This is a genomic window from Streptococcus fryi (assembly GCF_053206505.1).
Genome location: NZ_JBRUGW010000016.1, coordinates 1 through 43,353, shown reverse-complemented (window position 1 = coordinate 43,353; position 43,353 = coordinate 1). Strand labels below are relative to the sequence as shown.

Genomic DNA, 43,353 nt, shown 5'->3' with positions numbered 1-43,353 from the left:
GGATTCCGAAACTTTGACAACTTTAAAAGAAGGATTTTGATTGCCTTGAACATCAAAAAGGAGAGAACCAATCTGATTCTCTCCAGATGTTAGCTTTTCATCTACCCACTACAGTTGACAAAGAGCCCTATTTTTCTGCTGTCACGAACATATATTGCCAGCAAAAACAATAACTACACTCAGCATTTGTAAACGGAATATCTAAAATACTCTGGGCTTTTTTCTTTAATCAAGTTTCTCTCTTTAGGATTTTATCAATTCGTTTGCTTCTTTTAATTTTACAGAAACAACTTTGGAGATGCCAGACTCCTGCATGGTGACGCCGTAAATACTATCTGCTGCAGACATGGTGCCTTTACGATGCGTCACGACGATAAACTGGCTTGATTTGTCAAAACGGTTCAGATAATCACCAAACCTTTTGACATTGGCTTCATCTAGTGCTGCTTCTACTTCGTCTAAAATCACAAATGGAATGGTCTTCACCCGTATGATTGCAAATAAAAGTGCTAGAGCAGACAAGGCTTTTTCACCACCGCTCATTAGGTTTAGAGATTGAATTTTTTTACCTGGGGGTTGAACAGAAATCTCAACACCTGCTGTCAGCAAGTCTCCTTCCGTCAGTATCAAATCACTTGAGCCACCACCAAACATTTGCGTAAAGGTCTGCTTAAAGCTCTCGCGAATACTTTCAAATGTTGTCTTAAATCTTGCCTTAACCTCATCGTCCATTTCTCTAATGGTTGATAATAATAGGTCTTTTGCCTGATCCAAATCGGTTTTCTGACCACTAAGGAAAGTCAGTCGCTCAGTGACCTCATCATACTGTGTAATAGCTTCTAAATTCACAGGGCCCAATGCTTTAATCTGACGTTTTAAATCTATTAATTGCGTTCTAGCATAGTCAATATTATCTAGTGACTCAACCTTTTCTTGAGCTTCAGAAAAATGTAACTGATACTCTTCCGATAAGCTTTTTGCAAAAGAGCTAAGTTTTTCCGATACCTGCTCCATATCTGCTTCCAAATGAGCTTGTTGGCGAATAAGCCCCTCGTTAGACTTATTGATTTCGGTTAATTCCTTTGAAACAAGTTCCAAGTCTTGATCACATTGTAATAGCTGGTCTTTGAGTTCAGAGAGATAAGCTGTATCATCATTCAAGCGTGCTTTAGCCTTTTCTAAATCTGATGATAATTGCGGAAGTTGTTCCTTATCCAACAAATCACCCTTATCTAGTAAAATCTCCTGTGTACGTGATATGACAAGCTGATTTTTCTCAAGGTCTTCTTGAAGACGGTTTAAATCTGCTTGAATGAAACGTTGCTCGCTCCATATCTCACGTTCCATTAAACGTTTTTCAGATAATTGCTCTTGTAAGCTAGAGGATTTAGCTGAGATCGCTTCCTTGTTATCACGAAGCTCCAACATCTCTTGATTTAAACGTTCTTTATCCTGAGCAATAAAAGTCAACTGTTCAGACAGATTTTGCTTATTCTCAAGCAATGTTGCGATGTGCGTAGAAGCTTGGTTAGCCATCAATTTTTGATAGTTTTCTTCAACTTCTGATAAGCGTTGAGATAACTGCTGACTCTCCATTTCAGACTTTTGCTCAGCAAAACGGGTACGATCACCTTCTTCTTTAAGTTGTTCCAACTCATCCTCTGATGCCATGAGTTGCACTTTTAATTGGCTAATCACCTGTTCTTGCTCTTTCATATTAGCCTTCAAAACAGTTAATTCAGCGGTCAGAGCATCTAGTTCAGGTTTGACAAACACCGTGCTATTTTGCTTATTAGCACCACCCGCAAAAGACCCACCTGGACGTAATTCTGTACCATCCAAGGTGACTATGCGTACTTGATAATTCAAGACTTTAGCAGCCTTATTAGCATTGTCAATCGTATCAAAAATAGCTGTTACCCCAAGTAAATTTTCAAAAATATGTCTTAACTCTGGTGCAAAAGTCACCAAGTCACTAGCCATACCAAGAAAACCTTGACTATCTGAAAGACGAGTCGACTGAACAGGTGATAAGAATCGTGCTTTAATTGTTGTTAAAGGCAAAAAAGTCGCGCGCCCCTGTCTATTTTGTTTTAGGAAAGCAATCGCAGCCTTGGCAGCTTTTTCATCAGCTACAATAATATGTTGGCTACTACCTCCAAGAGCAATTTCCAAAGCTGTTTGATAACGGCGCTCAAAGCTTAAATGTTCACTAACTGCCCCTAAAATACCCGATAACTCTTTTTGATGTTGTAAAACTGCCTTAACACCTGCAAAAAATTGGCTATGATTTCTTTGAATAGATTCTAAACTCTGTTTTTTAGCCTCTTTTGATTTTATCTCATCTAATTGCTTAAACAGGAGTTCCTGCTCCTTTTGATACGTCTGCTTCAAGCTATCATAATGCTTAGATTGGATTTGGTATTGCTTTCTTAATTCTGCAAGCTGTTTTTGATAGCTATTATGTTTCTCTTTAGCTACCAAATCTTCCTTAGCCAAAACATCTAACTCTGACTTGATTTGTCCTAACTCATCTTCTCGATTAGCTAAACGCTCTTCCTCTTTGCTTAAATCACTCTCAATTAAGGTTAATCGGTTAGAAATATCCGATTCTTTTTGCATCAAAGCTAAGAAATCATCCCTAATCTTATCCATCAATTGTTCAGGACTTGTCGCAAAACGTTTCAATTCTTCTTCAAGCTTTGCTATTTCCTGTTCCAAAGATGACTTCGTTGATAAAAGGTCATTTAGCTTAGTTTCTTTAGCTGTCACATCAGCCTGTAGCTGTGATTTTATGACTTCTAACTCTGCTAACTGCTCTTTAGCAGAAGCTTGCTTTTCAGCTTTTTGACTGGACTCCAATTGAATAATCTCAATGCGGCGTTCATAGTCAGCAATTAAATTGGTTAATTGTAACAACTGAGACTGTTGTTGGTCAATATTGTTAGATAATTGATGACGTCTTTCTTTTAGCTGTTGGTTAGAAACCTCAAGGCTTCCTCTCTTAACCTCATAGTCTTGCAAAGCCTGCTTAAGTTCTTGATGAGAGACCTCATAGGTAGCTAAGGTTGTCTTATAATGCCTGATATCTTCAACTAAAATTGCCAAATGTAAATCTTGCCTATCCTTATCCAGTGACAAGAATTGACGAGCAATCTCTGCTTGTTTTTTAAGTGGTTTCAACTGATTATCTAACTCGTAGATAATGTCTTCCAGACGATCGAGATTATCCTGTGTTTGCTTAAGCTTGCCTTCTGTTTCTTTTTTTCTGGTTTTATACTTTAAAACCCCAGCAGCCTCCTCAAAAATAGAACGTCGTTCCTCTGGTTTACTATTAAAAATAGCTTCGACACGCCCCTGAGAAATGATAGAAAAGGAATCACGACCCAAGCCAGTATCCATGAACAAATCATGAATATCACGCAAGCGGACTTTTTTACCATTAATCAAATAATCACTATCACCATTACGGTAAATATGGCGTTCTACACGGATATCATCGCCTGCATTTGGAATAAATCCATCCTTATTATCTAAAGTGACAGCTACTTGAGCATAATTAAGAGGTTTACGTGTCTCCGTCCCTGCAAAAATAACATCAGGCATTTTGCCACCACGTAAACTTTTAGCACTCGATTCTCCCAAAGCCCAACGAAGACTCTCTGTAATATTACTCTTACCTGAACCATTAGGGCCGACAACTGCCGTTACGCCTTGGTCAAAAACAACTTTTGTCTTATCTGCAAAAGACTTGAAGCCCTGCATTTCAATTTCTTTTAAATACATTAATGACCTCGCTTGTAATAATCGAGCGCTTGCTTAGCGGCATCTTGTTCAGCGAGTTTTTTAGATTTTCCAAGACCTTTACTGATAGGTTTTTGATTAACACTAACCAAGACTTCAAAGGTTTTATCGTGTGGTGGTCCTGATTCCTCGATGATGTCATAATCAATTTGAATATTGCCTTCTACCTGCAGCAACTCTTGTAAAGTCGTCTTGTAATCCTTCACCTTAGTAAAATTGCCTTCTTCTACCTTAGGAATCATCACTTGATTTAAAAATGCTTCGACTTTTTCAATACCAGAGTCCATTAGGAGAGCCCCTAAAAACGCTTCAAATAAATCGCCTAAAATCGTTGCACGTTCTCTACCACCTGACTTTTCCTCGCCCTTTCCAAGTTTGATGTGCTTATCAAAGCCTAATATTTTCGAAAAATCTGCTAAGCTCTCTTCGCGGACAATCATAGCACGTCTTTTAGAGAGTTCCCCTTCAGCTTTATTGGGAAATTTTTGAAAAAGATAGCGTGAAATAATCAATTGCAGAACGGCGTCTCCTAAAAATTCCAAACGCTCATTATGTGAAATTTTTAGGAGGCGATGTTCATTGGCATAACTGGTGTGGGTAAAAGCTGTTTCAAGGAGTCGTCTATCTTTAAAGACAATTCCAAAATCAGTCGCTAATTGCTGTTCTAATGCTTTCATAAGAATCCTTTCTATGTCATAACCTAGCATATAGCTTTTTATGCTCAAATAGCACTATCTCAAAAGACATCATTTAAGCCATTCTTCTAACATAATATTTCTAAAAGAAATGACCTTTTATCCTTCGTACAAATGAAGGTCGTGTTATGAGGTGCCACGACAAAATAGTCCCTCAACCCTTTTTGTGCACAACTCTTATTTGGACAAGGAAATGTCTATCAAACTTAGACTTTTTCATAACAGTCCTAAAGGCAAAGGTTATCGACCTATTTATTATATCAAAAAAAGGCTCGAAAGCCTATTCTTTAACCATTTTTGGAAAATTTATAGCAAATTATCAACTTCATTAGCTTTCAGTCCATTGCTGATAAGATAGCAAAGGTCATAACAAAAAAGCAACAGCAGAGATTAGGCTATTAAGCGCAATATGACAAACTATCGGGATAAGCATATTGTTCCGTTGACGATAAGCATAACCAACAGCGAATCCCATCATGAAATAATAACCGAAGGTCCATATATTATATGGAAAATGGAGTAACGAAAAAAGGGATGATACCATCACAACTCCTAGTAAGCTATTATGAAAGACACCTTTTTGTAAGAATACTCTAGTGACTAACTCTTCCAAAATTGGCGAAAAGAGACAACTGTTGACAATTAAGGAAACCGTATAACCATTTTTTAAACTGTCACTAATGCCTTCACTTGCACCAGAACGAAATGGAATGATAGAAGAATAGATTTTACCCCCTACAAATACAAACACAACAACTCCAATAATCACCAGCCAATCATGACGAGTAAGAGGACGATAGTCTTCTAAGCCTAATCTCAAAGCAAACATGAGCAAAATAGCAAGAACAAGAATACTAACAGTGAGAAATGCCAACTGGTTTTGGTGAAAATCACCACCATTTATAGCAAATAATAGTCCTGTTGACAATAACCCTAAAAAGACAAGTGCTAAATAAACGACTCTCATCACCATAACTTCGTTCTCCTTTGGTGCTAAAATGTAGTTAGCATCTTTACATATTTGGTCCATTACACATAATGATATGTTATTTTTAAATCTTATTATAACAAACAACTAATCATCAGACAAGATACTAACTAAAAAAGTTCGTATTGCCTTCCCTCACAGTTGAGATGGCGATACGAACTCCGATTAGTTGTGCTAGGCTTTTTGCCTAGTCACTCGATAAACAGCTTATCTCACTTCAGCGCCGACTTCAGCAACCAAGCTAGCAGTGATTTTGTCCATATACTTGCTGACTTCGTCATCTGTTAAGCTATCTGAAGGATTTTGGAAGGTCAAGCTATAAGCCATTGATTTTTTACCTTCGCCTAGATTTGCTCCTACGTAAATATCAAAAAGTTTGATAGAAGTTAAACGTTTATTGCCAACCTTAGCAATAGCATCAAGAATGTCTTGATGAGTAACGTCTTGATTAACCAAGAGGGCGATGTCACGTGTCATACTTGGGAACTTGCTAATCTCTTCAAAGACATAACCTGTTGATAGACTTGCTTCCAGAGCTGTCAGATTGATTTCTGCCACATAGGTCTCTGGCAAATCTTGTTCCTTAGCTAACTGAGGATGAACTTGTCCAAGGAAACCAAGTAAGGTCTCACCAACATAGATGAGAGCTGTACGCCCAGGGTGCATACCGTTCAACTCTTTTGTCGGTACATAAGTCGCTTCAACACTTAATTTAGCAAAGAGAGTTTCTAAGATCCCTTTGGCATGGTAAAAATCAACCGGCGTCGCTGGCGTTTGGAAATCTTTTTCAGCAACAAAACCTGTCATGGCAAAAGCAAAGGTATTTAACTCGTTTGGCAAATCACTCTTACTATCGCCAGTCTGTTCAAAGACTTTACCAACTTCATAGATGGCAAGATTTTTCATTTGGCGAGCGACATTATATGCCACAGTATCTAGCAATCCTGATACCATGCTTTGACGCAAGACAGAACGTTCTGTCGTCATTGGCCACATCAATTCTGTCAGATGGCTTGGCTTAGGGGTGAAGGCAAGGGCTTTTTCCGGAGTTGTCAGAGCATAGGTGATGACCTCTGTCAATCCTGCACCTTCAGCCAAGGTTCTCACCTTACGACGTAATTTTTGAGTAGGAGTTAGCTCACCAGCCGTTCCACCCGCTTCTGGCAAGGTTGTTGGTAACAGGTCATAGCCGTAGATGCGTGCAATTTCCTCAACCAAATCGGCTTGGATACTGATATCCCAACGACGACGAGGGACAGATACTGTAAATGCTTCAGCCGAACCAGCTAAACCAAAACCAAGTTGCGCAAAAATACGCTCAATCTCAGCATAATCTAATTGTGTTCCTAGACGACGATTGACATAATCAAGGCTAGTCGAAACCTGTACTGGCTCTCTATCTAAACTACCAGCTGTCACTTGTCCTTCAAGCACCTCACCATTTGCCAAGTCAGCTAACATTGCAGCAGCAAAATCCAATGCTTCTAAAACAGTATCATAGTTAATGCCTTTTTCAAAACGGGCAGATGATTCTGAACGAAGATTAAGACGTGATGATGTTTTACGAATCGACTTACCATTGAACACAGCGGCTTCAAGCACAACATTTTTCGAATGATTATCAATCTCTGTTGACTGACCACCCATCACACCACCAAGTGCGACTGGTTTATCATTGACAGTGATCACAATATCGTCTGTCGTCAACTCACGGTCAAAACCATCAAGAGTGGTGAGGCGCTCACCTTCTTTAGCTAATCGTGCAACAATCTTATCGCTCTCAAACTTATCCAAATCAAAGGCATGCATTGGTTGACCAAAGTAGAGAAGAACATAGTTTGTCACATCCACCACGTTGTTTATTGGACGAATCCCTTGATTCATCAATAGGTTTTGAAGCCATTGTGGACTTGGCTTGATGGTCACATTTTCAACAACACGGGCTGCATAGGTCAAAACCTTATCTGAAGCAATCTCAACTGAAATACGTTCAGAAGCTAGCTTGTTGGTTTCTGTTAAGACTTTTTCTGGGAATTGAACTGATTTGCCATAAATAGAAGCAACTTCATGGGCAACACCACGCATGGAAAGAGCATCTGCACGGTTTGGTGTAATAGAGAGTTCGATAATCTCATCATCTAAATCAAGGTATTTAAACACGTCATCCCCAGGGACAGCATCTTCTGGGAGGATTTGAATACCGTCTGAAAATTCTTTAGGCACAACTGAGTCTGAAATCCCAAGCTCACCCAACGAACAAATCATACCTAGAGATTCTAAGCCTCTGATTTTTCCTTTTTTAATCTTATAATTATCTGCGATACGAGCACCTGGCAGGGCAACCATTACCTTGATACCCGCTGTGACATTTGGAGCACCACAGACGATTTGACGTAGTTCTTCCTCACCTGTATTCACTTGACAAAGGTGTAAGTGTGTTTCAGGGACATCTTCACATGACACGACTTCGCCGACCACAATTTTAGACAAACCAGCACCTGGTGATGTCACGCCTTCAACTTCAATACCCGTTGTTGACATTTTTTCTGCCAATTCAGCAACTGGCACATCAATAGCAACCAGTTCTTTTAACCATTTATAACTTACTAACATACATTTTCTCCACTTTTCTATGATTTTTGAGGCTTATTTGAATTGCTCTGTAAAACGGCTATCACCAAGATAGAATCCACGGATATCATTGATTCCATAGCGAAGCATGGCAATACGCTCTTGACCAAGACCAAAGGCAAAACCAGAGTATTTCTCAGCATCAACACCACTCATTTCAAGCACTCGTGGGTGTACCATACCAGCGCCGAGAATTTCAATCCAACCTGTCTTTTTACATACATTACAGCCATCACCACCACACTTAAAGCATGACACATCAACCTCAACTGATGGTTCAGTAAATGGGAAGTATGATGGACGGAGACGAATCTTACGCTCCTCACCGAACATCTTCTTAATAATCATTTCAAGTGTTCCTTTCAAATCACCCATTGAAATGTTTTCACCAACAACTAGGCCTTCGATTTGGTGGAACTGATGTGAATGCGTTGCATCATCGGTATCACGACGGAAAACACGACCTGGAGAGATCATCTTCAAAGGTCCTTTGGCAAAATCGTGTTCGTCTAAGGTTCTCGCTTGCACAGGACTGGTATGCGTGCGTAATAGAATCTCTTCCGTAATGTAGAAGGTGTCTTGCATATCACGGGCAGGGTGGTCTTTTGGCAAGTTCATGCGTTCAAAGTTATAATAATCTTTTTCCACTTCAAAACCGTCAACAACTTGGAAGCCCATCCCTAAGAAAATATCTTCAATCTCTTCACTAATCTGTGTTAAGACATGACGATTGCCCTGTTGCATTGGACGACCTGGTAAGGTCACATCAAGACTTTCTTTCTCCAACTGTGCTTCAATCAGCGCTGCTTCTAACAAAGTCGCATGCTCATCAAAAGCTTTTGTCAATACATCTCGTACTTCATTGACCTGCTTACCAACCAGCGGGCGAAGCTCATTAGATAAATCTTTTAAGCCCTTGAGTAATTCTGTCAATGAGCCTTTTTTACCTAAAACTTTGACACGAAGGTCTTGTAGCTCCTTAGCATTCTCAACCTTAATCGCTTTGAGTTGTTCCTGAGTTGATGTTTGCAACTCTTTTAATTGTGCTTGTAAATCCATATGATATCCTTTCTAAAACTGACAATAAAAAGCATGCCAATGCTCCAATTAACTATCGGAGCGTTGACACGCGGTACCATCCGTTTTCATCCGCCATCAGCAGACCTTAATTCTTTGTCTATGTATTGAGTGAATTCGCCAAACTTTCATCTAGTGGGTTTCCAGTCACGCCCCACACTCCCTGTTAGATTGCCATAAGGTTACTAGTCTCTAAGACACTATTCAATTACTACTATCATACCACGCTTAGCCCTTTGTGGCAAGGGGGAGATGCGATAGGTTCATAATAATATTTCACTATACTATATCTACACACCAGCATATAAATATTTGATTTTTTAGTCAGAAAGGTATATCATGACATTGCAAAAGAGAGTAGCTAGAAAGGAGGAACTTATAACTCTCAAAATACAGGAGGATTTAGTATGAAAAAACGTTTTTTAATAATCATTGGTCTCATGATAGCCGTTTGTTCAACGTTTATTCTTGTCTATTCAAATCGTAATGTAGTAGCAGACGACACACAAGAAAACTATACTATTTCAAATATGATCAAGCAATTTGAAAAAATCGAAGCAAATGGCACCGAAGTCACTGAAGAGTATATTGATAGTTATTTTAGCCATGCTGAAGATAAAATTTTTTCTACAGGGGCTGGTTATTGGACAAGTAAAAATCCCGACTCGGATTTCTCTGATGTCCCCCAAGCCATAAAAGATGGGGTTGATGGTTCTCTTAATGGGCCTAATAGCGCAAATGTCAAAGACGTCAAAAAAGCGCTCAAAAATCATTTTTTGGAACAATAATGTTTTTTTGCCCACAATCAAAAACTTTTGTACATAGTAAAAGCGTCCTTGTTCATTTAAGGGCGCTTTTAAAATCAACTAAATCATTATGTCGTAAAACCCACTCAAACAATTCTCATCATTTCTTCAACCTCACCCTTGCCTATGTTATCTCCCGCCTTGTCAAATAAGGTTAGGGCTTTTACAAAATGCTGTTTTGAGACTTCTTTGTCATCCAACGACGCATAAATCTCTCCTAATCCTCTATGAGCACAAGCTTGGGCTATCTCATCATCGGTCTCCAGGGCATAAGCCAGTGACGCTTCCATCTCAGACAAACCTTTTTCAGTTAAGCCTAATTTCCATTTGAGATAGCCACGTTCATAAGCATTGACAGATTGCTTGAGGGCATCATCTGAGAATGTTTCCAAAATAATCTGTCTTTCCTCCTCAATAAGCTCAAGCGCTTGTTGCCAATGCCCTTGTTCTCTGTAAATCATGGCTAACTGATGTAAGCCGATATGCTCATTCTCCTTATCTGACGCTTGACGTGCCAAATTGATATAGGTCATCATAACAGCTCTTGCTTGTTCGGTTTCCTCATCAGCGAGGTAGAGATAGGCCATCAAATTCAGATAGCTAAAGTCTTGACACGCTTCAAGATGAAAATCGTCTTCAACTAACTGCCTAGCTTCTCGATTGTGACCATCAATAAATAAGTTCCAAGCTTTTTCAAGATTCTCTGTCATATTCATTCACCTTTCCAATAGCATCCGATTTGCTAGCATAGGGATACCAAAGTCTACTATCTTGGTCTCACCTTGAAAAACGAAACCACATCTCTCATAAAAAGAGATATCAGGCTTATTGTCAGCCAATACCCAAAGACTAACGGTCTTTGCTGGTCTTAATTTTTCTAAAGTCGCCTGTAACAGTTGGTAGCCCAAACCATGTCCATGATAGTCCTTCAAGAGATAGATGGCAAATACTTCCCCTTGGTCATTATCTGTCAAGCCAAAACTAGCAAATCCAATCACTTTACCATCTATTGTAGCAATCAAGGTATTGTCAGGGTACCTAAAGGTTAAATCACGACATCTATCAAGCGTATATGTCTCCATAACATCACTCGGCAGCAACTTCTCATAGGTCTCTTGCCAAGTTTGCCAATGGACATAGGCCTTTTGCTCTTTATCATCGTCTGTCTCTAACAATTTGATCTGTATCATATCAGTACCTCCAATTAAGAATGGCAGCCTTCACTCTTACCCCATCGCTTTCAACTCAAGCACCATGTCTCGAAGTTGTGCAGCCAACTCAAAATCAAGCACTTCTGCTGCCGCCTGCATTTCTTTTTGCAATTTTTGAATGGTGGCTTGGCGTTCTTTCTTGGTCATCGTGCTATAATCAACAGCTGCCTCAGCAACTTCAGTACTCTTACTTGATTTAGTAATGGCAATCAAATCACGGATTTCTTTCTTAATGGTCTGTGGAATGATACCATGTTCATCATTATAAGCCATCTGAATTTGGCGACGGCGAGCTGTTTCGTCAATGGCTTTTCGCATGGACTCGGTCATCTTATCCGCATACATAATCACATGGCCTTGGCTATTACGGGCAGCACGACCAATGGTCTGAATCAATCCACGTTCATTACGCAAGAATCCTTCTTTATCAGCATCTAAAATGGCAACCAAACTCACTTCAGGAACGTCAATCCCCTCACGAAGCAGGTTAATCCCTATTAACACATCAAAAACTCCTAGACGCAAATCACGAATAATCTCCGTACGCTCCAAGGTCTTAATATCAGAGTGCATGTATTTGACCTTAACACCCATTTCTTTGAGATAATCTGTCAAGTCTTCTGCCATTTTCTTGGTCAAGGTCGTGATAAAGGTACGCTCACCTTTCTCAACACGCGCATTGATCTCACCAAGCAAGTCATCCATTTGCCCCATAGTTGGTCTAACCTCGACTTCTGGATCTAACAATCCTGTTGGACGGATAATCTGCTCAACAATGGTGTCGGTCTGCTCCATCTCATAGTCGCCTGGCGTAGCAGACACATAGACAATTTGATGGACATGACTTTCAAACTCTTCACGGCGTAAGGGACGATTATCCAGAGCCGATGGCAAACGAAAACCATAGTCAACCAACATCTGCTTACGCGAACGGTCACCATTAAACATCCCCTTAATCTGCCCCATGGTCATGTGACTTTCGTCAATCATAATCAAGAAGTCCTCTGGGAAGAAATCCAACAAGGTAAAAGGTGGCTCACCTTCACTACGACCATCCATATGACGTGAATAATTTTCAACACCGTTCGTGTAGCCCATCTCACGTAACATCTCAATATCGTACTCCGTCCGTTGTTTCAAACGTTGCGCTTCCAATAATTTCCCTTCTGCCTCAAAGACAGCCAACTGCTCCTCCAATTCAGCTTGGATTTTGGCAATAGATGCTTCCATACTCTCTTCATTGGTCACAAAGTGCGTTGCCGGGAAAATCGCCAAATGGTCAACCTCACCTAGCACACGACCAGTCAGACTTTCAATCTCACGAATACGGTCAATTTCGTCACCAAAAAATTCGACACGAAAAGCATGTTCGTCACGAGAAGCCGGAAAAATCTCAACAACATCACCACGTACACGGAAACGTCCCCGTTGAAAATCAATGTCATTGCGTTCAAACTGAATATCGACTAAATCATTCAAGAGTTTGTCGCGTGAGATTTCCTGACCTGGACGCAAACTCACCACACTATCTGAATACTCTTTAGGCGACCCCAAACCATAAATACATGACACTGAAGCAACGACAATCACATCATTACGTTCAAGTAAAGCTGAGGTCGCCGAGTGGCGCAACTTGTCAATCTCATCATTGACCGAACTGTCTTTTTCAATATAGGTATCACTAGACGGCACATAGGCCTCTGGTTGATAATAATCATAGTACGACACAAAATACTCAACAGCATTATCAGGAAAAAACTCCTTAAATTCACCATAAAGCTGACCTGCCAAGGTCTTATTATGGGCAATCACAAGAGTCGGCTTATTAACCTTTTGAATCACCTGACTCATGGTATAAGTCTTTCCTGTTCCTGTCGCCCCTAACAAAATCTGTGCCTTCTCACCACCCTCAATGTTATCAACCAAGGTGTCAATAGCCTGTGGCTGATCTCCTGATGGACTATATTTGGATACTAACTTAAACTGATTTGTTGTTACACGTTCAATCATATCATACCTCTCTTATCTCTCTTCATTATTTTAACATAGAACAACACTTCCATAAAAATAATAAGCTGGAGTCAAACTCCAAGCTTAAGCAGTTTCAATATCATCTTCTTTTAAAGATAATTCAATTGCCTTTAAATCAATACGACGATAGAGGTAAAAACATCCTAAAAGTAATACCAAACTAGTCAAAATGCTTCCTTCAGTACCAAATAATCCCCCTGTCAACCATGCCGGCTTATCTGTAGTAGCAAATGACAGAATAGAATAAGGTGTTTTAGTCCCCGATACTTCAACACCAAAGAGATTGCCCTGAGCAAAATTCCAAATAGCGTGTTCACCAACCAAAACCCAAATATTACGACGTTCTATCATTAAAAGAGCTGAAAAAATCCCAAACAAAATCAAATTGATAAACGATAAAAAGGTCAAGCCTGGATTTGCCACATGAAGAAACGCAAAGAATAAACTAGAGACCACTAATCCTACTTTTAAATTTGACTGATTAGTCATCACAGGAAATAACCAGCCTCTTGTTAAAATTTCCTCTGTTCCACCTTGGATATACCAAAATGGAATAATCATAAGAACACTCATCATAGTCTTCCAAGAGAAATCAAAACCTGTCAAAGTGACACCGCCAGATATAAAAATCAAGAACAAGGCAAAGACATACATTCCTAAACCAATCAAGGACCCATATAATAGCTCTTTTAGAGCATTTTGGCGGAAGAACCCTAAATCCCTAATCGAACGTTTCTCGACAAATCTTACCCATAAAAAGATGATAAGACTGATAAAAGCAAAATTAAAGAGAGATAGTCTTAAATCAGATGGCTCCGTTAACAGACCTAAATCAAGCGAAAACAATACAATAACTAAATAATTAATCAGAATAGCGAGAATCTCTCCAACGAGTAGAAATAGGAAGGCTAAAAGCGGTGCGAAAACAACTGGTGGAATGACTTTAGCATTTTTAACCAATTTAAAAATAGTTGTTTCTTCCATAGATATCATCTCCTTTTTAAATATTTTATGAGAACTTTTTAATTTATTCTAACATATTAACTAAATATTTCAATAGATGCATTTATTTTTATGTATATGTCATATTTTATAACATCAAACTTGTTATCAAATAGTCTTTCTGATATAATGAAGGCTACATTTTAGAAGGGAGGCTAATATGAAAACGTATTTTAAAACTTTTATGTTAGCAGTTATCTCGGTGTTAAGTGTATTGACATCTACAGTATCAGCTGAGGATATCATTGATATTGTTTCAGATTCGACTTATGCACCATTTGAATTTAAAGACACAGATCAAATTTATAAAGGTATTGACGTTGATATCATTACCGAAGTTGCTAAAATCAAAAAATGGGATTATAACATGGCTTTCCCTGGTTTTGATGCAGCTGTTAATGCTGTTCAATCTGGACAAGCTGATGCATTAATGGCAGGTACGACTGTCACAGAAGCTCGTAAAAAAGTATTTACATTTTCCGATACTTATTACGATACTAAAATAGTGATCATTACTACAAAAAAGCAAAAAATAACAGATTACAAACAACTCAAAAATAAGGTTGTTGGCGTTAAAAACGGTTCAGTTGCACAATCTTTCCTAGAAGAAAATCAAGAAAAATATGGCTTCAGCATCAAAGTCTATGATACTGGCGATTTAATGTACAACTCACTTGCTACTGGCTCTGTCGATGCCGTAATGGATGACTACGCTGTCGCTCAGTATGCTATCAAACAAGGACAAGACCTTAAGATTTCTATGGATGGTGAAGCCATCGGTAGTTTTGCCTTTGCCGTTAAAAAAGGAAGCCAATATGAATACCTTGTCAATGACTTTAATGAAGCATTAGCAATCATGAAAGCAGATGGACGACTTGAGGCGATTCTTAAAAAATGGTTATCTGATGAAACATCTGCTGCGCCTTCACAGGCATTACTATTAACAGGGGACGCATCTGCAAAAGCAACACCAATAAAAGCTCACTACACCATTGTCTCAGACTCATCATTTGCTCCATTTGAATTCCAGAACGACCAAGGTGAATACACTGGTATTGATATGGAGATGATCAAGGCTATCGCAGCACAACAAGTTTTCACCATCACTATTTCAAATCCAGGTTTCGATGCTGCCCTAAATACCGTTCAGTCTGGACAAGCTGATGGGGTTATTGCAGGGATGACTATTACAGATGCTCGTAAGGAAATCTTTGATTTCTCAGACCCTTATTACACATCAAATATTATTCTTGCTGTTAAAAAAGGAAGTCAAGTTAAATCTTATGAGGATTTGGCTGGGAAACTGGTTGGTGCTAAAAATGGAACGTCATCATATAGCTTCCTTGAAGAGAATGCTGATAAATACGGCTTTAAAGTAAAAGCCTTTGACGAAGCATCTTCGATGTATGACAGTTTAAATTCAGGGTCAATCGCTGCAATGATGGATGATGAATCTGTTCTCCTCTATGCTATCAAACAAGGTCGTAACTTTGAAACTCCGATTCCTGGTATTGCAACAGGTTCACTTGGATTCGCTGTTAAAAAAGGGACTAACCCAGAACTGATTGAAATGTTCAACAATGGTCTTGCAAACTTGGTTAAATCTGGTAAGTATGATAAAATCATGAATCGCTACTTCTCAGAAGACGAAACAGCTACTGATAAAACCGTTGACGAAACAACAATTGCAGGTTTGATTTCCAATAACTACAAACAATTACTCAGTGGACTTGGTACAACATTGGCACTTGCCTTAGTATCATTCTCACTTGCTCTTATCATCGGTGTTATTTTTGGTATGATGAGTGTTTCACCAGCCAAAGCACCTCGTGTGATCGCTTCTATCTTTGTTGATGTGATTCGTGGTATTCCATTGATGATCGTTGCTGCCTTTATCTTCTGGGGCATCCCAAACCTTATTGAATCACTAACAGGCCAACAGAGTCCAATCAATGACTTTGTCGCTGGTACGATTGCTCTATCACTCAACGGTGGTGCCTATATCGCTGAAATTGTTCGTGGTGGTATCGAGGCTGTTCCTTCTGGACAAATGGAAGCTTCTCGAAGTCTTGGTATTTCCTACCCAACAACAATGAGAAAGGTTATCCTACCACAAGCCTTTAAACTCATGTTACCAAACTTTATCAACCAATTTGTTATCTCATTAAAAGATACAACAATTATTTCAGCAATTGGTTTAGTTGAACTCTTCCAAACTGGTAAAATTATCATTGCACGAAACTACCAAAGTTTCCGCATGTATGCTATACTAGCAGTGTTGTACTTGGTGATTATCACCTTCTTAACACGCTTAGCAAAACGTTTAGAAAAGAGGGCTAAATAATGGCTGAATTAAAAATTGATGTACAAGATTTACACAAGTATTATGGGGAAAACGAAGTCTTAAAAGGTATCACTGCGCAATTCTATGAAGGTGATGTTGTTTGTATCATCGGTCCTTCAGGCTCAGGTAAATCAACTTTCTTACGAACGCTTAACTTGCTTGAAACCATTACAAGCGGTAAGGTAATCGTTGATGGCTTTGATTTGTCTGATAAAAATACTAATGTTGACAAGGCGCGTGAAAATATCGGCATGGTGTTCCAACACTTCAATCTTTTCCCGCATATGACTGTCCTTGATAATATTACCTTTGCACCAGTAGAACTGGGTAAACTCACTAAGGCTGAAGCAGAGAAGAATGGGATGGAACTCCTTGAGAAAGTTGGTCTAGCTGATAAACGTGATGCCTACCCAGATAGCCTATCTGGTGGTCAAAAACAACGCGTAGCAATTGCTCGTAGTTTAGCAATGAATCCAGATATCATGCTCTTTGATGAACCCACTTCTGCTCTTGATCCGGAAATGGTTGGAGATGTTCTTGAAGTTATGAAAGACTTAGCAGAGCAAGGAATGACCATGCTGATTGTGACACATGAAATGGGATTTGCTAGACGAGTTGCAAACCGCGTTATCTTTACAGACGGTGGTGAGTTCTTAGAAGATGGAACTCCTGAAGAAATCTTTGATAACCCACAACACCCTCGTCTTCAAGATTTCTTAAACAAAGTTTTAAATGTCTAAATAGTAAATAGAGCTAGGCAAAAGCCCAGCTCTATTTGTCATTAATCCTATAAAATCTTTTTAGGATAGTTCATTTTATGCTTTGAATGCATCTAAAATAAGGGTAATGCCTTGATAAAGGAATGACAAGGCAATAAGATAGGCAACGTACAAACTACCAAATATAGGATTGTTCACCAAAAGGATACCCAACAATAGACCAAGAATACCTGTCACAAGTAGGTAATTGCTCAAACGTAGTAAAATCCGACGAATTTGAAAAGCACGTACCAATCGTGTGACATTAAACATAAGCAACCAGATTCCAATCAGCGTTGGTAGGACCACTGGCAAGGCTACAAAGCCTCCTGATAACAAGAATACCCCAAAAACAAGAGTCATCACACCAGATAACAATTTCCAGCCATCACGAATGAACTTAGGGAGTTTAAAATAAAAGACAATCTCTGATACCCCACCAAGTAAGACGCTAAAGGCTAACAACCAACTCATACCAAGAAGGTTGGCAGCTGGATTAACCATCAAATAAATAGCTGATATACTATATAATAAACCTGATAAAAGTGCTAAAAGCTTTTCTGAACGCATCATAACATCTCCTTTAACTTAATATTCATCCATTTTAGCTGACTATTAACTAAAAGACAATGAAATTGCCCATTAAAGCAGGGTATTTATACAGTTATGTACAGAATGTCTAATAAGAACTATCTATGGCGTGAGTGATGACGTTTTTCTCTACTGATTGTCAATTCTTCCATATAACCTGCTGTTAAGATACCTGCTGGTAAAGCAACGATACCAACCCCTACAAAAGCAGATAACATGGTAACCACCTTACCGATAACACTTGTAGCATAAATATCACCATATCCCACAGTTGTCAAAGAAACAGTCCCCCAATAAATCGCATCAAAGAAAGTATCAAAGGTATCTGGCTCAACGTTAAAAATCAAAATCGATGTGACTAAGATATAACCAATCGCCAAAAGAATAACCGCCAACAAGGCATCTCTTTGCTTTTTAAACACCTTTAGCATGAGCTGCATATTTGTAGAATACTTAATGATTTTGAGTAAGAGTAAAAACCTAAATAGGCGGAGTAATTTTAACAAGACAAAGCCACCACTCATCAAGCTGATATAGGGCAAAATACAAAGCAAATCAAGTATCGCCCACCTAGTAAAAGGGTAGTAATAATAGGATGCTATGCCTTTTTTGAGATATAAATCAGCCGTATACCAACGAATAAGATAATCCATCACAAATATAGCAAAGGGGACCCATTCAAAAAGTGACCATGCCCCACTCATTCTTCCCTTGACCATTAAAGGAAAGAAACTCACTACGATAACCAAGACCATAACAATATCGTAAGCACGGGCTAATGTCGTATCTTTTTTTCCGACTTCAATTATGTCAAATAAATGTTCTTTTCTTGTCATATTAACTCCTATTATCGATTCAAATAGGTGAAGCTCACACAATCAATCTCTGAAACCTCTCTAAAACCGATCGACTGATAAAATTGCCTTGTCTTAGGACTATTATCCGTCAACAGATGAATTTGATAGCAGTCTGAAAAACGCTCCAAAGATTTCTCTAACAAAGCCTTGCCAATCCCTTGACGTTGGTAAGATGGCAACACAAGTATATCTTGGACAAACATAATAGTGACACCATCGCCAACCAAACGGCATAAACCAACAAGCTTATGCTCATCAAATGCCGCTATACAATATAGACTATTCGCAATACCTTCAACTAAGCGTTCAGGTTGTTGGGTATAATTGGTCCATCCCACTTGACCATACAACTTAATCAATTGATCATCTTCAAACTTTTTTGTCTCTATCAGACGAATCATAACTCCACCTCCATAACAATGCCTACTTCTATCTTAACAAAGAATAGCATAAAAATAAACCTCACAGCAGATTGTTGTGAGGTTTATTAATCAGAATTTAGCTAGCCTATCTCTCGCCTTTATTACGAATCACAAAGCCATTTTTCTTTTCGCTAGAGGTACGATGTGGTTTTTTGTTGTCCTTATTGTAGAAATCTTTACGGTTTTTATTAGAATTACGCTTAAATTCACGACCGTCCTTATCTCTATCCCCACGTCTGCGGTCACCTTTGTAGCCACCACGTTCGCCATCGCGACGATTGCGACCACCCTTACGGTCACGACCTGATTTACCCTTAGCTTGACCTGGAGCAAACTTAAACGGTAATGGTTTTTCACCTGCGATTTCAACTTCTGGCATGGTTTCAGGATCTGGAACAGTTAATGTCAAAATGTATTTCGCCAATTCTTCTGGAGAGAACTCTGCTACTAATTTGGCAGCATCTTCTTCAAATTTATCAAAGTTTGCCCGAATAGTCTCATCTGCAAAATCACGTTCGATCTTCTTGAGAGCAACTTTTTTGGTTGCTTCAAAGGCTTCTTTTGCTGTTGCAGGACGCATACCCGTCATGCGTTTTTTCGTTAATTCTTCGATAATAGCTAGATAGCCCATCTCGTTTGGCGATACAAAGGTAATAGATTGCCCTGATTTACCTGCACGACCTGTACGACCAATACGGTGAACATAGCTTTCTGGGTCTTGTGGAATATCATAGTTGTAAACATGGGTAACACCTGAGATATCTAGTCCACGAGCTGCGACGTCTGTTGCAACTAAGATGTCAAGGTTATCACTCTTGAAGTCACGAAGGACACGAAGGCGTTTGCCTTGATCAAGGTCTCCGTGAATCCCTTCGGCACGATAACCACGTAATTTCAATCCACGTGTTAATTCGTCAACACGACGCTTAGTACGACCAAAAACGATAGATAATTCAGGTTGGTCAACATCCATCAATCGTGTCATCGTATCAAATTTTTCATTTTCTTTAACACGGATATAATATTGGTCGATCAACTCTGTTGTTAATTCTTTCGACGCAATTTTAACATGTTCAGGTTGCTTCATAAACTGAACACCAATACGCTTGATTGGTTCTGGCATTGTCGCCGAGAATAACAGCGTCTGACGGCTTTCTGGTACACGTGAAATAATGGCTTCAATATCTTCCAAGAAGCCCATGTTTAACATTTCATCAGCCTCATCAAGAATTAAGGTTTCGATTTTATCTAGTTTTAGAGCCTTACGCTTGATAAGGTCAAGTAAACGACCTGGTGTTCCCACAACGATATGCGCTCCTGATTTCAGAGCCTTAATCTGTTTCTCAATGCTAGAACCACCATAAACTGAGCGAACTTTAACACCTTTTTCACGACCAAAACGGAAAAGTTCCTCTTGGCTTTGGACGGCAAGTTCGCGTGTTGGTGCAATCACAAGGGCTTGAATAGCTGGATTATCAACATCAATCTTATTTAAAGTTGGCAAACCAAAGGCTGCTGTTTTCCCTGTACCTGTCTGGGCTTGTCCAATAACATCCTTACCTTCTAAGGCGAGGGGAATGGTCATCTCTTGAATAGGAGATGGTGTTTCAAAACCTGCTTTTTCGACAGCAAGTAAAATGTCTTCCGATAACTGTAATTCGTTAAATTTCAATGTTTTCTCTTTTCTAAAAGGCAGTGCGAAGCTGCCTTATCACGCTTTTTTTGTTTTTTACAACGTTACTAGTATAACATAATTCCAAAAATTAGATAGGATTTAACCTTGATTTATAGAATAATACGTTTTCATAACGCTATCCGTCATAATATGTTGATACATCACCAGAAGAAGTAAAAAGTAAGAAGACCATGACAACTATCATGGTCTTCTGTATTGTCAAGAATAACTTAAATATCAGATATCATTTATTTGACATATTAAGTTAATCTTTTTTACGACGAGGTTTAACTAATCCTAACGATGCAAGGATAGTTCCAAGTCCAAATGCTGCTGTAGCAATTGAACCAGCATCACCTGTCTTAGGTAATTCAGTCATCTTAGCAGTTGTGCTATCAGAACCCATTTTAGCCTGTTCTGATGACACTTCTGATGGATTTCCTGAGTGATTATCCGTAGCATTATTTGGTGTGTTGCCTTCATTTGAATCCCCTGAACGTTCTGGTACTTCAGGCTGCAATTCTTTACCTGGTACAATTGTTTTTGGAATATATACAATATCAATATCCTTACCAGGATTGTTTGGATCAATCGCTGGTGGAATATAACCCTTAGAAGGATCTTTTGGATCTACTGGTGTCAATGGTTGTCCATCTGGTCCTTGTGGGGTTGTGCCAGGAATGTGTGGGATTGGTGTGGTTGGTGTTCCAGGTTTTGTTGGATCTTTCGGATCATTTGGATATGGAATCGGATCACCAATCGGATTACCCTCTGGATCTTTTGGTACAAAGCTTCCAATTGGACGATAAGTCACTGTCTCAGTGATATCCTCAGCACCTGGTTCAACAGTTGTCTTCGCAACTTCTTTCTTATCTGCTAAGTATCCTGTAACAACTGGTGTCTTAACTGCATCTAAGTCAGCTGTAGCTGGTGTCCATGCTCCGTATGTGACTTCTAATGTCACACCATCAATGGTGAATGGACGTGAGAAGGTCGCGTTTTGAACTACTGAGTCTGATGCCTTGGTACCATCAGCTTTCACGTAATCAATAGTACGTGTCACTGTATCCACAGTATTCTTCTTAATCTCATTCAATTTCTCATCAGTCCATTTTGGTCCATCTGGATTATTTGGATTGATTGGATCACCTGGTTTGATTGGTTTTCCATCTGGATTAAGTGGTACGATTGGATTATCTGGTCCTACTGGTTTGTTTGGATCTTGTGGTCCTACTGGAATATCAACTTTAGGTGCTTCTAAGACTACTGTGAAGTCTTGGTCTTTCGCCTTATCTGTGTCGAAGTTTGCGCCATCTTTCAATGGATTTTCTTTGACAACATAACCTTTTTTCTTCAATTCTGCCAATTGTTTATCCAATTCAACTGTTGAAATTGGTTCACCTGACTTACCAGTTTCTTCGATTGGTGTAGTTCCTGGAATAGCTTCTCCTTTTGGATCTACAAAGGTGATCGTTGCTTTTTGCGTATCTTTCACATATGTAATATCTGTATTAGGATTATTTGGATCAATCGCTGGTGGATTGTAACCCTTAGAAGGATCTTTTGGATCTACTGGTGTCAATGGTTGTCCATCTGGTCCTTGTGGGGTTGTACCAGGGATGTGTGGGATTGGTGTGGTTGGTGTTCCAGGTTTTGTTGGATCTTTCGGATCGTTTGGATATGGAATCGGATTACCAATCGGATTACCCTCTGGATCTTTTGGTACAAAGCTTCCAATTGGACGATAAGTCACTGTCTCAGTGATATCCTCAGCACCTGGTGCAACAGTTGTCTTCGCAACTTCTTTCTTATCTGCTAAGTATCCTGTAACAACTGGTGTCTTAACTGCATCTAAGTCAGCTGTAGCTGGTGTCCATGCTCCGTATGTGACTTCTAATGTCACACCATCAATGGTGAATGGACGTGAGAAGGTCGCGTTTTGAACTACTGAGTCTGATGCCTTGGTACCATCAGCTTTCACGTAATCAATAGTACGTGTCACTGTATCCACTGTATTTTTCTTAATCTCATTCAATTTCTCATCAGTCCATTTTGGTCCATCTGGATTATTTGGATTGATTGGATCACCTGGTTTGATTGGTGTACCATCTGGATTAAGTGGTACGATTGGATTATCTGGTCCTACTGGTTTGTTTGGATCTTGTGGTCCTACTGGAATATCAACTTTAGGTGCTTCTAAGACTACTGTGAAGGTTTGATCTGTCGTCTTATCCTTGTCGAAGTTTGCGCCATCTTTCAATGGATTTTCTTTGACAACATAACCTTTTTTCTTCAATTCTGCCAATTGTTTATCCAACTCAACTGTTGAGATTGGTTCACCTGACTTACCAGTTTCTTCGATTGGTGTAGTTCCTGGAATGCCTTCACCTTTTGGATCTACAAATGTAATCGTTGCTTTTTGCGTATCTTTCACATATGTAATATCCGTATTAGGATTATTTGGATCAATCGCTGGTGGATTGTAACCCTTAGAAGGATCTTTTGGATCTACTGGTGTCAATGGTTGTCCATCTGGTCCTTGTGGGGTTGTACCAGGAATGTGTGGAATTGGTGTGGTTGGTGTTCCAGGTTTTGTTGGATCTTTTGGATCGTTTGGATATGGAATCGGATCACCAATCGTATTCCCTTCTGGATCTTTTGGTACAAAGCTTCCAATTGGACGATAAGTCACTGTCTCAGTGATATCCTCAGCACCTGGTTCAACAGTTGTCTTCGCAACTTCTTTCTTATCTGCTAAGTATCCTGTAACAACTGGTGTCTTAACTGCATCTAAGTCAGCTGTAGCTGGTGTCCATGCTCCGTATGTGACTTCTAATGTCACACCATCAATGGTGAATGGACGTGAGAAGGTCGCGTTTTGAACTACTGAGTCTGATGCCTTAGTACCATCAGCTTTCACGTAATCAATAGTACGTGTCACTGTATCCACAGTATTCTTCTTAATCTCATTCAATTTCTCATCAGTCCATTTTGGTCCATCTGGATTATTTGGATTGATTGGATCACCTGGTTTGATTGGTTTTCCATCTGGATTAAGTGGTACGATTGGATTATCTGGTCCTACTGGTTTGTTTGGATCTTGTGGTCCTACTGGAATATCAACTTTAGGTGCTTCTAAGACTACTGTGAAGGTTTGATCTGTCGTCTTATCCTTGTCGAAGTTGACACCATCTTTCAATGGATTTTCTTTGACAACGTAACCTTTTTTCTTCAATTCTGCCAATTGTTTATCCAATTCAACTGTTGAAATTGGTTCACCTGACTTACCAGTTTCTTCGATTGGTGTAGTTCCTGGAATAGCTTCACCTTTTGGATCTACAAATGTAATCGTTGCTTTTTGCGTATCTTTCACATATGTAATATCCGTATCCTTACCAGGATTATTTGGATCAATCGCTGGTGGATTGTAACCCTTAGAAAGATCTTTTGGATCTACTGGTGTCAATGGTTGGCCATCTGGTCCTTGTGGGGTTGTACCAGGAATGTGTGGGATTGGTGTGGTTGGTGTTCCTGGTTTTGTTGGATCATCAGAATGATTTGGATATGGAATCGGTGGGATCGGTGTTTCACCTTCTGGTACTTTTGGTACAAAGCTTCCAATTGGAGTATAAACAACTTTCTCTTTTAAGATATAATCTGAATTTTCATAGCTATCAGTTGTTAATCCTGATACTATTGGTACAGTCGCCTTATCAGCTAAGTATCCTGTAACAACAGGGGATTTTATAGCCTCAAATGTTGTATCTTCATCAGTCGCCACCCAAGGGCTATATGTCACTTCACCAGTAACCTCATTTACCGTAGCTGTGCGTGTGAAAACAACACTATCTGTAGCAACAGCAGCTACAGGAACCTCTTGACCATCCTTGTTTGTAACATAAGAAACTTCACGTTTTATAGTACGCTTCAAAGCTGATTCTTGTACACCATCTGGCCATCTTGGACCTTCTGGATTATCTGGGTTAATAGGAGTTCCCGGTACCTTAGGTTCATTTGGAGTAACTGTAGTAGATTTTGGACGAACAGTAACTGTAAATATCTGTGGACTATCACTATCATCGTCAAAAACTTTCTCTGATGCCTTAGCAGTAGCATAACCATCTGTTACTAATTCATATCCACGTTTGTTAAGTTCCTTGATTGATGCCACTGTATCAAAAACAATTGGCTCTCCTGCTTTACCAGTTACCGTATCTGTATCCAAAACTTTATCTGTTTTTTCTACCACATAATTAACAGATGCAACTTGGACACCATTTTCAAGATATACAATAGGAGTATCAACATCCCCGGCAATTGGTGTAGGTGGTATATAACCTTCAGATGGATCTAATGGATTTTTCGGTTTCAATGGACCATCAGGACCAACTGGGGTTGTACCAGAAATGTAAGGTATCAGAGTTTCAGGCGGTGTCACAGCTGTTGGATCATTTGGATCGTTCTTATAAGGTGGTAACTCAGGTTCTTTAAATCCATCTGGAACTTTTGGTACATATTTACCAATAGGTTTGTAGATAACCTTCTCTACTAAATCAGAACTCATTACCGTATTTTCAACAGCAGGAACAGATGATTTATCCGCAACATAACCCTGTAAAATTGGGGTCTTAATAGAATCAAAAGTAACATCGCCATTTTTCGGTAACCAGTCATCATAAATAATTTCACCAGTAACAATGTTAACTTTTGCCTTGCGTTCAAATGTAACCTTGTCAACAGCATCATTTATACCAGATGCTACTTCCTTACCACCTTCTTCCTTAACATATACAACCCTACGATTGATATCTTTTGACGTTAGCAAATCAGCTACTGTAGGTGGCCAAACCGGTGAATTTGGATCGTCTGGATTAATCGGTTTACCTGGTACAGGTGGTGTTTCAGGAGCTGGAACAACACTTTCGACTAGCTTAATGGTATACTCTTGATCAACAGCTTTATCCGTATCAAATTTACGTGCATCACCGTTAGGATAGTCATTATCCGTATCAGGTGTTTCAATGATATAACCTTGTTTTTTTAATTCAGTCAATCGTCTATCGACATCATCTTTTTTACCAAATGGATCGTTTGTTTTCCCTTTGTCAATAATAACATCAATAGTCTCATTTGTATTTTTATTAATAAATTTGACAACTGCAAGTTGATCGTCTTTCTTGTAGACAACGTCTACAACAGTATCTTCAGCTGTTGCAATGACTTTAGGTGATTTAGGTACAAATGCTTCATTTGGTGTATAGCCAGGGATTTCTGCCGTCTCAACTAAATCAAATTCATTGTCCGTCGTTGCCCAATCAGTGTAGGTTGTTTTTCCAGTCACATCATCCACTGTTTTTGTACGAGTATAAACTAATGTTTCCTCAATTACTTTAGGATTACCATTTTCTAAGACTGGACTTCCATCTTCGTATTTATAATTAATAGTACGTTTTACTTCTTCACGTTCTTCAGTAACAGTTACTGGGTTCTTTTTATACACAACATACACATCAATATTATCACTGTCATCAAGCCTAATTGATTGTGGTTCAGGTGCCAGTGCCTTAACATTTGAAGTTTCAGCATCCTTTTGAGTAGTAGGTACAACTTCTGCCGTATAACCTTCTAATTCAGGTGACACAACTTTATCAAATGTAGCATTATCAACTGGTGTCCAATTACCTAAAGTTACTGTTCCATCTTGATTAAAGGTATATGTCCTTGTAAAATTAAGCGTTTGACTTGTTGTTATCGCTTTGCTATCAGGAAGGCTTTCATTGTCTTTATATGTAGCTAAATCTGCCGGTGCATCGTTATCATTAGCATAGACATACTTAATATTTCGAGTTATGGCTGCTTCAGTTTTTGGTGTGACAATCGGCGTATATTTATTTGTCGCATAGTCAGTTCCATATTTTGCAGTTGCTCGTTCACCAGCTACCGGTGTAGTATAATCAACATCTGCTTGCTTGACAGTAACACCTGTCGCTTTACCTACAAAGTTAGGATCTGGAGTAAATGTCACTTGTTTTGTCGTAGGGTCAATCGTATATGTCCCCTCACCTGTAATAACAATACGATTTTCACTAACCTCTGCATAAGATTTGTCAACAGTAGTTACAGCACCTGTATTCGGATCAACATGAGTTGCTTGACCAGCTGACGCTCCTACTTGTATGCCATCTGTTAAGAACGTTGCTGGTGAATCCGGATTCACAATATCTTTCGTTGGTTTTTCTAATATCTCATTACCATTTTCTGTATAGACAGTACCTTTTGTCGGAAGTGTTACTGTTACACTCTGTGTTTTACCTTGTTTATCTGTTGTTGTAACACCATCACCAATTGGTTTTATATCGATAACTGTTGGGATATAGACTGAATCCATAGAGGTAGTTCCGTTAACATCATCGACCAAACGTGAATTTGTGTTTGTTCTTACTGCATCCTTAGGTGCTAATAGACCTCTTTGAACTTGTTTTAATGATTCTTCAATCGTAGCATTAGTAGCCGTCCATCCAGTACCATTACGGTTATCATCCCATGCACGAACAGCAACACCCTTAGCACGACCTACATAGCCTAATTCAGGAGTGAACTCAACCTCTACAGCCGAATTACCAACATTAGTCCCACTAAATCCTTTAACAGAATATGTTCCGACCTTATTACCTTGTGAATCATATTCATCGTATGTCGTCAAATAATACTCAACAGCATTTGTTTTTGGATTCGTAACCTTGACAGCAGTTCCTAATTCGTGACCTTGAGCATCCAATACAACAACTTCTGGCCCATTATATACAGTAGTTCCAGCAAGATCTGTAACATTGACATTTGCTGTTGATGTGGCTTTTTCAGAGGCAACCATGTCACTTGTTAAGACTATTTTAGCAGGGATATTTTCATTTATATTATTCCATGCAGCAAATTCAGGAGATTTCTTACCATAGGCTACGAATTCTAAAGATGTAGATTGTTTCTCACCTTGAATACCTGATGTTTCTTTTTTAGTACCTCTTGGTAGATGTTCAATAGAGGTTTTAAAATCTTCCACCTCACCAGAGTTGGCTGTTGAGGTAGGGGTCAAAATTTCATTTCCGTCTAATGCAATACGGACACGAACTCCCACTGTATCAAGTGAAGTATTTAAAAGCTGTGGTGTATTTTTAAACACGAGATCAACAGTACCATCTTTCCTGATTTCAAGAAGTTCTGATGATTCATTCTCATTGAAGACACCATCCCCATTAAAGTCAACCCAACCTCGAACAAAAGCCTTATCATTATTTTCACCAAGATGTGCTTCAATACCTTTTAGAGTATACTCTGTATCAGAGGATTTTTTAACTGTATACTTTGTTGTCACAGTTTCATCAAGTAACTGACGTTCACCCTCATCAGGTAAAGCTCCGATAGCAATTGCTTTATTAACCTGATTAAAGACACCAATAACTTTTTTACCATCTGGTTTAGCAATCGTAATTTCTTCAGAGTTACGCAATGCTAAAGTAGAACCGTTATCAAAGGTTAGAATACCATTACCCGTTTTGTTAACAGAATATGTTCCTGTTCTACCGTCAGCTAAAGTAATTTTATCCCCTTGATTTAATTTTTGTTCACTATAGGCTTCTGTGTAGACAACGTCGTCCAAACTCCAGGCACCACTAGCATCTTTTCCAGAAGTAGATTGATAATCAGGATCTCCCGGTGTATTTCCTAGATAAGGTTGTGTATGAATGGTTGCGACACCAGTATCGCTAATTGTAGAGAATGGACCTAAAAGATGCTTGGCTGTGCCATAAGACTCTGGAGCATCTCCTGAATCATAGACGACAAAACCAATCATAGCTGACTGAGCACCGAAAGAGTTGATATAAATTGAAAAATTAGAAACATCTTCTGAAATACCAATCGGAACACTACCTAACCTATTAGCATAACCTGAACTAAAACCTGTTATAGCTGGACCAAAAGCATTATTACCTGCTGCATCCTTACCGTAGATAGCTGGTCGTCCATCCGCATCCGTTACCACCCATTCTTCTGCATTTAATTGCGCACCGCGAAAATCAAGACTACCATTACCATAGTCTCTCGCTAAGTCATTGACCGTTTGTGGGCGACTTCTTGGAATTGTAACTTTACCATTACTATTCGTATTAGAACTAATGTTTGTAAATTCACGCCAAGGGGTACCATCTGAAATAAATTGCACCACCTCAGACATAGAACCTTCTTCGCCGTCCGCAGCAATTAATGCAACAGATACCGGTTTTCCCTTATAAGTTGCTGTAACCGCAAAACTAACACCGACATTTCCATGATTGAGGTTAGATGAAAAATTGGTCAAACCTTCACCAGTACTGATACCTGCCCTCTTTAAGTGAGACCAATTTGATTGAGGGCTTAAAATAACCTCTGCTGCCTTACCAAAATCTGCTTCTTGTATATTTCCAGGCTTTAAATCAGATTTATATTTCCGAACAGCATTAGGATTAGTACCATCGGACTGTTTATTGGGATCTGTCGCGACAGGTTTAGCCTCAAGTTTTGTAACAGTTGCTGTAATTTCATAACCATCAATCTTGGTAGGAATCTTAAAGGTCATCCCAACCTGCAGAGCCTCATACTGTTTAGGATCTCCATTTCTAACATTTTGGCTAACCATTTTTTTCTGCATTCCTGGCGGATAGGTGATTTCTGCTTTCGATAAATCAAACCAGTTGATGGTTGTTGCCAAACGATCTTTATTGATAGCCTGAGTAGGTGTCGTTGTTACATCAGATGGACTTAATGTAAATCGGCGAAGTTCATCACCTGTTTCAGGATTACGATAGATGACTGTAGTTGAACCTACAGGAGTACCTGTTCCTCCTCTTTGTTGAATGGTAATCTCATCATTAAAACGAATATTAGGATTACTATAATTCAGACTAGGGTTAGCATTGACAATAGCACGTCTAATGCTTTCTGCTTCAGCATCTGTTATAGCGTTAACATTTTCAATAACAGTAGGTGTTGGATTCTCCAATTGATCTGGTATAGCTCTAGCTGTAGTATCTGCCCTAAATTTACCGTCTGTCGGAATAGGTTGACCCTCATTAGCTGGTTTAGCTGTAGCTGTGTTACTTAGATCAGGAACGGTATTATTTGGGATAAAGCGTGGTGTTGTCCTTGGTTTTTCCTCTACCCGCTCTTCTTTGTGAACTGGAGGTGTTTCCTCACTAATACTTCCTGAGTCTTTCTCTACAAGAGTTTCCTTATCAGAGTTCTCAAGATTTACAGACTCATTAATAGGTGCATTATCAATAGATTCTTCAGTATCACTAGGAGTGATTTCCGAAGAAATAACATCAGTAGATGAATCTGGCTGAGTGGCAGTTTCCACTACAACAGCCTCTCCTTCACTTACTGAACTAGCTGCAGTCACATCCGCTTTTACCAGTGTTTGCCCTGTAAAGAACAATGTTCCTATAAGTACAGACGCTGCTCCGATTTTAAATTTCTTAATCGTAAAGCGTTGCTTTGTTTCACTATGCTTTCCTTTATAAAACATAAGACCCTCCTTCTTATGGGATTACACTTTTTTCATCTCCCACACAATATAATAACATTATATATTTTCTTAATCAAGAAATTATGTGCTCACCAAATCTATCACTATTCTAGATTAGCAGTACTTTCTAAAATTGTAACAACTGTATGATAATATTTAGTGATAACTACGAAATGATTGACTATCTATATACCCTATCCAGATATAAATGATAGTCTATTATTTATGTTAACGGAATTACTTAATTCCCACTTCCTTTCTATGCTAAGTCTATACAGACTTATTAACACACATAGTTTATCATATCATGTGGCAACTATATTGCCACTTAGATATTTTTTGTAATTTTTTTAACAAATAAAAAGATTGATATATTATTTTTTGCAAATAATAGCGTTTTTTTATTTCAAAAATGCAGATATTTTTAAAATAAGTTATTAAACATTCAGAAACAATTAAAAAACGATACATTTCTTTTAAAATATACCTTGCTGTGATTGCGGATAACAAAAAAGGATTTAACACCATTCAAATTGGCATTAAATCCTTTTCAAACTGTATATAAGATTAGATAGACTTAAAGACTAATTTAAGACTGCCGTTGCCAAAGCCTTCTGGATTTGGATAACACTCTGATCACTTTTAAAATTGAGTATTTCTGCAGGTTCGACACCCGATGAAATCCAGATTTTTAATTCAGCATCAAGATCAAAATGACCTGATGTTTCAACTGAGAAACGTGAAATAGAGCGATAAGGAATCGACTTATACGAGACTTTTTTACCTGTCAATCCTTGTTTATCAACTAAAATCAACCTTTTTTCAGCAAAAACAATCAAATCCCTAACCAAACTAAATGCTATCTCAATTTGTTCATTTGGCATTAGAACATGAGCTAATTCACGCTCAATTTTGTCAGTATCTAACTGAGAAGCATTCCCTAATAATCCTGAAAATAAACCCATCATTTTACTCCTTTACTTTTTGTCTTCTCTATGAATAGTGAAACCAGTTGCTTGCTGATTAGCCATTATGGTAATGTCTGAAATCTGAACATGCTTTGGCTGATTTGCTATATAACAAACAATATCTGCGATATCTTCAGCTTTTAGAGCTTCAATACCCTTATAAACGTTGGCAGCTCGTTCTGTATCGCCATGAAAACGCACCTGACTAAAATCAGTCTCGACAATACCAGGTTGAACTGTTGTCACTTTGATATTTGTCTCAATAGTATCAATTCTTATGCCATCTGATAATGTCTTCACTGCTGCCTTAGTCATACTATAGACTGCTGCTCCAGCATAGGCGTAAATTCCTGCCGTAGAGCCAATTGTGATAATATGCCCTTGATTTCGCTCAACCATACTCGGTAACAATAAGCGTGTTAAAGAAAGAACTCCTCTCACATTGGTATCTAGCATAGTCATGATATCTGATAAGTCACTGTCTTGAAATTTATCCAGTCCCAAAGCTAAACCGGCATTGTTGATTAGAATATCTATGCTACCACCATCACTTAAAATAGTCTGACAAACAGTTGCCATCTGTCCTAAATCAGTCACGTCTAACTCATATATCCTAACATTAACAAAATAGAGTGTTTCTAAATCAAGCTTAATCTCTTTCAATAACTGAACTCTTCGACCTGTTAAAATGAGATTATCCCCTTGTTTTGCAAAGGCATAGGCCATAGCTTTACCAATTCCACTGGTAGCTCCACTGATAAACACACATCTTTTCATGAAAGCTCCTCCCATAATATGCTACATCTATTATAACATCAAATGTCTATTATCATCATAAAAAAACAAAAATCATCACGTTTGGTATCACCAAACACTTATGTTACAATAGTCAATAGAAATAAACTCGGAGGAATGGCAATATGACTTATGAACTTAGCTTAGAATATGGTTCTTACCCTGTTAAAGAGCGTGAAGGATTTCTCGAAAGCCGGAAAGTTGCTCCTGATTTTTTAAACGATAATCCTGAATTAGTCAAAAAAATAGATGACATGAACACTCTCTTTCATGAATTATTTCTAACAATCGAGTGCACTTTTCACTATATTGGGTCACAATATCCCGATAAAATCACAAAACTCCATCAGATGTATGATCATATCGCCAACGAATTGGTCAATCACTATCCTGAACAAGACATTCATATTGAATACTTTATCTTATCATAATTCTAAATCCAACTTATACCTATCAACGTTCGTGTCACTAGTTTTTTCTAACGATACGAACGTTTTTAGTTGTCATGAGATGTCTAAAATGAAATAACCATATCACTATAAACACAACGGAAGCTTAGACAGTTAGTGTGACATGACTTTTTCAACTGACCATAACCAATCGTCTTCCAAAGTGACGATGGGCAAAATAGTATCGCTAAGTTGAGGTATAAATCATCTCCTTAATCACTTCGTACTGCCACTTCTTTTGTTTACGAAAACCAGATTTTTGTGTAAAATAAACCTATGAAAATTTTAATCACTTCAGGTGGCACAACTGAGTCTATTGATAGCGTTAGAAGTATTACCAATCACGCTACTGGGACTTTAGGGGCTACAATCGCAGACGTTTTTTTAACTCAGGGTCATTCTGTAACATTGGTAACCACACAGGCTGCCAAAAAACCTAAAAATCACCCTAACTTACAGACTGTACTTATTACTAATGTTGCCAGTTTAATGACAACATTAGAAGAACTTGTCCCACAACACGATGTCATGATTCATAGTATGGCTGTATCTGATTATACTCCTGTTTACATGACCGACATTGAAGAATTAAAGGGAGCCTCATCCATCGAGGAATTATTAAACAAAAGCAACACAGACAAGAAAATTTCATCAGCGTCTGAAACACAGGTTTTATTCCTCAAAAAAACGCCAAAGGTAATCAGCTACATCAAGTCATGGCATCCAAACATCATATTGGTTGGTTTCAAATTATTAGTGGATGTGTCAAAAGATGAATTGATTGATGTCGCTAGGAAAAGTCTAATAGCCAATCATGCAGATTACATTCTTGCTAATGATTTGACAGACATCAGTCCTGAACAACACCGTGCTTATCTCGTTGATGGCACAACAGCAACTCTAGTGACAACTAAAGAAGAAATCGCTCATTTCATTTTAGAAAGGGTCACAAATGATTAAAACCATTACCCTAGCTGTATCAGGTAGTATTTCTGCCTATAAAGCTGCAGATTTGACCAGTCAGCTCAAAAAACGAGGCTATGATGTGCAGGTCTTGATGACAGAAGCCTCAACGCACTTTATAACCCCTTTAACGTTACAAGTCTTATCGCAAAAACCGGTTCATATTGATATTATGACCGAAATTGACCCTGCCTCTGTCAGTCATATTGATTTAGCTAAACAGACCGATCTGTTCCTTGTAGTACCAGCATCAGCGAATACGATAGCCAAGCTAGCTTACGGCATGGCTGATAACATGGTGACTGGAGTTGCACTTGCACTCCCTCCCCATGTCCCTAAAATCATAGCTCCCGCTATGAATACCAAAATGTATGATAATCCCATCACACAATCTAATCTTGACAAACTAAGACACGTTGGATATGAGATAATAGAACCAAGAGAATCCCTCCTCGCTTGTGGCGATACAGGAAGAGGTGCTCTCGCTGAACTAGAAACGATTTTAGAACGCATTAAGGAGTTACAGTAATGAAAAAACAATCCTCAGACCTAGCAGCTATTTCTATCTTTTTTGCTGTCATGCTAGTGATTCATGTCATTAGTCAAATCTTATTTCGGATTTTACCCTTACCAATCACACCAACTTTAAACCATATTCCTGTTATTGTAGCGAGTATTATCTATGGACCACGTGTCGGTGCTATTTTAGGAGGATTAATGGGGATGGTTAGCTTGGTAAACGCTAGTATCTTAATTGGACCGAGCAGCTTCCTATTCAGTCCATTTGCTCCCGGAGGTAATCTCAATTCTGTGATAATTGCCCTAGTACCACGTATATTGATTGGTATTGTACCTTATTTTGTTTACAAAATCATCCATAACAAAATCGGTCTAGCTCTAGCTGGGGGACTTGGTTCAGTGACAAACACTATCTTCGTCCTCAGTGGTATCTTATTCCTTTTCCCTGATTTCTTTGCTGACAAAGGGGGAGCACAAGCTGTTCTGACACTTATTGTCTCAACCAATTCATTAACTGAAATGATACTATCGATTGTTCTATCCTTAGCTATCGTCCCAGTTCTCGAAAAAATCAAACAATAAGACCAAATCAGAAGTTAGAGCTTTTCTAACTTCTGATTTTTTTAGTGAAAACCATTGATCACATCAGTATGCTGATATGATAAACAATAACATAACCCCAAGGATACGTAAACATAACCCCAAGGATACGTATTCCTCTGGTAAAGCATCAAGATGAAAATACAGGCCTTGAAAAGATTGTTATTTTTCATAAAAAATGATATACTGAAAGCATTTAAGAGGTTACTTTTGCAAGGAGATATTTATGACATATACTGAAAACTATCAAAAATGGCTTGAATTCACAGACTTACCTGATTATCTTAAAGATGAGTTAGTGAAAATGGATGGAAAAACCAAAGAAGATGCTTTTTATACCAATCTTGAGTTTGGAACTGCTGGAATGCGTGGCTACATCGGTGCTGGAACTAACCGTATCAATATCTACGTCGTTCGTCAGGCAACTGAAGGCTTGGCAAAATTGATTACAACAAAAGGTGATGAAGGTAAAAAACGTGGTGTGGCTATTGCCTACGACTCACGCCATTTCTCACCTGAATTTGCTGAAGATGCTGCGCGTGTTCTTGCCAATCATGGCATTAAGGCTTATGTCTTTGAATCCCTACGTCCAACACCTGAATTGTCTTTTGCCGTTCGCCACTTAAACGCCTTTGCAGGTATCATGATTACAGCTAGTCACAACCCTGCACCATTTAATGGCTATAAGGTTTATGGTTCAGATGGTGGACAGATGCCGCCTGCTGATGCCGATGCACTGACAACATATATCAGAGCTATTGATAATCCATTTACCATTGGTGTTGCTGATTTGGAAACAGCAAAAGCCGACGGCTTGATTGAAATCATCGGAGAAGATGTTGATGCAGCTTACCTCAAGGAAGTTAAAGATGTCAATATCAATCCAGACCTAATCCAAAGATTTGGTCGCGACATGAAGATCGTCTATACACCATTACACGGTACTGGTGAAATGCTCGCTCGTCGTGCCTTAGCTCAGGCTGGTTTTGAATCCGTTCAAGTTGTTGAAGCACAAGCTAATCCAGACCCTGATTTTTCAACAGTTAAATCACCAAATCCAGAAAGTCAAGCTGCTTTTGCTCTTGCTGAGGAATTAGGACGCCAAGTGGATGCAGATGTGCTTTTAGCTACCGACCCTGATGCTGACCGTCTCGGTGTCGAAATTCGTCAAGCCGATGGTTCATATCAAAACATTTCGGGCAACCAAATCGGTGCTATCATTGCCAAATACATCCTTGAAGCACATAAGCAAGCTGGTACTCTACCTTCCAATGCTGCTTTGGCTAAATCTATCGTCTCAACAGAATTGGTCACTAAAATTGCTGAAAGCTACGGCGCAACCATGTTTAATGTTTTAACTGGTTTCAAATTTATCGCAGAAAAAATCCAAGAGTTTGAAGAAAAACACAACCACACCTATATGTTTGGTTTTGAAGAAAGTTTTGGCTACCTGATCAAACCATTTGTCCGTGATAAAGACGCTATTCAAGCTGTGCTATTGATTGCTGAAATCGCTGCCTACTACCGCTCTCGTGGTCTCACTCTAGCTGATGGGCTTGATGAAATTTATCAAGAGTACGGTTATTTTGCGGAAAAAACGATCTCATTAACCCTATCAGGTGTTGATGGTGCTGCTCAAATCAAAGCCATCATGGCAAAATTCCGTGATAATGCTCCTGAACAGTTCAATCAAACAGACATTGTTCTCTTTGAGGACTTCGCCAAACAAACAGCTACTGATAAAGCTGGACAAGTCACACAACTGACAACACCACCATCTGATGTGCTTAAGTACTCACTTGCGGATGATTCTTGGTTTGCTGTTCGCCCTTCAGGTACCGAGCCAAAAATCAAATTCTACATCGCAACAGTTGGACAAACTCTCGCTGAAGCTGAAGAAAAAATTGCTAATATCGAAGCTGAAATCAATGCATTTGTCATCTAATAGCATCTCCGTCTTTAAAAGCTATTAGATATAAAACACCCCGTTATCTCAACAGTGGATAACGGGGTGTTTTGAACCGGGGCTATAAGCCCACATTACCAGCCAGCGCCTAAAGACGCTGGCTTTCACTTTGTTCAAGACTCATAATCCAGATTAAAAAACCTTGAAACCAAGCAATTTCAAGAGTTTTTAATCCTTTACATTTATATCCTACCTTCTACTTCTTCCGAGAACATTTTTTAATATAAAAGGTACAACAGTTAGAGCAATACCTCCCACTACTTTCCCAGCTTCACGTATTTCACCCAAAGTCTTATTTCTACATGATTCACACCTATTATATTTATAATCTTTTGGAAGGATTTTACCACATTTTTTACAAGTCTTTTTTTCTATCATATTAGTTCCTCTGTTTCAATTTCTTTTAATTTATTTGGTAATTCTAAAATAGTTGTCTTAATTTTTGGTAGCTCTTCAGTCCAATAATTTGTTGGTGATGAATCAAGCAAGTCCAATCGTTCCACCAAATTTGGTGTCGCTAGATATGTATTATTGATAAATTGTGCAAAGTACTCGAGACTTTTTTGAGCAGCTTTCTCTTCACCCAATTCATTATAAGCTATTGCGGCTGACAATGAAACAATATTTACTGCAGATAGTCCGTCTCTGATTTCATTAATCCTAGAATCAATTTTTTCTTGTTTAACACCTTTTAATAATTTACCAAAAGTATCCTTAGGTTGTTCTTGAATGAAAGATACATTAGATTTTTGGCTTAGCATCAAAAGATTGCGACTATCTTCAGCATCAGAAATTACCTGAAGAAGCATGGAAGTTCTTAACTGTGGGTTGACAATTTCCCTTGCTTGAATTAATTTTTGTTGACAACTATACGCTATAGCTAATCTGTCAGACTCCTGCCCCTTTCTGACATCCTCAATCGCAAGCTGAACATTTTCAATCTGCTCCGCAAGTCGTGCCATTTGAAGTTGTGACGAGTAATTGGAAATTGATTCAGTAATTTCAGGTGCAAGATTCACAGTTTCCAAAGGTACTGTTGCAGCAATTTTCCCAGTTTCCGTATTCAATAATGTAGCCATTAATGAACCATCTTTTTTAGTCATTAATTTTAAAGCACCTTTTGCAATTGCTTGTTTTTGCTCTTTAGATAACACTGCCTGTAAGGTTTCTTCTGGCACAGTTGATTTTACTGCATTAATAAATGATGGAGCAGTATAGAGCAACTTCTCTATTTGAGAAAAGATTCTTCACTTAAATAATAACGAAAGGGTTGATAAGTCTCTTCGACTACCTTAGCTTGTTCAAAGTCTCCAGTTTCAAGGTAAGACAGGGCTTTTTTAAAAGACACTCCTGTCATTAACTGAACGAAATCAATCACATCTCCCTGAATGTCACGTGAAAACCATTTAAAAGTATTGGTAGCCGCAAAAATCCTAAAAGAATCATGTTCTGGATGTTCATAGACTTGCCCTAATAGTCGTTTAAAAGAATAACCTAGACTTTCTGCCACCTCTAAAATCGCCTTTTGTTTTACTCTTTCAATTCTTGTCATGCCATCTCCTTATCAAAAAAAGCAGAAGATAAACTCCTGCTAGTTGGTCTCACTTGTAGTAGTCCCTTGAATCTTTGGAATGCTTGAATTTACTCCATCAGAAGACTCTTTCAAGTCCCCTAGCTTCCCATTCCAAATGGTTACCTGATTGACAAGGAGTTTATCTGACAATTTGGCATAAGATAGTTTAAGAGAGGTGGTTTCTGTCTGTGTGCTTTTCTGAGCCTTATCACTGACATCTGACACGTAAACAACCTGATAAGATACTTCCGCAAAAGCTTCATTTTCTTCTGTATTGACATAGATATTGGCAGAATCAAAGCGATAATCCAACATATAGTCTTTATAGACTTGATTAATGGAATCTTCTTGACGAGATACCTCTTCCTTAAAGGCAGAATCTGTCATATAGGGCTTGATACGGTTGTTGTTCTCGCCCAGCTTTTCCTTGGTATAGTATTGCGTGAGAAATTCCTTGACTAACTCGTCAGAGAGAACACTTGCCTTCTCTTTTTCTTTCTCTTTGGCCAGCAATTTTTGAGCCTCGGACTGGATTTGTTTCTGCGTGTGATTGGTTACAGACTGAGAACCAATGGTGTAACCCATCATCACCATAAAGCTAGTTACAGCTAGACCACCCAAACCAATCAATAGCCGAGCCTTCATTTTGTTTAACATCACTAGTGCTATCTCCTTTTTCCATAAGATAGCACCATCATAACAAGATGGACTTGGAAAAGTTATCACAAAAAAGAAAAAGACTACCTAATTTAGGTAATCCGATAATCCTTAGCATAAATTTTCTCTATTTATAGTAGACCATTTCTGAGCCATCTTTTATTAGAAATGACTCCAACAAATAAACTTAGAAAAATTAGAATTAATATATAAGGGATTACAACAACAAAGTCGTGCATTTGAATAATTTCCCCTTTAGAAAATATTTTTTCAACTAAAACATATAAAGAATTGGAAGCATCAAAAATTGCAACAAGTTTAAAAAAACCTCCTACTGCAACAAGAATGATAGACAGTATCCAATAAACAAGTGATACTCCTAATGAGATTAACAAATTTGAAAATATTAAACTAATGGTGCCAACAATCAAGATATATTGAAGAACAATTAATGAAAACATTAATAAAGAAAACATAAAATGAAAACTATTAAAACGAAGAAACAATGCCGTTAAAATATTAGAAATAAAAATTGAAAAAATAAATTCAAATAGAAGTACTGTCACTTTTGTAAAAAGAAATTTCAGTGAATTAATACCTGAGAAGAAGCTGAATAATATTGTTTTATCAGCATAGTCCTTGTTAAAAAAATAGACAATTACAAAACCAAATAACAAAAAACCAAACTGGGTAAAAACTGTGTATGTACTGAAATAAAAATCACCTATACTAAGTTTACTAACTTTATCAATTCCAACAGGCAAAATATAGCCCAAAATATAAGATAAAATAACAGAAGAAAAAATATAAAGTAATGTCTTATTTCTAAACGACTTAATAAATTCCATTTTTAACATATCAAATTTCTCCTAAATACCATTTTATTGCTTCGTCCGCTGTCGAAATTTGGTATAATCTTTGATTATCGATTATAAAATAATTTCCATGTAATGTTCGAATGTCACTCAAATCATGAGAAATATTTATAATAATTTTTTCTGGATGTTTTTTACTATATTTTTGTAAAAAAATATGAATTTCATTAACAGTAGCTTTATCAAGCGCATTAGTAATTTCATCAAGAATAATAATTTCTTTATTCCTAGATAATAAAATATATAATTTTATTTTCTGATTTTGTCCATCACTTAATTTTTTTAATGGAATATTATTTGGCACATTTTCTAAACCCAGTAATCTATAAATCTCAGCAGATAAAGACCAGCTTACTGTTTTTATCACATCATTTAGCGTCAATTCTTTGGGTAAATTTGAATAACTCGAAATGACTAATGTTCGATCCGGAATATTCCTTGAAAAATATCCTCCCCTATTTAAAATAAAATCTTTGGCAAGTTGAGATTTCCCCGAACCATTTCGTCCTATTACATGATTTGTTATTCCTTCCTCGAAATATAACTCTGAGTCTTTCAATAAAACTTTTTTCCCAATTACCAGGTTATAATTTTTTACTATCATCACTCATCCTCCAAACCATTACTTGCTTCAGAAAGCAACCTGTCCCAAAATTAATAATTAGTTAATGGGCAGAACCTGCAATCCATCTATTTTTTGAACTTTTAACAAAATACCATAAATCATTTACATTATCTAACTCATTTTTTTTGGTTAAAACTTTTTCAAAATTCATGTCGCTAAGGACAGGTTTCATTCTTTTTCATTACTTAGTTATAGGAATAATAGTAATAACCACATAGATTTTCCCTCCACTTATTTATGCAACTATATTACTACTGGTATAAATCAAATTGATTTTTTGTTGCAAATCATATATAATGGTTGCAAATATGTTACACGAGGGTCATTATGAATTTTGGTCAAACTGTAGAATTTATTCGGCATCAAAAAAATTTTTCTATAAAACAAATCTGTGGAGATTATCTTTCTAGGCAAACGTATTACAGATTTGTAAAAGATGAAATAGATATTTCAGCAAAAAAGTTGTTTTATATTTTAGACAGTCTTAATGTAAACGTTGATGAATTCCTCTTTATAAATAATAACTTTCAAGTATCTAAAGAATTCTCTGATATGGAGAAAGTTAAATTTCATTTTGAAAATAAAGACATTAAAGAATTGAATAATTTGCTAACTAATTATTCTTCCAAATCATCGAGTAAAGAGCAGGTTCTATCCTCACTTATTTCCAGTTTGATTGGTCGATTAACTGGAGAAAAAGCTCCTAATGAAGAAAAATTACTACGTGAATATCTGATAAATATCGAAACGTGGACTCACTATGAAACAGTACTTTTTAATAACTCAATGTTTATTTTTGATAACGAATTCATTGAGCTCGTTTTTGCTAAAGTTAATTACAATATCGAGAAGTATTCTACCTTGAGATACTATGGTAACGAGTCTATACGAATGTTCATAAACATGGTAATTTTATACATTGACAGACAAGATTTAATAAGAGCTCAACAAACCCTGGATACGGTACAAACTTTCAAATTAAATGATGATTGTCTCTATGAAAAAAGCTGTATATTATTTTTTAGTGAGGTGCTCAACTACTTGACTAGAAAAACAAGTACTTTAAATAATTGTTTCTCAGTTATTACTTATTTCAAAATGGTCGGGAGTACCTCTATTGCTTCAATGTTTGAACTTTACCTTGAAAATCTAGTGAAAAATTATCCCTATCAAATATAGCTCACTCATCTTACAATAAAGTAAATAACCAGCATCATTAAAATACCTGATGCTGGTTATTTACTTTATTTGTCAAAAATTGGATAACCATTTTTATTATGCCATCCGACTTCTAACAACTTTTCTAACAAGTCCAAAGACAAGTAAAAGATTAAAAATAATATAGAAAGTGGTAAAGCTCAAAATACTATTGGTGGCTAAATCTTCCACATAGAGGTATCGTTCTGTAAAAAAGAGGTAAATTCCATAGACTTCTGTGAAAGCTAAAAATCCGATTAAACCAATGACAAATAAGCTACCAAGCATCTTCGCAATCTGGTAAAGGACAAGCAAAATCAGCCCTGTTGCTGCGATAATCAAAAGACTTTGAATAATTTGTTCAATCATATCTGTACCTCTTTCTACGTTAATTGCTTACGATAATAATCTGCCTTCCCCTTGTCTAGGTCATCCAGTTGGCCAACCAGGTCTAGATACTCTCCTTTAGTCTCTTCATCTAAGTCTGGAAAATCATTCTCACGAGTGGTAATAATGATATCTAATTGACCAATGATTTCTCGCTTTGAAAAGCTGTAATCAAGGGTTTCATCTTCATATTGTTCCTTTAAGGCTTGATAGTTATCTCTATCTTCAGGACTTGTAAAACCTTGTGCTAACCATTCTTCTAATTGGTAACGTATATCTTCTACTGTCTGGGTCATAATCAATTCTCCTTTGATGATTTCTAGACTTCATTTTACCGCGTTCATTATTTTTTGTCAGCCTTTTTTCTTAAAAATCAAGCGAAAGTTGTTGGTCGTGTTGCGGTTGGATCGTTTCATTGAACTTAGCTAGTGCTGCATCAATTTCCTCAACCTCTGCTTCTTGTTCAACCAAGGGGGCAAGAAGGTCATACTTAGCTTTAACCAGCTGATAATCCTCTTCTTTAGGAAAGACCTTTTCCACTTCTACCCTTGCGACTGCAAGCTTGTCTTTGAGGTTATTAGCCATTTCTTCAGTTTTTTCTTGGTCATCTAAAATATGGTCAATGGCATTAGTAATGCGTTGAATGGTTCCCACATCTGATTTCAAGTCTAAAGAGACAGAATACTGGTTGCTTCCTGAAATGGTTAAAGACACCATATCTGGTAAAGGCTCACTAGGACTTCTGGTTGCCATTTTAAGCTCAAACCCTCTAAAGGTCGCAAGCGTTCTTACTTCTTTGGCTTCAGAATGGTTATAGGTAATGAGTTTACGTAGATAGTCTCCAGCTTCTGCACGGTTATCCATCATTTGATTGTCAAACCGCATGATAAAATCTTGTGACTTAGTTGCCAAAGATTGGGCAATATCACGGTCATATTGACTAAGGCGTTTCTCTAATACAGGGAGGTTCTGCTCACAGTAAGAAATGGTATGGCGATATTCATCTTTGGAGCGATTAAAGGCACGCTTTTGATTGTCCAATACCGTCAACTCATTCTCTAGTTCCATTTTCAGTTTGAGATAAGGATTACCAGTTGCTAAAGCCTTAAAGTCTGAAGCAGTCATGGTCTGCTCATCAATATCTTCTGCCGACCGCACAGGGTCTTTAGAGGTCATGATTTGAGTAATATACTTGAGCTTGTTCTCCTGAGTTTGCCAGAGGTAGTTGTCAAAACTCCCTTTAGTAATATAGTGATAAATGTCTACTTCTTGGTGCTGGTTTCCCTGACGAATCAGCCGACCATTTCGCTGTAGGCTAAGTACCCAGC

At 38.0% G+C, this 43,353-nt stretch carries 32 protein-coding genes and 2 pseudogenes; 9 read left to right on the top strand and 25 right to left on the bottom strand.

The window, feature by feature from the left end:
* Positions 1-243: 243 nt before the first annotated feature.
* The 5 genes from smc to pheS all read right to left on the bottom strand — a co-directional run bounded on the left by smc (position 244) and on the right by pheS (position 9,177).
* The gene (gene smc / locus ACVRZH_RS05680) at positions 244-3,786 is read right to left on the bottom strand and encodes a chromosome segregation protein SMC (RefSeq protein ID WP_447454335.1); all 3,543 of its coding nucleotides are present in this window, start codon (positions 3,784-3,786) and stop codon (positions 244-246) included.
* Entirely contained in the window at positions 3,786-4,481 is a 696-nt protein-coding gene (gene rnc, locus ACVRZH_RS05675) for a ribonuclease III (RefSeq protein WP_447454334.1), read from the bottom strand. The genes smc and rnc overlap by 1 nt, the downstream gene beginning before the upstream one ends.
* Before the next feature lie 382 nt (positions 4,482-4,863).
* Complete coding sequence (locus ACVRZH_RS05670) at positions 4,864-5,472, bottom strand: CPBP family intramembrane glutamic endopeptidase (RefSeq protein WP_447454333.1); 609 nt, start codon at positions 5,470-5,472, stop codon at positions 4,864-4,866.
* Between the two features lie 222 nt (positions 5,473-5,694).
* A complete protein-coding gene (gene pheT / locus ACVRZH_RS05665; RefSeq protein ID WP_447454332.1) occupies positions 5,695-8,100 on the bottom strand; it encodes a phenylalanine--tRNA ligase subunit beta in 2,406 nt (801 codons plus the stop codon).
* 33 nt (positions 8,101-8,133) lie between these two features.
* Positions 8,134-9,177 carry a phenylalanine--tRNA ligase subunit alpha gene (pheS, locus tag ACVRZH_RS05660; protein ID WP_447454331.1) on the bottom strand — a complete coding sequence of 348 codons (1,044 nt, stop codon included), beginning with the start codon at positions 9,175-9,177 and terminating at the stop codon, positions 8,134-8,136.
* 425 nt (positions 9,178-9,602) lie between these two features.
* On the opposite strand from pheS, the gene ACVRZH_RS05655 reads away from it, so the two are divergent.
* Positions 9,603-9,983, top strand: a complete 381-nt coding sequence (locus ACVRZH_RS05655) for a hypothetical protein (protein ID WP_447454330.1) — start codon at positions 9,603-9,605, stop codon at positions 9,981-9,983.
* A gap of 104 nt (positions 9,984-10,087) precedes the next feature.
* On the opposite strand, the gene ACVRZH_RS05650 is transcribed toward ACVRZH_RS05655, so the two are convergent.
* From ACVRZH_RS05650 to ACVRZH_RS05635, 4 genes are all read right to left on the bottom strand, one after another.
* Positions 10,088-10,711 carry a tetratricopeptide repeat protein gene (locus ACVRZH_RS05650; protein ID WP_447454329.1) on the bottom strand — a complete coding sequence of 208 codons (624 nt, stop codon included), beginning with the start codon at positions 10,709-10,711 and terminating at the stop codon, positions 10,088-10,090.
* 6 nt (positions 10,712-10,717) lie between these two features.
* Positions 10,718-11,191: a GNAT family N-acetyltransferase gene (locus tag ACVRZH_RS05645; RefSeq protein WP_447454328.1), complete on the bottom strand. Its 474-nt coding sequence runs from the start codon at positions 11,189-11,191 to the stop codon at positions 10,718-10,720.
* A 36-nt stretch (positions 11,192-11,227) separates the two neighbouring features.
* Complete coding sequence (uvrB, locus tag ACVRZH_RS05640) at positions 11,228-13,222, bottom strand: excinuclease ABC subunit UvrB (protein WP_447454327.1); 1,995 nt, start codon at positions 13,220-13,222, stop codon at positions 11,228-11,230.
* Between the two features lie 84 nt (positions 13,223-13,306).
* A complete protein-coding gene (locus ACVRZH_RS05635) occupies positions 13,307-14,227 on the bottom strand; it encodes a CPBP family intramembrane glutamic endopeptidase (protein ID WP_447454326.1) in 921 nt (306 codons plus the stop codon).
* A gap of 178 nt (positions 14,228-14,405) precedes the next feature.
* On the opposite strand from ACVRZH_RS05635, the gene ACVRZH_RS05630 reads away from it, so the two are divergent.
* Positions 14,406-16,589, top strand: a complete 2,184-nt coding sequence (locus ACVRZH_RS05630; RefSeq protein WP_447454325.1) for an ABC transporter substrate-binding protein/permease — start codon at positions 14,406-14,408, stop codon at positions 16,587-16,589.
* Complete coding sequence (locus tag ACVRZH_RS05625; protein ID WP_447454324.1) at positions 16,589-17,329, top strand: amino acid ABC transporter ATP-binding protein; 741 nt, start codon at positions 16,589-16,591, stop codon at positions 17,327-17,329. Before ACVRZH_RS05630 ends, ACVRZH_RS05625 begins: the two co-directional genes overlap by 1 nt.
* Before the next feature lie 75 nt (positions 17,330-17,404).
* On the opposite strand, the gene ACVRZH_RS05620 is transcribed toward ACVRZH_RS05625, so the two are convergent.
* The 7 genes from ACVRZH_RS05620 to ACVRZH_RS05590 all read right to left on the bottom strand — a co-directional run bounded on the left by ACVRZH_RS05620 (position 17,405) and on the right by ACVRZH_RS05590 (position 32,196).
* The gene (locus ACVRZH_RS05620; protein WP_447454323.1) at positions 17,405-17,920 is read right to left on the bottom strand and encodes an HdeD family acid-resistance protein; all 516 of its coding nucleotides are present in this window, start codon (positions 17,918-17,920) and stop codon (positions 17,405-17,407) included.
* Positions 17,921-18,036: 116 nt separating this feature from the next.
* Positions 18,037-18,774 carry a potassium channel family protein gene (locus ACVRZH_RS05615; RefSeq protein ID WP_447454322.1) on the bottom strand — a complete coding sequence of 246 codons (738 nt, stop codon included), beginning with the start codon at positions 18,772-18,774 and terminating at the stop codon, positions 18,037-18,039.
* An 11-nt stretch (positions 18,775-18,785) separates the two neighbouring features.
* The gene (locus ACVRZH_RS05610) at positions 18,786-19,196 is read right to left on the bottom strand and encodes a GNAT family N-acetyltransferase (RefSeq protein ID WP_447454321.1); all 411 of its coding nucleotides are present in this window, start codon (positions 19,194-19,196) and stop codon (positions 18,786-18,788) included.
* 106 nt (positions 19,197-19,302) lie between these two features.
* Complete coding sequence (gene cshA, locus ACVRZH_RS05605) at positions 19,303-20,889, bottom strand: degradosome RNA helicase CshA (protein ID WP_447454320.1); 1,587 nt, start codon at positions 20,887-20,889, stop codon at positions 19,303-19,305.
* Between the two features lie 268 nt (positions 20,890-21,157).
* Positions 21,158-30,451, bottom strand: a complete 9,294-nt coding sequence (locus ACVRZH_RS05600; RefSeq protein WP_447454319.1) for a mucin-binding protein — start codon at positions 30,449-30,451, stop codon at positions 21,158-21,160.
* 584 nt (positions 30,452-31,035) lie between these two features.
* The gene (locus ACVRZH_RS05595; protein ID WP_447454318.1) at positions 31,036-31,416 is read right to left on the bottom strand and encodes a PH domain-containing protein; all 381 of its coding nucleotides are present in this window, start codon (positions 31,414-31,416) and stop codon (positions 31,036-31,038) included.
* 12 nt (positions 31,417-31,428) lie between these two features.
* Positions 31,429-32,196 (bottom strand): SDR family NAD(P)-dependent oxidoreductase, encoded by a 768-nt coding sequence (locus ACVRZH_RS05590; protein ID WP_447454317.1) that lies wholly within the window; start codon positions 32,194-32,196, stop codon positions 31,429-31,431.
* Between the two features lie 143 nt (positions 32,197-32,339).
* On the opposite strand from ACVRZH_RS05590, the gene ACVRZH_RS05585 reads away from it, so the two are divergent.
* The 5 genes from ACVRZH_RS05585 to ACVRZH_RS05565 all read left to right on the top strand — a co-directional run bounded on the left by ACVRZH_RS05585 (position 32,340) and on the right by ACVRZH_RS05565 (position 36,690).
* Positions 32,340-32,645 carry a hypothetical protein gene (locus ACVRZH_RS05585; RefSeq protein WP_447454316.1) on the top strand — a complete coding sequence of 102 codons (306 nt, stop codon included), beginning with the start codon at positions 32,340-32,342 and terminating at the stop codon, positions 32,643-32,645.
* A gap of 294 nt (positions 32,646-32,939) precedes the next feature.
* Positions 32,940-33,623, top strand: coding sequence for a phosphopantothenate--cysteine ligase (locus ACVRZH_RS05580; protein WP_447454315.1), 684 nt, complete (start codon positions 32,940-32,942; stop codon positions 33,621-33,623).
* Positions 33,616-34,155, top strand: a complete 540-nt coding sequence (coaC, locus tag ACVRZH_RS05575; protein ID WP_447454314.1) for a phosphopantothenoylcysteine decarboxylase — start codon at positions 33,616-33,618, stop codon at positions 34,153-34,155. Before ACVRZH_RS05580 ends, coaC begins: the two co-directional genes overlap by 8 nt.
* The gene (locus ACVRZH_RS05570; protein ID WP_447454313.1) at positions 34,155-34,727 is read left to right on the top strand and encodes an ECF transporter S component; all 573 of its coding nucleotides are present in this window, start codon (positions 34,155-34,157) and stop codon (positions 34,725-34,727) included. The genes coaC and ACVRZH_RS05570 overlap by 1 nt, the downstream gene beginning before the upstream one ends.
* Before the next feature lie 244 nt (positions 34,728-34,971).
* Positions 34,972-36,690: a phospho-sugar mutase gene (locus ACVRZH_RS05565; RefSeq protein WP_447454312.1), complete on the top strand. Its 1,719-nt coding sequence runs from the start codon at positions 34,972-34,974 to the stop codon at positions 36,688-36,690.
* Between the two features lie 395 nt (positions 36,691-37,085).
* Here ACVRZH_RS05565 and ACVRZH_RS05560 read toward each other — a convergent pair whose 3' ends face one another.
* The 6 genes and pseudogenes from ACVRZH_RS05560 to ACVRZH_RS05535 form a co-directional block, all read right to left on the bottom strand.
* Positions 37,086-37,889, bottom strand: a complete 804-nt coding sequence (locus ACVRZH_RS05560; protein ID WP_447454311.1) for a hypothetical protein — start codon at positions 37,887-37,889, stop codon at positions 37,086-37,088.
* A 59-nt stretch (positions 37,890-37,948) separates the two neighbouring features.
* Positions 37,949-38,263: pseudogene (locus tag ACVRZH_RS05555) on the bottom strand (DNA primase); the annotation flags it as partial.
* Between the two features lie 39 nt (positions 38,264-38,302).
* Positions 38,303-38,941 carry a peptidylprolyl isomerase gene (locus tag ACVRZH_RS05550; RefSeq protein ID WP_447454336.1) on the bottom strand — a complete coding sequence of 213 codons (639 nt, stop codon included), beginning with the start codon at positions 38,939-38,941 and terminating at the stop codon, positions 38,303-38,305.
* Between the two features lie 131 nt (positions 38,942-39,072).
* Positions 39,073-39,798 (bottom strand): YydJ family epipeptide exporter permease subunit, encoded by a 726-nt coding sequence (gene yydJ, locus ACVRZH_RS05545; protein ID WP_447454310.1) that lies wholly within the window; start codon positions 39,796-39,798, stop codon positions 39,073-39,075.
* Position 39,799: 1 nt separating this feature from the next.
* Positions 39,800-40,420 carry a YydI family epipeptide exporter ATP-binding subunit gene (gene yydI, locus ACVRZH_RS05540; RefSeq protein WP_447454309.1) on the bottom strand — a complete coding sequence of 207 codons (621 nt, stop codon included), beginning with the start codon at positions 40,418-40,420 and terminating at the stop codon, positions 39,800-39,802.
* A 61-nt stretch (positions 40,421-40,481) separates the two neighbouring features.
* On the bottom strand, positions 40,482-40,613 hold the full coding sequence (locus tag ACVRZH_RS05535) for an epipeptide YydF family RiPP (protein ID WP_232972917.1): 132 nt from the start codon (positions 40,611-40,613) through the stop codon (positions 40,482-40,484).
* A gap of 155 nt (positions 40,614-40,768) precedes the next feature.
* Between ACVRZH_RS05535 and ACVRZH_RS05530 the strand changes: the two genes are divergently transcribed.
* A complete protein-coding gene (locus ACVRZH_RS05530) occupies positions 40,769-41,620 on the top strand; it encodes a helix-turn-helix domain-containing protein (RefSeq protein ID WP_447454308.1) in 852 nt (283 codons plus the stop codon).
* A gap of 96 nt (positions 41,621-41,716) precedes the next feature.
* Here the strand turns inward: ACVRZH_RS05530 and ACVRZH_RS05525 are convergent, their stop codons facing one another.
* From ACVRZH_RS05525 to ACVRZH_RS05515, 3 genes and pseudogenes are all read right to left on the bottom strand, one after another.
* Positions 41,717-42,007: a DUF5966 family protein gene (locus ACVRZH_RS05525; protein ID WP_447454307.1), complete on the bottom strand. Its 291-nt coding sequence runs from the start codon at positions 42,005-42,007 to the stop codon at positions 41,717-41,719.
* Positions 42,008-42,021: 14 nt separating this feature from the next.
* Positions 42,022-42,321: a DUF5962 family protein gene (locus ACVRZH_RS05520; RefSeq protein ID WP_172070164.1), complete on the bottom strand. Its 300-nt coding sequence runs from the start codon at positions 42,319-42,321 to the stop codon at positions 42,022-42,024.
* 70 nt (positions 42,322-42,391) lie between these two features.
* Positions 42,392-43,353, bottom strand: a pseudogene (locus ACVRZH_RS05515) (hypothetical protein); the annotation flags it as partial.

What these genes read in the sequence shown, in the direction of transcription:
- ACVRZH_RS05615 (WP_447454322.1), bottom strand. Translation starts at nt 18,774, where the DNA reads ATGACAAGAAAAGAACATTTATTTGACATAATTGAAGTCGGAAAAAAA.
- ACVRZH_RS05620 (WP_447454323.1), bottom strand. Translation starts at nt 17,920, where the DNA reads ATGATGCGTTCAGAAAAGCTTTTAGCACTTTTATCAGGTTTATTATAT.
- ACVRZH_RS05655 (WP_447454330.1), top strand. Translation starts at nt 9,603, where the DNA reads ATGAAAAAACGTTTTTTAATAATCATTGGTCTCATGATAGCCGTTTGT.
- ACVRZH_RS05590 (WP_447454317.1), bottom strand. Translation starts at nt 32,196, where the DNA reads ATGAAAAGATGTGTGTTTATCAGTGGAGCTACCAGTGGAATTGGTAAA.
- ACVRZH_RS05650 (WP_447454329.1), bottom strand. Translation starts at nt 10,711, where the DNA reads ATGACAGAGAATCTTGAAAAAGCTTGGAACTTATTTATTGATGGTCAC.
- ACVRZH_RS05550 (WP_447454336.1), bottom strand. Translation starts at nt 38,941, where the DNA reads ATGTTAAACAAAATGAAGGCTCGGCTATTGATTGGTTTGGGTGGTCTA.
- ACVRZH_RS05670 (WP_447454333.1), bottom strand. Translation starts at nt 5,472, where the DNA reads ATGGTGATGAGAGTCGTTTATTTAGCACTTGTCTTTTTAGGGTTATTG.
- ACVRZH_RS05565 (WP_447454312.1), top strand. Translation starts at nt 34,972, where the DNA reads ATGACATATACTGAAAACTATCAAAAATGGCTTGAATTCACAGACTTA.
- ACVRZH_RS05580 (WP_447454315.1), top strand. Translation starts at nt 32,940, where the DNA reads ATGAAAATTTTAATCACTTCAGGTGGCACAACTGAGTCTATTGATAGC.
- ACVRZH_RS05585 (WP_447454316.1), top strand. Translation starts at nt 32,340, where the DNA reads ATGACTTATGAACTTAGCTTAGAATATGGTTCTTACCCTGTTAAAGAG.
- ACVRZH_RS05645 (WP_447454328.1), bottom strand. Translation starts at nt 11,191, where the DNA reads ATGATACAGATCAAATTGTTAGAGACAGACGATGATAAAGAGCAAAAG.
- ACVRZH_RS05630 (WP_447454325.1), top strand. Translation starts at nt 14,406, where the DNA reads ATGAAAACGTATTTTAAAACTTTTATGTTAGCAGTTATCTCGGTGTTA.
- ACVRZH_RS05635 (WP_447454326.1), bottom strand. Translation starts at nt 14,227, where the DNA reads ATGGAAGAAACAACTATTTTTAAATTGGTTAAAAATGCTAAAGTCATT.
- ACVRZH_RS05525 (WP_447454307.1), bottom strand. Translation starts at nt 42,007, where the DNA reads ATGATTGAACAAATTATTCAAAGTCTTTTGATTATCGCAGCAACAGGG.
- pheS (WP_447454331.1), bottom strand. Translation starts at nt 9,177, where the DNA reads ATGGATTTACAAGCACAATTAAAAGAGTTGCAAACATCAACTCAGGAA.
- ACVRZH_RS05570 (WP_447454313.1), top strand. Translation starts at nt 34,155, where the DNA reads ATGAAAAAACAATCCTCAGACCTAGCAGCTATTTCTATCTTTTTTGCT.
- ACVRZH_RS05530 (WP_447454308.1), top strand. Translation starts at nt 40,769, where the DNA reads ATGAATTTTGGTCAAACTGTAGAATTTATTCGGCATCAAAAAAATTTT.
- ACVRZH_RS05600 (WP_447454319.1), bottom strand. Translation starts at nt 30,451, where the DNA reads ATGTTTTATAAAGGAAAGCATAGTGAAACAAAGCAACGCTTTACGATT.
- yydI (WP_447454309.1), bottom strand. Translation starts at nt 40,420, where the DNA reads ATGATAGTAAAAAATTATAACCTGGTAATTGGGAAAAAAGTTTTATTG.
- ACVRZH_RS05520 (WP_172070164.1), bottom strand. Translation starts at nt 42,321, where the DNA reads ATGACCCAGACAGTAGAAGATATACGTTACCAATTAGAAGAATGGTTA.
- ACVRZH_RS05625 (WP_447454324.1), top strand. Translation starts at nt 16,589, where the DNA reads ATGGCTGAATTAAAAATTGATGTACAAGATTTACACAAGTATTATGGG.
- ACVRZH_RS05595 (WP_447454318.1), bottom strand. Translation starts at nt 31,416, where the DNA reads ATGGGTTTATTTTCAGGATTATTAGGGAATGCTTCTCAGTTAGATACT.
- uvrB (WP_447454327.1), bottom strand. Translation starts at nt 13,222, where the DNA reads ATGATTGAACGTGTAACAACAAATCAGTTTAAGTTAGTATCCAAATAT.
- pheT (WP_447454332.1), bottom strand. Translation starts at nt 8,100, where the DNA reads ATGTTAGTAAGTTATAAATGGTTAAAAGAACTGGTTGCTATTGATGTG.
- rnc (WP_447454334.1), bottom strand. Translation starts at nt 4,481, where the DNA reads ATGAAAGCATTAGAACAGCAATTAGCGACTGATTTTGGAATTGTCTTT.
- smc (WP_447454335.1), bottom strand. Translation starts at nt 3,786, where the DNA reads ATGTATTTAAAAGAAATTGAAATGCAGGGCTTCAAGTCTTTTGCAGAT.
- ACVRZH_RS05610 (WP_447454321.1), bottom strand. Translation starts at nt 19,196, where the DNA reads ATGATTCGTCTGATAGAGACAAAAAAGTTTGAAGATGATCAATTGATT.
- ACVRZH_RS05535 (WP_232972917.1), bottom strand. Translation starts at nt 40,613, where the DNA reads ATGAAACCTGTCCTTAGCGACATGAATTTTGAAAAAGTTTTAACCAAA.
- coaC (WP_447454314.1), top strand. Translation starts at nt 33,616, where the DNA reads ATGATTAAAACCATTACCCTAGCTGTATCAGGTAGTATTTCTGCCTAT.
- yydJ (WP_447454310.1), bottom strand. Translation starts at nt 39,798, where the DNA reads ATGTTAAAAATGGAATTTATTAAGTCGTTTAGAAATAAGACATTACTT.